General features: G+C 54.6%; 44 protein-coding genes (1 of these 44 running past the window's edge). 21 read left to right on the top strand and 23 right to left on the bottom strand.

The features are described from left to right. The first annotated feature begins 705 nt into the window (after nucleotides 1-705). The 15 genes from rpmH to EH207_RS17965 all read left to right on the top strand — a co-directional run bounded on the left by rpmH (nucleotide 706) and on the right by EH207_RS17965 (nucleotide 19,878). Nucleotides 706-846 carry a 50S ribosomal protein L34 gene (gene rpmH / locus EH207_RS18035; protein WP_004093983.1) on the top strand — a complete coding sequence of 47 codons (141 nt, stop codon included), beginning with the start codon at nucleotides 706-708 and terminating at the stop codon, nucleotides 844-846. A gap of 18 nt (nucleotides 847-864) precedes the next feature. Continuing rightward, nucleotides 865-1,224, top strand: coding sequence for a ribonuclease P protein component (rnpA, locus tag EH207_RS18030; protein WP_137715208.1), 360 nt, complete (start codon nucleotides 865-867; stop codon nucleotides 1,222-1,224). Next, on the top strand, nucleotides 1,188-1,445 hold the full coding sequence (gene yidD, locus EH207_RS18025) for a membrane protein insertion efficiency factor YidD (RefSeq protein WP_137715207.1): 258 nt from the start codon (nucleotides 1,188-1,190) through the stop codon (nucleotides 1,443-1,445). Before rnpA ends, yidD begins: the two co-directional genes overlap by 37 nt. A 2-nt stretch (nucleotides 1,446-1,447) precedes the next feature. Then, entirely contained in the window at nucleotides 1,448-3,082 is a 1,635-nt protein-coding gene (gene yidC, locus EH207_RS18020) for a membrane protein insertase YidC (protein WP_137715206.1), read from the top strand. 142 nt (nucleotides 3,083-3,224) lie between these two features. Further along, nucleotides 3,225-4,589 carry a tRNA uridine-5-carboxymethylaminomethyl(34) synthesis GTPase MnmE gene (gene mnmE / locus EH207_RS18015; protein WP_137715205.1) on the top strand — a complete coding sequence of 455 codons (1,365 nt, stop codon included), beginning with the start codon at nucleotides 3,225-3,227 and terminating at the stop codon, nucleotides 4,587-4,589. Between the two features lie 183 nt (nucleotides 4,590-4,772). After that, a complete protein-coding gene (locus tag EH207_RS18010) occupies nucleotides 4,773-5,963 on the top strand; it encodes a tyrosine-type recombinase/integrase (RefSeq protein ID WP_137715204.1) in 1,191 nt (396 codons plus the stop codon). Between the two features lie 166 nt (nucleotides 5,964-6,129). Further along, complete coding sequence (locus tag EH207_RS18005) at nucleotides 6,130-6,447, top strand: HVO_A0114 family putative DNA-binding protein (protein ID WP_137715203.1); 318 nt, start codon at nucleotides 6,130-6,132, stop codon at nucleotides 6,445-6,447. A 35-nt stretch (nucleotides 6,448-6,482) separates the two neighbouring features. Continuing rightward, nucleotides 6,483-7,466 (top strand): restriction endonuclease, encoded by a 984-nt coding sequence (locus EH207_RS18000; RefSeq protein WP_217496137.1) that lies wholly within the window; start codon nucleotides 6,483-6,485, stop codon nucleotides 7,464-7,466. A 95-nt stretch (nucleotides 7,467-7,561) separates the two neighbouring features. After that, nucleotides 7,562-8,575 carry an AAA family ATPase gene (locus tag EH207_RS17995; protein ID WP_137715201.1) on the top strand — a complete coding sequence of 338 codons (1,014 nt, stop codon included), beginning with the start codon at nucleotides 7,562-7,564 and terminating at the stop codon, nucleotides 8,573-8,575. 16 nt (nucleotides 8,576-8,591) lie between these two features. Beyond that, nucleotides 8,592-11,222, top strand: a complete 2,631-nt coding sequence (locus EH207_RS17990) for a S8 family peptidase (RefSeq protein ID WP_137715200.1) — start codon at nucleotides 8,592-8,594, stop codon at nucleotides 11,220-11,222. A 41-nt stretch (nucleotides 11,223-11,263) separates the two neighbouring features. Beyond that, the gene (locus EH207_RS17985; RefSeq protein WP_137715199.1) at nucleotides 11,264-12,979 is read left to right on the top strand and encodes a class I SAM-dependent DNA methyltransferase; all 1,716 of its coding nucleotides are present in this window, start codon (nucleotides 11,264-11,266) and stop codon (nucleotides 12,977-12,979) included. Beyond that, nucleotides 12,969-14,393 carry a restriction endonuclease subunit S gene (locus EH207_RS17980; RefSeq protein WP_137715198.1) on the top strand — a complete coding sequence of 475 codons (1,425 nt, stop codon included), beginning with the start codon at nucleotides 12,969-12,971 and terminating at the stop codon, nucleotides 14,391-14,393. The genes EH207_RS17985 and EH207_RS17980 overlap by 11 nt, the downstream gene beginning before the upstream one ends. After that, nucleotides 14,390-15,667, top strand: a complete 1,278-nt coding sequence (locus EH207_RS17975; RefSeq protein WP_217496111.1) for an FRG domain-containing protein — start codon at nucleotides 14,390-14,392, stop codon at nucleotides 15,665-15,667. Before EH207_RS17980 ends, EH207_RS17975 begins: the two co-directional genes overlap by 4 nt. Further along, nucleotides 15,664-18,813: a type I restriction endonuclease subunit R gene (locus EH207_RS17970; protein WP_137715197.1), complete on the top strand. Its 3,150-nt coding sequence runs from the start codon at nucleotides 15,664-15,666 to the stop codon at nucleotides 18,811-18,813. The genes EH207_RS17975 and EH207_RS17970 overlap by 4 nt, the downstream gene beginning before the upstream one ends. A 21-nt stretch (nucleotides 18,814-18,834) precedes the next feature. Beyond that, nucleotides 18,835-19,878, top strand: a complete 1,044-nt coding sequence (locus EH207_RS17965) for a virulence RhuM family protein (RefSeq protein ID WP_137715196.1) — start codon at nucleotides 18,835-18,837, stop codon at nucleotides 19,876-19,878. A 3-nt stretch (nucleotides 19,879-19,881) separates the two neighbouring features. On the opposite strand, the gene EH207_RS17960 is transcribed toward EH207_RS17965, so the two are convergent. From EH207_RS17960 to EH207_RS17930, 7 genes are all read right to left on the bottom strand, one after another. Further along, nucleotides 19,882-20,745: a phage integrase N-terminal domain-containing protein gene (locus EH207_RS17960; RefSeq protein WP_137715195.1), complete on the bottom strand. Its 864-nt coding sequence runs from the start codon at nucleotides 20,743-20,745 to the stop codon at nucleotides 19,882-19,884. Nucleotides 20,746-21,330: 585 nt separating this feature from the next. Then, nucleotides 21,331-21,810 carry a hypothetical protein gene (locus EH207_RS17955; RefSeq protein WP_246048912.1) on the bottom strand — a complete coding sequence of 160 codons (480 nt, stop codon included), beginning with the start codon at nucleotides 21,808-21,810 and terminating at the stop codon, nucleotides 21,331-21,333. Between the two features lie 81 nt (nucleotides 21,811-21,891). Further along, nucleotides 21,892-22,926: an IS630 family transposase gene (locus EH207_RS17950; RefSeq protein WP_137715194.1), complete on the bottom strand. Its 1,035-nt coding sequence runs from the start codon at nucleotides 22,924-22,926 to the stop codon at nucleotides 21,892-21,894. A 39-nt stretch (nucleotides 22,927-22,965) separates the two neighbouring features. Beyond that, entirely contained in the window at nucleotides 22,966-23,616 is a 651-nt protein-coding gene (locus tag EH207_RS17945) for an STY4528 family pathogenicity island replication protein (protein WP_246048911.1), read from the bottom strand. Between the two features lie 1,139 nt (nucleotides 23,617-24,755). After that, nucleotides 24,756-26,075: a type II toxin-antitoxin system HipA family toxin gene (locus EH207_RS17940; protein WP_137715193.1), complete on the bottom strand. Its 1,320-nt coding sequence runs from the start codon at nucleotides 26,073-26,075 to the stop codon at nucleotides 24,756-24,758. Next, the gene (locus tag EH207_RS17935) at nucleotides 26,075-26,344 is read right to left on the bottom strand and encodes a helix-turn-helix domain-containing protein (protein ID WP_137715192.1); all 270 of its coding nucleotides are present in this window, start codon (nucleotides 26,342-26,344) and stop codon (nucleotides 26,075-26,077) included. Before EH207_RS17935 ends, EH207_RS17940 begins: the two co-directional genes overlap by 1 nt. 436 nt (nucleotides 26,345-26,780) lie before the next feature. Next, nucleotides 26,781-27,632, bottom strand: coding sequence for an SDR family oxidoreductase (locus EH207_RS17930; RefSeq protein WP_137715191.1), 852 nt, complete (start codon nucleotides 27,630-27,632; stop codon nucleotides 26,781-26,783). A 126-nt stretch (nucleotides 27,633-27,758) separates the two neighbouring features. Between EH207_RS17930 and EH207_RS17925 the strand changes: the two genes are divergently transcribed. Continuing rightward, complete coding sequence (locus EH207_RS17925) at nucleotides 27,759-28,112, top strand: winged helix-turn-helix transcriptional regulator (protein WP_137715416.1); 354 nt, start codon at nucleotides 27,759-27,761, stop codon at nucleotides 28,110-28,112. Nucleotides 28,113-28,274: 162 nt separating this feature from the next. On the opposite strand, the gene EH207_RS17920 is transcribed toward EH207_RS17925, so the two are convergent. The 6 genes from EH207_RS17920 to rpiB form a co-directional block, all read right to left on the bottom strand. Continuing rightward, nucleotides 28,275-29,657: a carbohydrate porin gene (locus tag EH207_RS17920; RefSeq protein ID WP_137715190.1), complete on the bottom strand. Its 1,383-nt coding sequence runs from the start codon at nucleotides 29,655-29,657 to the stop codon at nucleotides 28,275-28,277. 191 nt (nucleotides 29,658-29,848) lie between these two features. Next, nucleotides 29,849-31,015, bottom strand: a complete 1,167-nt coding sequence (locus EH207_RS17915) for a PTS transporter subunit EIIC (RefSeq protein ID WP_246048986.1) — start codon at nucleotides 31,013-31,015, stop codon at nucleotides 29,849-29,851. Between the two features lie 3 nt (nucleotides 31,016-31,018). After that, a complete protein-coding gene (locus EH207_RS18275; RefSeq protein WP_217496109.1) occupies nucleotides 31,019-31,255 on the bottom strand; it encodes a PTS transporter subunit EIIB in 237 nt (78 codons plus the stop codon). Nucleotides 31,256-31,347: 92 nt separating this feature from the next. Further along, complete coding sequence (locus tag EH207_RS17910) at nucleotides 31,348-32,307, bottom strand: DUF7916 family protein (protein ID WP_137715189.1); 960 nt, start codon at nucleotides 32,305-32,307, stop codon at nucleotides 31,348-31,350. 43 nt (nucleotides 32,308-32,350) lie between these two features. Next, nucleotides 32,351-33,016, bottom strand: coding sequence for a ribulose-phosphate 3-epimerase (gene rpe, locus EH207_RS17905; RefSeq protein ID WP_137715188.1), 666 nt, complete (start codon nucleotides 33,014-33,016; stop codon nucleotides 32,351-32,353). Continuing rightward, entirely contained in the window at nucleotides 33,009-33,407 is a 399-nt protein-coding gene (gene rpiB / locus EH207_RS17900; protein ID WP_246048985.1) for a ribose 5-phosphate isomerase B, read from the bottom strand. The genes rpe and rpiB overlap by 8 nt, the downstream gene beginning before the upstream one ends. A 384-nt stretch (nucleotides 33,408-33,791) precedes the next feature. On the opposite strand from rpiB, the gene EH207_RS17895 reads away from it, so the two are divergent. The 4 genes from EH207_RS17895 to EH207_RS17880 all read left to right on the top strand — a co-directional run bounded on the left by EH207_RS17895 (nucleotide 33,792) and on the right by EH207_RS17880 (nucleotide 38,739). Next, the gene (locus EH207_RS17895; protein ID WP_137715186.1) at nucleotides 33,792-34,667 is read left to right on the top strand and encodes an SIS domain-containing protein; all 876 of its coding nucleotides are present in this window, start codon (nucleotides 33,792-33,794) and stop codon (nucleotides 34,665-34,667) included. Between the two features lie 79 nt (nucleotides 34,668-34,746). Then, nucleotides 34,747-35,169, top strand: a complete 423-nt coding sequence (locus EH207_RS17890) for an organic hydroperoxide resistance protein (protein ID WP_137715185.1) — start codon at nucleotides 34,747-34,749, stop codon at nucleotides 35,167-35,169. A 411-nt stretch (nucleotides 35,170-35,580) separates the two neighbouring features. Beyond that, entirely contained in the window at nucleotides 35,581-37,602 is a 2,022-nt protein-coding gene (gene aegA / locus EH207_RS17885; protein WP_137715184.1) for a formate-dependent uric acid utilization protein AegA, read from the top strand. A gap of 372 nt (nucleotides 37,603-37,974) precedes the next feature. Next, a complete protein-coding gene (locus EH207_RS17880; protein WP_137715183.1) occupies nucleotides 37,975-38,739 on the top strand; it encodes a 4'-phosphopantetheinyl transferase family protein in 765 nt (254 codons plus the stop codon). Between the two features lie 52 nt (nucleotides 38,740-38,791). On the opposite strand, the gene EH207_RS17875 is transcribed toward EH207_RS17880, so the two are convergent. The 4 genes from EH207_RS17875 to EH207_RS17860 form a co-directional block, all read right to left on the bottom strand. After that, complete coding sequence (locus EH207_RS17875; RefSeq protein WP_137715182.1) at nucleotides 38,792-40,129, bottom strand: NCS2 family permease; 1,338 nt, start codon at nucleotides 40,127-40,129, stop codon at nucleotides 38,792-38,794. A gap of 94 nt (nucleotides 40,130-40,223) precedes the next feature. Then, nucleotides 40,224-40,952 (bottom strand): amino acid ABC transporter permease, encoded by a 729-nt coding sequence (locus EH207_RS17870; protein ID WP_137715181.1) that lies wholly within the window; start codon nucleotides 40,950-40,952, stop codon nucleotides 40,224-40,226. 1 nt (nucleotide 40,953) lies between these two features. After that, on the bottom strand, nucleotides 40,954-41,706 hold the full coding sequence (locus tag EH207_RS17865) for an amino acid ABC transporter permease (RefSeq protein WP_137715180.1): 753 nt from the start codon (nucleotides 41,704-41,706) through the stop codon (nucleotides 40,954-40,956). Nucleotides 41,707-41,796: 90 nt separating this feature from the next. Continuing rightward, entirely contained in the window at nucleotides 41,797-42,633 is an 837-nt protein-coding gene (locus tag EH207_RS17860; protein ID WP_137715179.1) for an ABC transporter substrate-binding protein, read from the bottom strand. Nucleotides 42,634-42,966: 333 nt separating this feature from the next. On the opposite strand from EH207_RS17860, the gene EH207_RS17855 reads away from it, so the two are divergent. After that, nucleotides 42,967-43,473 (top strand): Lrp/AsnC family transcriptional regulator, encoded by a 507-nt coding sequence (locus EH207_RS17855; protein ID WP_137715178.1) that lies wholly within the window; start codon nucleotides 42,967-42,969, stop codon nucleotides 43,471-43,473. A 40-nt stretch (nucleotides 43,474-43,513) separates the two neighbouring features. On the opposite strand, the gene EH207_RS17850 is transcribed toward EH207_RS17855, so the two are convergent. The 6 genes from EH207_RS17850 to EH207_RS17825 form a co-directional block, all read right to left on the bottom strand. Further along, the gene (locus tag EH207_RS17850) at nucleotides 43,514-44,530 is read right to left on the bottom strand and encodes a 1-aminocyclopropane-1-carboxylate deaminase (protein WP_137715177.1); all 1,017 of its coding nucleotides are present in this window, start codon (nucleotides 44,528-44,530) and stop codon (nucleotides 43,514-43,516) included. Nucleotides 44,531-44,761: 231 nt separating this feature from the next. After that, nucleotides 44,762-45,691, bottom strand: a complete 930-nt coding sequence (locus EH207_RS17845; protein ID WP_137715176.1) for a LysR family transcriptional regulator — start codon at nucleotides 45,689-45,691, stop codon at nucleotides 44,762-44,764. A 174-nt stretch (nucleotides 45,692-45,865) separates the two neighbouring features. Beyond that, entirely contained in the window at nucleotides 45,866-47,299 is a 1,434-nt protein-coding gene (locus EH207_RS17840) for a M20 family metallopeptidase (protein WP_137715175.1), read from the bottom strand. A gap of 235 nt (nucleotides 47,300-47,534) precedes the next feature. Continuing rightward, the gene (locus tag EH207_RS17835) at nucleotides 47,535-48,425 is read right to left on the bottom strand and encodes an ATP-binding cassette domain-containing protein (RefSeq protein WP_246048909.1); all 891 of its coding nucleotides are present in this window, start codon (nucleotides 48,423-48,425) and stop codon (nucleotides 47,535-47,537) included. Beyond that, a complete protein-coding gene (locus tag EH207_RS17830) occupies nucleotides 48,422-49,411 on the bottom strand; it encodes an ABC transporter ATP-binding protein (protein ID WP_137715174.1) in 990 nt (329 codons plus the stop codon). Before EH207_RS17830 ends, EH207_RS17835 begins: the two co-directional genes overlap by 4 nt. 10 nt (nucleotides 49,412-49,421) lie before the next feature. Beyond that, nucleotides 49,422-50,195 carry the 3' portion of an ABC transporter permease gene (locus EH207_RS17825; RefSeq protein ID WP_137715173.1) on the bottom strand. It continues 159 nt past the right edge of the window, so the window shows 774 of its 933 coding nt (coding positions 160-933); the start codon falls outside the window, past its right edge — the gene reads right to left on this strand; the stop codon is at nucleotides 49,422-49,424.

Here is a 50,195-nt window from a genome sequence, read left to right as displayed (position 1 = left end):
GGCGGACTCCACTCGAACAAGAACGATCAAAAAGAAAAGAATAAGAAACGTTATTTATGTGACTCATGATTTTGGCACCCTCTCCCACCACATCGCATGGAAGACAGGCACACCGCGTTGCCTAAGCGGTTTACCGTGACGATCCCGAAGTAAAGATCGCTAACGGGACGGCGGATCATAACCTAATCCCGAGAAGAGATCCTCCCCTTCCGCACAGTTTTGATCCTTTTTATCCACAGGCTATTCTTATAGTAGCTCTCTGTGACATACGGTATAGATCAGATTCTAATAACCTTATGTCTGGCTGTGCGGAATGGGATTAAGAATAACCCTGAGAACACGATCGCTACGGTGACCTCGATCATGATCTCGCCGAAGCGATCATGATCGCGATCCTTGCGCTTTATTATAGAGTCCGTATAATTCCCTGCCCTCGCGTCTTGCCTGTTTTCTGTGCTCGGCCAGACAGAAATCCAAAAAATAATTGGAATGGCTGGCATGTGAAGCGTGATGTTAATTGACTCAGGACTGTACAATTATTACAATCCCGCCTCTTCAGTTATATATGATAGTCATATGCGATTGAGGCGTCGGTCTTTTTCACGCCGAGTAGCCAAACGCGTTTACTGTGAAGTTGTGTTTGTTCCCCGCGCCAGCAGGAGCAGGAATAAACCGTTAATTATCCAAGTTTAGGTAGAAATCGCCATGAAACGCACTTTCCAACCGTCCGTATTGAAGCGTAACCGTAGCCATGGTTTCCGTGCTCGTATGGCCACCAAAAATGGTCGTCAGGTTCTGGCCCGCCGTCGTGCGAAAGGCCGTACTCGTCTGACTGTTTCTAAGTAATAAAAGCTAACCCGCCGAGTGGTTAAGCTCGCTTTTCCCAGGGAGTTACGTTTGTTAACTCCCAGTCATTTCACTTTCGTCTTCCAGCAGCCGCAACGGGCTGGCACGCCGCAAATTACTATCCTCGGCCGCCTGAATACGCTGGGGCATCCCCGCATCGGTCTTACCGTCGCTAAAAAGCATGTCAAACGTGCTCATGAACGCAATCGGATTAAACGCCTGACACGCGAAAGCTTTCGCCTGCATCAACATTCATTGCCATCAATGGATTTTGTGGTGATTGCGAAAAAAGGGGTGTCCGAACTGGACAATCGAACACTGACGGAAGCGTTGGAAAAACTATGGCGTCGGCACTGTCGTTTGGCTCCCGACTGCTGATCGGGTTGATACGTGGTTATCAATTCGTTATCAGTCCGTTACTTGGACCACATTGCCGGTTCCGGCCAACGTGCTCACAATACGGAATCGAGGCGATACGCAGGTTCGGCATGATAAAAGGCAGTTGGTTGACGCTCAAACGCGTATTAAAATGCCACCCTTTGAACCCTGGTGGTGATGACCCCGTACCGCCAAAAACCGACAATAACAGAGAACATTAACGATGGATTCGCAACGCAATCTTCTTCTCATCGCTCTGCTATTCGTGACCTTTATGATCTGGCAAGCCTGGGAAACGGACAAAAATCCGCCGGCGACCACGCAGGCCATACAGCAGGCGACGAATGCAGCTCCTGGTGATGCTACCAATCAGGGCGTACCGGCCAGCGGTCAAGGTCAGCTAATCAAAGTGAAAACCGACGTGTTGTCTCTGACCATCAATACCCGTGGTGGCGACATCGAGCAAGCATACCTGCTGGCTTACCCGGACACGTTGGGTTCAGATAACCCTTTCCTGCTGCTGGAAACCACTCCCGAGTTCGTCTATCAGGCGCAAAGCGGTCTGACCGGCAAGAACGGCCCGGATAACCCGGCGAATGGGCCGCGTCCATTGTTTACCGTCACCCAAGATCACTTTGAACTGGCCGAAGGTCAAAACGAACTGCGTATTCCGATGACTTACACCGCGGCGGACGGTGTCACCTACACGAAAACGTTTGTTCTTAAACGCGGTGACTATGCGCTGAACGTTGACTACAGCGTCAACAACGCCAGCGCACAGCCGCTGGAGCTGACCCTGTTCGGCCAATTGAAGCAATCTATTGATCTCCCCGAGCATCGTGATACCGGCAGCAGCAACTTTGCCCTGCATACTTATCGTGGCGCCGCATTCTCTTCCAGTGAAGACAAATACAAAAAATACAGCTTCAGCGACATGGATGAGAACCTGAACATCACCACCAGCGGCGGCTGGGTCGCCATGCTGCAACAATATTTTGCTACCGCATGGATACCGACAACCGCAGGCAACAACACATTTTATTCGTCCCGGTTGGGCAATGGACAGGCGGCTATCGGCTTCAAATCCTCACCGGTTGTCGTACCGGCGGGCAGTCAGCAAAACCTGAACGCCACCCTGTGGGTTGGCCCGGAAATTCAGGACAGGATGGCCGCTGTCGCGCCGCATCTGGATCTGACCGTGGATTACGGCTGGCTGTGGTTTATTTCTCAGCCGCTGTTTAAGCTGCTGAAATTCCTGCACGGCTTTATTGGCAACTGGGGCTTCTCCATTATCGCCATCACCTTTATCGTGCGCGGTATCATGTATCCGCTGACCAAAGCGCAATACACCTCCATGGCGAAAATGCGTATGTTGCAGCCCAAGCTGACGGCAATGCGTGAGCGCATCGGTGATGACAAACAGCGCATGAGTCAGGAAATGATGGCGCTGTATAAGTCTGAGAAAGTTAACCCGCTGGGCGGCTGCTTTCCGCTGTTGGTTCAGATGCCCATCTTTCTGGCGCTTTACTACATGCTGATGGGCTCCGTTGAACTGCGTCATGCACCGTTCGCGCTATGGATTCATGACCTGTCCGCGCAAGACCCGTACTACATTCTGCCGATTCTGATGGGCGTGACGATGTTCTTCATTCAGAAGATGTCGCCGACCACCGTCACCGATCCGATGCAGCAGAAGATCATGACTTATATGCCAGTTATTTTTACCGTGTTCTTCCTGTGGTTCCCATCTGGTCTGGTGCTGTACTATATCGTCAGCAACCTGGTGACAATCATTCAGCAGCAGTTGATCTACCGTGGTTTGGAGAAACGGGGCTTGCATAGCCGCGAGAAGAAATAATCACGAGATTGCCACATAAATAATGAGAATAAGGCGGTCAATGACCGCCTTATTTTTTATAACGTGCGCCACCTTATAGGCCGTCGCGAGGCGATATTAAAAAACGCTTCCGGCGTATTTTAATACGTTCAGAGAGACAACCATGAGCCATACCGACACCATCGTAGCCCAAGCCACGCCACCGGGACGCGGCGGCGTGGGTATTTTGCGTGTTTCCGGGCCAGCGGCATCCGCCGTAGCCCAAGCCGTTTTGGGCAAACTTCCCAGACCGCGTTATGCCGACTATCTGCCGTTCCAGGGTGTCGACGGAACGCCGCTCGATCAGGGAATAGCGCTGTGGTTTCCCGGCCCTCACTCCTTTACTGGTGAAGACGTACTCGAACTACAGGGGCACGGCGGCCCGGTCATTCTTGATTTGCTCCTGCAACGCATTCTGACACTGCCTGACGTGCGGATTGCCCGCCCCGGCGAGTTCTCCGAGCGCGCTTTCCTTAACGATAAGCTCGATCTGGCACAGGCGGAAGCCATCGCCGATCTGATTGACGCCAGTTCCGAACAGGCAGCCCGCTCTGCGCTCAATTCATTACAGGGGGCATTTTCCGCCCGCATCAATCATCTGGTTGACGCGTTGACGCATCTCAGGATTTACGTTGAAGCGGCCATTGATTTCCCCGATGAAGAGATCGATTTTCTCTCCGATGGCAAAATTGAAACGCAGCTCAATAATGTGATGGACGATCTGGATGCAGTAACAGCCGAGGCACATCAAGGCACTCTGCTGCGCGAAGGAATGAAGGTGGTGATCGCCGGTCGCCCGAACGCTGGTAAATCCAGTCTGCTCAATGCGTTAGCCGGTAGAGAAGCCGCTATCGTGACCGACATTGCCGGCACAACCCGCGATGTTTTGCGTGAGCATATCCATATCGACGGCATGCCGCTGCATATCATTGATACCGCCGGCCTGCGCGATGCCCACGATGAAGTGGAACGCATCGGTATTGAACGCGCCTGGCAGGAAATTGAACAGGCAGACCGTGTGCTATTTATGGTGGATGGCACCACAACGGATGCTATAGAGCCATCGGCAATCTGGCCGGAGTTTATCGCACGCTTACCGAAAACACTGCCCATTACCGTGGTACGCAATAAAGCCGACATTACCGGTGAAACGCTGGGTTTTGAAGAGGTAAATGCTTACTCACTTATTCGGCTATCCGCTCGTACCGGTGAAGGAATTGATACCCTGCGCGATCATCTCAAACAAAGCATGGGATTCACCAGCAACACTGAAGGCGGCTTTCTGGCGCGCCGCCGCCATTTACAGGCACTGGAACAGGCCGCTCAGCATCTGGTTCAGGGAAAAGATCAGTTGGTAAGCGCTCACGCAGGAGAACTACTGGCCGAAGAACTGAGGCTGGCTCAGCAGGCACTCAGCGAAATTACGGGGGAATTTACCTCCGATGACCTTCTTGGCCGTATTTTCTCCAGCTTCTGCATCGGGAAGTGAGATAGTGTCCAGGGACATCCATCAAAGTCTGCTGATGTGCCTGTAAGCCGTATAAATAAAGGGATTTTTGTCTGCTGAATGATTTGGTGATACAGTCAAAGCTGCTCACTTTTATGTCCAAGTTTAGCTCCAAGTAGCTGGCTGATTGCTTTCATCCCTCTACTTGGACATACGGAGGATGAGATGGCACTGACCGACAACGCACTCAAGGCGCTCAAGCCCAGGGACAAGACCTACACGGTCACCGACGACCGGGGGCTTCATGTGGAAGTGTTTCCGACCTGGGGCATCGTCTGGCGTTACCGCTACCGCCTGAATGGCAAGTACGAGAAGCTGACGCTGGGCAAATACCCCGCGCTGACGCTGAAGAATGCTCGCCTGAAACGGGATGAGGCGGCCCAGCAAGTGGCAATGGGCGAATCGCCGGCAAAGAAGAAGCAGCAAGCCAAGGTAGCCGGCGCAGAAGACGCCACCGTGGCCGAATTCGCCGAACGCTTCTTCAAGGACATCCAGTCACGCGACCGCAAGAACGTGACCATGCCGCGCCGCTACCTGGAAAAGGACATCCTGCCGCACATCGGCAACAAGCCGATCCGGGACATCACCGCCGAGGACGTGCGCAGCGTCATCTGGCGCAAGAAGGAACAAGGCTTCGACGCCGCCGCTGGCCAAGTGCGCGGCCTGCTCAAGCGCATGTTCGACTACGCGCTGACCTGCGGCCTGATCCAGGCCAACCCGGTGATGGCCCTGCCGATGCGCCACGTCTACCGCGCCGCCGCCCGCGACCGGGCGCTAACGCCGGACGAGATCCGGCAGTTCCTGCGCGCCATGCAGACCTCCAACATCCGCCGCCAGTTCAAGATCGCTTTCCAACTGATCCTGATGACCCTGGTGCGCAAGTCGGAACTGATGCTGGCGCAGTGGAAGGACGTGCATCTGGACGAAGGCGAATGGCACATCCCGGTGGAAAACTCCAAGACCGGCAAGCCGCACATCGTCTACCTGTCCACCCAGGCGCAGACGCTGTTCAAGGAACTCAAGCCGCTGGCCAGCAGCAGCATTTGGGTGTTGCCGGGTCGTGGCACCCTGGCCAAGCCCTTCGCCAACAATGCGCTGAACCAGGCGCTAAAGGTGTCATTGCAGGGGCAGGAGATCCCCGCCTTCACCATCCATGACTTGCGGCGAACTGCTTCGACTCTGCTGCACGAGCAGGGCTGGCCTTCGGATGTAGTGGAAAAGGCGCTGAACCACACCATTGGCGGCGTGCGTGGCGTCTACAACCGGGCGGAGTATGCCGAGCAGCGGCGGGAGATGTTGCAGGCGTGGGCGGATTACATCGACGGGTTGGCACCATCGGCCAATTTGGTGGTGTGAGTCCGTCCGGGGCGCTGGCGGCCTTTTCCCTTTTGGGGTAGGGCCGTTGCCCATTGATTGCCATTCTCTGACCCCTGCCTTTTCCTTTATGGCAGGCATTTGTGATCGACGATGATTATCAGATACTGATACAATACTGAATCAACGTGTCATTGGATTCGCGATCATGAAGCGCTGCATTGTGGGTATCCGACAGCCAGACGGTTCGCCACTGAAGGGAAGCGAAACGCCCAGTATTTGGTTTCCCTCGCTGGCATCACTGGCAGCGGTGCTGTCGGACGACAACCGCCGCCTGCTGCGCCTGATCCATGACAAACAACCCAAGTCCCTGACCGAACTTGCCGAACTCAGCGGCCGCAAGGTGCCGAACCTGTCACGCACTCTGAGAATGATGGCCGATTACGGCCTGGTATCGCTGCAGCGCAATGTTCGGGATGTTCAGCCGACTGCGCTGGCGACTGAGTTTCTGGTGGTGCTGGATTGATGGCTACGAATAAGAGAGGGTATGCAATGGCACGGATGTGGATGGTGCGCGGCGAAGGCGGCAGCTTGTATGACGCCTTTCGAGAACGCGGCGTGGCTGCCGTGGGCTGGAATCAATTGGCAGCCCATGCCAAACCCGGTGTCGGGCGCAAGCAGTTGATCGCCCTGTACCAGTCTGCTGAGCCACAGGCAAAACAAGGCACAGTGGTATCGGGTGCATCCCAGGTCTGGCGTTTCGTCAACGACATCCAGAATGGCGACTGGGTCATCACCTATTCGCCAGCCAATCGCCTGTACTCGATCGGCAAGGTCACAGGACCAGCCGAACACCACCCTGAGTGGGCCGAACAAGGCATGCCATTGGCACGCAAGATCCAGTGGCAAGTGCAGGAGTTGCCACGCGACAGCTTGGGCACCAGCACAAAGAACAGCCTGGGTTCGACTCTGACCCTGTTCGAGGTGCCGTCCAGCGCGGCAGCCGAAGTGCTGGCGGCGCTGAAGGGTAAACCAGCTCCAGTCGTGGAAGATGAAGCCGAGGAAGTCATCGCCGATCCATTGGCCGACATCGAGTCCCAAGCGCTGGAACGCATCAAGGATCGGGTCAACGAACTGGACTGGGATGACATGCAGCAGCTAGTTGCCGGCATCCTGCGCGCCATGGGCTACAAGACCCAAGTCTCGCCGCCTGGCTCCGACCGTGGGAAGGACATCGTGGCGTCGCCGGACGGCTTCGGCTTCGAACACCCGCGCATCGTCGTGGAGGTCAAGCATCGCAAGGGACAGATGGGAAGCCAGGAGATTCGCAGCTTCCTCGGCGGCCGCCATAAGGATGATCGCGGGCTGTATGTCAGCACGGGCGGTTTCACCAAGGACGCCCAATATGAAGCCGACCGCGCCTCTATTCCGCTGGCGATGTGGACACTGGACCACGTGGTCCGCGCACTAGTCGAGCACTACGACGCGACCGACGCCGAAACTAAACGGATTGTTCCGTTGAAGCGGCTGTATTGGCCTGCGTGAGTTAGAAATGAACGACATGAGCCCAACAGCTATACAACAGGCACTCTATCAACGCACGACAGTGCCACCCAAATATTTCATCAAGGTGAACCCACATGGCGCAAGCTGATACCTTGGTCGCCCTGGTAAAAGCAGCCAGCAGCGGCGACCAACCGTCTTTCCGAAAGTCGACCGAAGCCTTGATTCAAGAAGAGCGTGGCAAAGGACACCGAATCCTGGCCGAGCGCTTGGAAAAGGCATTGCGCGCGTCCTCTCATCAGGCAACCTTGTTCCAATCGTCCATGCCAACGGCGCGCCACACGCAGGCCGGAGGTGTCGCGCCAAAGGATTTGGTTGCTGAGTTGACACCGGAACGCTCGATGGAAAGCTTGGTGCTCGCTGATAGTATCCGCGAGCAATTGCGGGAAGTTGTCGAGGAACAGCATCGCACTGAGTTACTACATGCTCATGGTCTGAGCCCTAGGCACCGAGTCCTGTTGGCTGGGACGCCGGGGAACGGCAAAACATCGGTTGCTGAAGCGTTAGCATTTGAGTTGATGGTGCCGCTGATCGTTGTGCGTTATGAATCATTGATTGGCAGTTATCTGGGGGAGACCTCTGTTCGTTTGAAGGCACTTCTCGACTACGCCAGAACGCGGCGCTGCGTGTTGTTCTTCGACGAATTCGAGACATTGGGAAAAGAGCGAGGAGACACACACGAAACGGGAGAGATCAAGCGTGTCGTCAGCTCTTTGTTGCTTCAACTCGATGACCTTCCGGATTATGTGGTGGTCGTTGCTGCTAGCAATCACCCAGAGCTTTTGGATAGGGCCGTTTGGCGGCGCTTTCAGGTTCGACTGGAACTTCCACTACCCACCCGCGCGCAGTTGACCGCGTTCGTCGCCTCGATCAGCGAACGCAGCAAAGTCAATTTTGGTTTAGCCGCTGAGACCGTCGCAAAAAGGCTTTTAGGCCTCAGTTTTTCAGAGGTGGAAGAGTTCTGTCTGGGAGTAGTCCGGAGGGCGGTCTTGGATCAAAAAGTGGATGACGCCAGCACCATCGTCTCTTCCAGGTTAGAGCAGTGGAAGAAACGCTTGAAACCTGCCAATAAAGAAGCATCAGACGAATAAGGCACAAGGAGGGGGTATGCCTGATGAGTACTTGCCGTTGCTGGTTTTTCCTGAGAAGCGAATTCTACAGCCAGAAAAGGGCAATGGATTTCCACCGGGGAAACAGAATTTGCCCGGCCATGGCGCCCAGGTAGCCCGTATTGGAAGACAGATCGAGCATCTGGAAGAAGACTTCGCACGCTATCAGGCCAGCCTGACTGGCGCACTGGCCGGGCTCGAACCTGAAATGGTCCTGGTCATTGAGATCGTTGGACGCCTGGACGACTTCAGACAAGCCGTTGAAGCGGCTGGCCTGGAGTGGCTGGGAGAGACGGAAATCGACGACCTGGAGGCTGAGGATGAAGGCTTCCATGAGCGAGATGCTGCCGGTCAACCTGCGGTTAAGCCGCTGAGCGGTCGCATGTTTCTGGCCATGAGCAACATGGCTGGCTTGCAAGAGATTCTCGCGCTTTGGGAGCAATGGAAAGCCCATAAAAGCCTGCCCCACGGAAAAACAAAGTGGAAAGCCGTTTTCGAGCAATTGAACGTGCTGAGGCGCTGGGGCATTGAGGAGACATTGGTCGAAACAGGAATGATCGACCGCTGGCAGGACCTGCTTGAACCCCTTGATCCCGAAGAGAAGGTCAGATTTCAGATTGAGCTTTTCTACCGCAAGAGGGCTGAGAAGCGTCGAAATAATGAAGCAGCAATTCGTTCATTGCTTGAAGGCCTCGGAGGCCTAACGCTTTCGGCGTTCCTTGATATGCCTCAGATCGCATTCCATGCGGTCAAGGCCGAATTGCCTGCTCACGCCATTCAATCGCTGCTCCATCAAGTAGCTGCAGATGGAGCTGATATCGACATCGAACTGTTCAAATTCGCCGGCATCATGTATTTCCGCCCTACCGGGCAAAGCCTGGCGGTTTCTGAGGAGGGCGAGGGAGAGCCGGCTGCGTTCCCCGAAAGTGTCAGTGACCTTCCTCCTGTCGCAGCGCTCCTTGATGGCGCTCCATTGCAATTGCATGAAGCGCTGAAAGATCGACTGCTGGTTGATGACACCTTTGGCTTGGAGGCCACTTATCAACCTGGCGAGCGCAAGCATGGCACTGCCATGGCTTCCTTGATTCTTCATGGGGATCGCAGCAATCCCGAGTCCGAACCGCTACCGCACAAACTGTATTGCATCCCGGTGATGCAGCCTGACCATCAGACACGCGAACATGATGAACATATGCCGGATGACGTTTTCTTTGAAGACCGCATCCATATTGCCGTTCGGCGCATGTTCGAAGGCTCTGGCGACGTCCCCGCGCAAGCGCCTACAGTCAAGGTCATCAATCTTTCCATTGGTGATACAGCGCGGGAATTTATCCATACGCCAAGTCCTTGGGCACGGTTACTCGATTGGTTGGCCTATCGCCACCGCGTGCTGTTCTGCGTCAGCGCGGGCAACTACTGCGACGTGATTGATATCGGACTCAATCAGCAGCAGTTCGCTGCTCTTTCTGATGGAGAGAAGATAAGCTCCACCGTTAACGCGATATCAAATAGCTTGACTTCCCGGCGTCTGCTTTCGCCGGCAGAAGCGATGAATGCCATTACGGTAGGAGCCGCTCATGCTGATGATTCTGGAGATGCATATCCGCAATTTGGCCAGCGTGTCGATGTGCTGCCTTCGCAAACTCTGTTCAGTCCTGCGACCCGTCTGGGTTTTGGTTTTAAACGCTCCATAAAGCCTGACATCCTCATGCCCGGAGGGCGGCAACTCTACAACGCCCCTGTGCTAGCTAGATCTACCCTGTACAGCGTCGACAACTCCATCGTCGGACCAGGTCAAAAAGTTGCGCTGGACAGCAGACAGCAAGGCGTTTTGAACAACGAAGCCTTCTGGCGTGGAACCAGCAACGCGACGGCGCTGGCCACACGAGGTGCGGTACGGCTGTACGACATGCTGGACAGACTACGCAACGAGGAGGGGGAGGATATTCCCGAGACGTTGATGTCGGTGCTGATGAAGGCGCTACTGGTACATGGGGCTAAGCAAGACGACGCTGGCAAGCAACACATCGAACAAGCGCTGAAAGACGCGCGCAACTCTCGCCAGTTCAAGCAAGTTATCACGCGCTACCTTGGCTATGGAGCCATGGATATCGAGCGTGTGCTGACCTGCACTGCCCAGCGAGCAACCGTTTTGGGCTGCGGAGAAATTCGGGAAAACGAGGTACATGAATACGCCTTCCCCATCCCTCCCGGTTTTTCTTCCCAAAGGATTTGGCGGCGGTTTGTCGTGACTCTCGCTTGGCTGACACCAATCAATCCGTACCACCGCAATCTTCGAGAAGCCAAGCTGACGCTAGAGCCCGGAGGGGGAAACTGGTCCAGTCAGATCCTTAAACTGGATCGTCAGGACGGTGATCACAATCAGGTGGAGCGTGGCACCGTGCAGCATGAAGTGCTCGAAGGCAAGAAGCAAATTCAGGCCTTCGAGGACGGCGAGACCTTGCGCATTCGCGTCACCTGCAAAAAGGACGCGACTGCACGCCTTGATGCTGTCATTCCCTACGGGCTCGCTGTGACGTTGGAAGCGAAGGAAGACATTCCGATCTACCAGCAAGTCCGCGCCCGTATCAAGCAGCCGGTGCGTATTGCACCGGGCGTAGGCCGGTGATCGCATAACGGCATGAAACATTTAGAACAAGGCATCTCTGGATGAAACCCATCGAACAACAGTTCTTCAACGACCTGGAAAAGAAGCTCTGGACCGCTGCCGACAAGCTGCGCTCCAACCTCGACGCCGCCGTGTACAAGCACGTCGTGCTCGGGCTGATTTTCCTCAAATATGTTTCCGATGCTTTCGAAGAACGGCAACGCGAACTGCGCGAACAGTTCACCAATCCGGATCATGACTACTACATGGATCCGGACGAATACGGCGGCGGGGGCACCCAGGAGTACGAAGACAACATCGCCGCCGAGCTCGAAGTCCGCGACTACTACACCGAGAAGAACGTGTTCTGGGTGCCTGTAGAAGCGCGCTGGCAAACCCTGCGTGACTGTGCGCAGCTGCCGCCCAAGGCAGCGCTGCCGTGGAACAAGCCGGGCAAGGACGAGCCGGAGGAAATGCGCTCGGTCGGCTGGCTGATCGACAACGCCATGGAAGCCGTCGAGCGCGAGAACGCCCGCCTGAAGAATGTGCTCAACAAGGACTTCGCCCGCGTGCAGCTCGACTCCAGCAAGCTGGCCGGGCTGATCAGCCACTTCTCGGATACCGACTTCAGTGCCAAGGAATACAAGGGCCAGCCGCTGGACCTGAAATCCAAGGACATTCTCGGCCACGTCTACGAATACTTCCTCGGCCAGTTCGCCCTGGCCGAAGGCAAGAAGGGCGGCCAGTACTACACGCCCAAGAGCATCGTCACCCTGATCGTGGAAATGCTTCAGCCGTTCAAGGGCCGCGTCTACGACCCGGCCATGGGCTCCGGCGGCTTCTTCGTGCAGAGCGAAGAGTTCATCGAGCAGCACGGTGGCAAGGCCGCCAACGGTAAGAGTGGGCAGATCAGCGTCTACGGGCAGGAGAGCAACCCCACCACCTGGCGGCTGGCCGCGATGAACATGGCCATCCGCGGCATCGACTTCAACTTCGGCAGTGGCCCGGCCGACACCCTCCTGAACGACCTGCACCCGGACCTGCGTGCCGATTTCGTCATGGCCAACCCGCCCTTCAACATGAAGGAATGGTGGAACGAAAAGCTGGCCGCCGACCCCCGCTGGATCGCCGGCACGCCGCCGCAAGGCAACGCCAACTTCGCCTGGTTGCAGCACATGCTCTGGCACCTGGCGCCCACCGGCAGCATGGCGTTGCTGCTGGCCAACGGCTCCATGAGTTCCAACACCAACAACGAAGGCGAAATCCGCAAGCGGCTGGTCGAGGACGACTACGTGGAGTGCATGGTCGCGCTGCCCGGCCAGTTGTTCACCAACACCCAGATACCGGCCTGCATCTGGTTCCTGACCCGTGACAAGCAGAACGGCTTTGCGCTCGACAAAAAAAAGCGCGGCCGGCGCGGCGAATTCCTGTTCATCGACGCCCGCCAGATGGGCTACATGAAAGACCGCGTACTGCGCGACTTCACCGCCGACGACATCCAGAGAATCGCCGACACCTTCCATGCTTGGCAGCAGGGCGAGGGGTACGAGGATGTATCTGGCTTTTGCTACTCCGCCAAGCTGGAGGACGTGCGCAAGCATGAGCATGTGCTTACGCCGGGGCGCTATGTGGGTGCGGCGGAACAGGAAGTCGACGGAGAACCCTTTGCCGAGAAGATGCAGCGATTGACCGCGCAACTGGCAGTTCAGTTTGCGGAGAGTGCCAAGCTGGAGGAAGAAATCAAGAAGAGTCTGGCGGGGTTGGGTTATGGCCTCTAAATGGGTAGAAGTGCCACTAGAACAACTCAAAGCTCAGACCAAGAGTGCCTTCGCCATGGGGCCTTTTGGCTCAAAGATTAAGGCAGAGAACTTCACGACTGTTGGAGTTCCTGTAATCAAGGGCGGCAATCTCAATGCGACCTACCTAGATGAGTCGGACTTCGATTTTTTGACCCAAGAGAAAGCTGACGAACTGGAATCCGCTAAGGCTCGTAGACTGGATATTGTAATCACACATCGAGGTACTCTCGGTCAAGTGGGTTTAATACCGGAAGACTCAAAATATGAGGAGTATGTCGTCTCTCAGAGTCAGCTCAAAATGTCCTTTGATATCAAACGAGTTGATCCATATTTCGTCTATTACTTTCTGAAATCACCGCTCGGACAATCGCGGCTTCTATCCAATGCATCTCAGGTGGGCGTTCCTGCCATAGCACAGGCTTTAACGTCTGTTCGAGCTATTGAAATCCCGATCCCAGAAAATCGTTCGGAACAAGTTCGTATTTCGAGCGTCTTACGCAGTTTGGACGACAAAATAGACCTCAACTGCGGCACCAACCAAACCCTCGAAGCCATGGCGCAAGCCATCTTCAAATCATGGTTTGTCGATTTCGACCCAGTCAAGGCCAGGATCACCGCCATCGAACAAGGCGAAGACCCGCTGCGCGCCGCCATGCGCACCATCAGCGGCAAGACCGATGCCGAACTTGACCAGATGCCCCGCGAGCACCACGACCAACTCGCCGCCACCGCAGCGCTGTTTCCCGAGGCAATGGAAGAGTCGGAGTTGGGGGAGATTCCAAAGGGGTGGGAGGTTGTTCCTGCAAGCGCATTGATTGAGTTCAATCCGAAAGAGCCTTTGCGTAAAGGTACTGTTGCACCTTATCTGGATATGGCGTCATTGCCGACTTCCGGAAGTTGGGCAGAGCCACCAGTTCCCAGAGAGTTTGGTAGCGGTATGCGGTTTCGCAATGGTGATGCATTGCTGGCGCGTATCACCCCATGCTTGGAAAACGGTAAATCGGCTTTCGTGCAAAACTTGCCTGATGAAACAGTGGGATGGGGTTCAACCGAGTTCATTGTCATGCGGTCAAAAAATCCTGTCCCGCGGGAGTATGCCTATTTGTTGGTGCGGCATGCCGCCTTTCGTGAGCATGCAATACGAAGCATGACTGGAACATCCGGTCGCCAGCGCGCGCAGGCCGATGCTGTTGCAGGATTCAAGGTTGTTAGCCCTTCTGAAATCTCAGTTTGGTTCGCCTTTTCCCATCTATTGGACTCTTGCTTTAAAGTCATTAAATGCCAATCCGAAGCTGTGGAAAAATTAGCAGAACTTCGCGATATTCTTCTTCCCCAGCTTATTTCTGGTGAGTTGGCCGCTCCCTCTGATCTCAATGATGGAGAAAGTCAGTGAGCCAGCAAGAAAGCACCTTCTCCGAGAAACAGAGCATAGGCTACTTTGAGAAAATTCCAGTTTGGGGGGGTGGAGAAAAGTGCTTTGAAATAATGGCCGATGAACGCAGTGGCCGAATCCCAATAACCCGACTGGAGTCTTGGCGGAGTTACACAGAACTACTGGAAAGCCCCTTCTTCAATCATCCAGGAATACAGCTGATTTTTCGTGGCCAACGACGCTCCGACTGGAGTTTGATGCCGACCCTGGGTCGTCTATCCGATAACGGAGTCGTCACCGAGAATTTGGCAGCGACTCAGCTTGAGCGATTCAAGCGGGCGATCCGAGGCCGACTTAGTGACAATAGTCTCGTGGACGAAGATGACGAGCTTTGGTCCATTGGTCAGCATCACGGATTGATGACTCCTTTACTCGACTGGACTTATTCCCCCTATGTTGCCCTGTTTTTTGCCTTTGCCAAGGCTGACAGCAAGGATGAAGAAGAAAATCCGTATCGTGTCGTCTACGTTCTCAACAAGAGTTTTATTCTTGAGCATCAGGATGAGACTGGCATTCGGCTTTGGGAGCCACGCAAGGACAGCTATGGGAGGTTGGTTAATCAGGCTGGACTATTCACCTTCTCTCCATATGACGCCACGATAGAAAACAAGCTGGCAAATGTCTTAGCTGACGATGAGGCTTTTGAAGATGAGGGGTTACGCTCCGCATCGGAAGAAGATCAGCCTGATCTATTAGCTCGATACATCTGCAAGATTTATATCCGTAATGAAGGACGTGATGCTTGTTTGCGCCATCTTAGACGGATGAATGTGCATCATGCCAGTCTCTTTCCTGATCTGATCGGCGCATCTGATTATTGCAATATCACAACTGCCGAAGCGGAAGAGGAAGCTAGTCTTGCGCGAGCTGCAGAGCGTGAGCGCTTGACCTCTACTCAAATTGTTCAAGTGCCTCCTGTTCCAGCTATTGATGTTGTGGAGGCTCCCCTCATTGATTCGGAGCAAAATTCTTTCAACATTGATGCCATTTTGCGTGCGCATCCTGATACGCAGCAAGTGGAACCAGGACGTATCGCCTTGATTGCTAGCGAGCTGTCCCGCGATATTTCCAAACACCAGGTTGTGGATTGGGACAAACGCGAAGACGCTCAGGCTCGAATGCGTAACGTTATCCGAGTCACGTTGCGAAAGAACGGCTATCCATCGCAACTACGTGATTTCGTGGTCGAACAAATCATGGATGCGGTGAAGCAGCAGGTAGCGGAGGGGAAATGATTACTGAACAACAACTCGAAGACCTCTGCATTGAATGGTTCGGGAGTCTCGGTTGGACGTACACACAGGGCCCTGATATTGCGCCCGATGGAGACCAACCTGCTCGCTCCGACTATCGTCAGACCGTATTGCGCGAACGCTTGTTGGTCGCGCTCATCCGCATCAACCCGCACATCCCCGTCGCGGCGCTGGAGCAGGCGGCACACGAGCTTCTGACGGTCAGCGAGCCGCTGCTGATTGCACGCAACCGTCATGTGCATCGACTGCTGCTGGCTGGCATTCCGGTCGAGTTCTCCATAGGCGACGAAAATCGCACCGACCTGGTCAGCCTGATCGACTTCGCCAACCCACGCAACAACGATTTCCTGTTGGTCAGCCAGTTCACCGTCACTGGCACCAAGCAGCCGCGTCGTCCGGATTTGGTGGCTTTCGTCAACGGCCTGCCGCTGGCGGTGATCGAGCTGAAGAACCCAGCCAACGAGCAGACCGACATCTGGGATGCCTTCAACCAGATCCAGACCTACAAGGAAGAGATCGGCGACCTGTTCAACACCAATGTGGCGGTGGTGGTCAGCGACGGTTTCACGGCGCGGTTGGGGTCGCTCACGGCCAATCAGGAGCGCATGCAGCCCTGGCGGGCAATCGCTAGTGAAGACGACCGACCGCTGCTGGAGTTCGAGCTGGAGACGCTGGTGCGCGGGTTCTTCGCACCTGCGCTGTTTCTCGATTACGTGCGCCACTTCGTGCTGTTCGAACAGGATGCCGACCACATCGTCAAGAAGATCGCGGGCTACCACCAGTTCCATGCGGTGCGCGAGGCGGTGAAGGCCACGGTGATCGCCGCCAGCAGTCCGAACAAAGGCGTGCTGGAAGTGCAGGAGCCGCGTGCCACCTATGGCAAGGAAGTGCGGCGCGGCAGCCGCAAGGCCGGCGTGGTGTGGCATACGCAAGGCTCGGGTAAGAGCATCACCATGGCCTGCTACGCGGGCAAGCTGTTGCAGCAGCCGGAGATGAAAAACCCCACGCTGGTGGTGGTGACCGACCGCAACGATCTGGACGGGCAGTTGTTCGGCACCTTCTGCGCCGCCGAAGACCTGCTGCGGCAGACGCCGATGCAGGCTGGCAGCCGCGAGGAACTGCGCGAGATGCTGGCTTCGCGCGAGGCTGGCGGCATCATCTTCACCACGGTGCAGAAGTTTGCCATGTTGGACGATGAGGAACAGCACCCGCTGCTGTCGGATCGCAGCAATATCGTGGTGATTTCCGACGAGGCGCACCGCAGCCAGTACGGCATGAAAGGGCGACTAGATACCAAGACCGGCAAGTACGTATTTGGCTACGCCAAGCACATGCGCGACGCGCTGGCCAACGCCACCTTCATCGGCTTCACTGGCACCCCCATCGCCCTGGAAGACAAAGACACGAGGGCGGTGTTCGGCGATTACGTCAGCATCTACGACATTCAGGACGCGGTGGACGATGGCGCCACGGTACCGATCTTCTACGAAAGCCGCCTGGCCAAGCTGGATGTGAACCAGGCCGAGATCGACGCACTCAATGCCCAGGTAGATGAGGTCATCGAGGACGAGGAAGACATCACCGCCCGCGAGAAGACCAAGAGCGATTGGGCCGCGCTGACCAAGCTGGTCGGCGCGCAGCCGCGTCTGGAACAGGTGGCTGCCGACTTGGTGCAGCACTTCGAGACGCGCACGGCCACGCTGGAAGGCAAGGCGATGATCGTGTGCATGAGCCGTGACATTTGCGCCGAGCTGTACAACGCCATCGTCGCCCTGCGCCCGGACTGGCACGATGCCGACCCGGAGAAGGGCGCAATCAAGGTAGTGATGACCGGCTCGGCAGCGGACAAGCCCTTGCTGCAGCCGCACCTGTACAGCCAGCAGGTGAAGAAACGCCTGGAAAAGCGCTTCAAAGACCCGGCAGACCCGTTGAAGCTGGTGATCGTGCGCGACATGTGGCTGACAGGCTTCGACGCGCCCTGCTGCCACACCATGTATGTAGACAAGCCCATGAAGGGCCACAACCTGATGCAGGCCATTGCCCGCGTCAACCGGGTGTTCCGCAACAAGCCCGGTGGATTGGTGGTGGATTACATCGGTATTGCCAACGAACTGAAAGCGGCGCTCAAGACCTACACTGAGTCCAAGGGCAAAGGCGATCCGGCGCACAACGCAGCCGAGGCCCTGGCCGTGCTACTGGAAAAACTCGACATTGTGCGCGGGCTGATGCACGGCTTCGACTACAGCGGGTTCGAGACCGATGCAATGAAGCTGCTGGTGCCGGTGGCCAACCACATTCTGGGGCTGAAGGACGGCAAGCAGCGCTTCCTTGATGCCATGCTGGCCGTGAGCAAGGCATTTTCCCTGTGCAGCACGTTGGACGAAGCTGCCGCCCTGCGCACGGAGATTGCCTTCTTCGCCGCCGTCAAGGCCGCCATCGTCAAGTTCACCACGGTGGATCGCAAGCGTTCCGACGCAGACAAGAACAGCGCGCTCAAACAGATACTGGACAACGCCATCGTGGCCGACGGTGTGGCGGATATCTTCGCTCTGGCGGGCCTGGACAAGCCCAACATCGGCCTGCTGTCGGACGAGTTCCTAGAAGACGTGCGGCAGATGAAGACCCGCAACCTGGCGGTGGAACTGCTCGAAAAGCTGTTGCGTGACGAGATCAAGGCGCGGGCGCGCAACAACGTTGTGCAGGAGAAGAAGTACGGCGACCGCCTGCTGGAAACCTTGCGCAAGTACCACAACCGGGCGGTGGAAACGGCGCAGGTCATCGAGGAACTGATCCAGATGGCCAAGGACTTCCAGGCGGCGCTGGCACGTGAAGCCGCGCTGGGACTGAATCCGGACGAGATCGCCTTCTACGATGCGCTGGCCAACAACGAAAGCGCCGTGCGGGAGTTGGGCGACGATACCCTGAAGAAGATCGCCGTCGAGATCACCGAGAAACTGCGCAACAGCACCACAGTGGATTGGCAGGTACGCGAGAGCGTGCGGGCGAAGCTGCGGATTCTGGTGCGGCGTACGCTGAAGAAGTGGAAGTACCCGCCGGTGGGTGAGGATGCCGCGATCGAACTGGTGCTGAAGCAAGCGGAATCACTGTCGAACGCTTGGTCGAAGTGATGGCTGCATAGGGGGCTTGGTATGAATGGCAAAAAACTGATTCGCAACAGCACAGCCGAGTTTCTGATCTTCACTGGCCAGGCCGGCGAGCAGAGCATCGAAGCCCGCTACGAGGACGAGACCCTATGGCTGTCGCAGAAGCTGATGGCCGAACTGTTCGGGGTGGATGTGCGCACCGTCAGCGAGCACCTGAAGAACATCTTTGCCAGCCAGGAACTCGCGCCTGAGGCAACTATCCGGAATTTCCGGATAGTTCAGCAAGAGGGCCAGCGGGAGGTATCCCGGGCGGTGGACTTCTATAGCCTCGACGCCATTATTTCCGTCGGCTACCGGGTCAACTCCATACGCGCAACGCAGTTCCGCCAGTGGGCGACCGGCGTCCTGCGTGAGTTCGCCATCAAGGGCTATGTGCTGGATCGTCAGCGCATGGAAAACGGCAGCTTCCTGGACGAGGACTACTTCGAGCGGCTGCTGGCGGAAATCCGCGAGATCCGTCTCAGCGAGCGACGCTTCTACCAGAAGATCACCGACATCTATGCCACCAGCGTGGATTACAACAAGGACGCACCGACTACCAAGGCCTTCTTCGCCAAAGTACAGAACAAACTGCATTACGCCATCCACGGTCATACGGCCGCTGAGTTGATCCGCAAGCGGGCCGATAGCAGCAAGCCGCATATGGGGCTGACTTCCTGGGCGAGCGCGCCCGAAGGCAAGATTCTGAAAACCGACGTAGCCGTGGCCAAGAACTACCTGACCAAGGACGAGTTGGATTCGTTGGGCCGTATCGTCAACGCCTATCTGGAACTGGCCGAGGATCGTGCTCGCCGCAAAATCCCCATGAGCATGGAAGACTGGTCAAAGCGGCTGGACGCCTTCCTCGAATTTGATGAACGGGAAGTGCTACAGAACAGCGGCAAGATTTCTGCGAATGTTGCCCAGACGCATGCGGAAAGTGAATTTGAGAAGTACAGAATTGTGCAGGATCGCCTGTTTGAAAGTGACTTCGACAAGGTAGTAAAAAATCTGGCAGCCGGTGACCCGAACGCCAAAGATGACAGATAAGCCTCAGGTTCCCAGATAAATCGCCGTTACTTTCATACGTTCATGCCCGAGTTCACGGCTGATCTGATGTCGGGCGTGTTGGTCACTCATTCGCTGGCTGCTACTGAGCTGAGTTTTCCCAGGACCACCCGCCGCCGGTGCCCGCCATCCCGTCAGCACCTCATACCGCATCTGCGCATACCGATGTCGCAGCCCATGCATGTTGCTCAGCCCTGCCGCCTTGCACTGCCCGTCGTAGACATGCCGCTGCTGGATGTAGGTCTTGTGCGATGGAATCAGAGATCCCAGGCCCGCCAGACGACGGGCCTCATCCAGCACCGCACGCTGTTCCTGAGTCGTGATCGGAACTGCTCGATCGCGACCGCCCTTCGCCCACGATCCCTTGATGGCGATATGGTCGCCACGATCAGCATAGCGGGGCTGAAACTTGATGGACTCTTCCCGCCGCAAACCAAAAGCAGCTTGCAAGCGCAGGCTCATGCGGACATGAGGGTCGGTGATCCTGCCCAACCTGTCGCCAATTTCCTTGGCCTTGCTTTCATTGGTCACATAGCGCCGTTCGGGAATGCCCAGTTTGGTGTTATCCGTCGGCAGGATGCCTGCCTTGCCAACCTTCTCTGCCCACCAGCGCAGGTGCGCCATGCGGTTCTTCAGCGTACCGGCCGACAGGCCTTCGGCTTGCCAGCGCTGCAACAGGGCTTCGACATGCTTGCCCTTGAGCGAGTTGGCCCGCATCTGGCGAAAGCCCGCCTCGCACAGTTGGCGTGCGGCCAGACTCAGCGACCGTTGCCGGTCGGCCTGAGTGGCATGGCTGCCGTCGCGGTTGCGCTGGCAAAGCTGGCGCAGGGTATAGGTCAGGTCGTCCATCGCGGTGTTGTTCCATCGGTTATCGGGGCTGAGCAGCAAACGGTCAGTGTTTTTGCCAACTCGCCAAGGCGAGATCCCGAGGGGCAAGGGCCAGGTGCTCAGTTCACCTGTGGCCTCGAATGAGGCGTCCGCCTTGCTTCCTGTGGGAAGGCCGGGCGGAGGAATGGCAAGGGACGACAACGCGATATGCTGGGATGAGTACCTCCTGTGATGCAGTGTGGAAAAGGTGTCGGCAGGCCGCGCGAGGACGGGCGACCAGCAACGAGTGCCTGGAACGGCGGATGTGTGTTGCGACGATGGCGGGACGAATCACGCCGAGGATGAGGAAGGCTCTGCCCATGGGTAGGGCGGCACACTAAGCGAGCCTGGGTGTGCCTGGGATGGTTCCGTCTGGTGAGCCGGGTCTGCGCTTGCAGGAACCTGCGCCAGGGTTCCGGTGTTCATACCCACCGGCAGGTCGTTGCTGGGCCAGTGTGCCGGGGCATCATCATGTGCGCAGCCATCAATGCGATGCTGCGCCAACCCGCATTCCTGCTGCATTTCGCCGGGCCGTCACTGCGGCGGGCAGTGACGGCCCCATCGGCCTCACGCCGAGCCCAGTGGCCCCAGCCTTGCAGCAGCAGGCGTGTTTCCTGGGGCTGTTGGTAGCATTCCGCTGTCAGCCATGCACCCGATGATCTGCCCGATGGGCAGCGATGGGGTCTTCAACATGCGCCGGATCTGATCCAGATGCCGTTGCGCGACCTCACGCGATGCAGGCTTTGCAGTTTGGCTGCTGGACGATGGAGAAGGGACTGGCGACGAGCTATGCTGGCTGTTGCTGATGGCCTGCACGGGTGTCTGCTGCGGGGTAGATTTGCGTGCCGCCCAGAGCTTGAAAACGCCTTCCACGGCCTTCTTGATCAACCCGTAGAGGTAGGCGATGACGTTGTGCACGCCACCTGATTCGCAGCGCGCGTCCCATTCGGCCAGTACCGCCAGGCGTTGTTCCGGAGGGAGGCCCTTGAGGCGCGCGGTGAGAACCCGTTGCTGATCCTGTGGCAGTTGCCGGAAGCGGGCTGGCATATCTGGCCCCGATACCTGCACTTCGGGTGATGAGCGGTACGTACGTACTTCTTTTATTGATCCGGCATGAACGAACTTGAATCAGGCCGCATAGCGAACTGGCTCGTGTTCGAAGTAGCTCTTGATGCGTTCGGGCTTGCGCTGAACGCTACGCAGGTGCCTTGCTGTGGCCTTGACCAGTTGCAGTTTCGTGCGCGCCGGGGCGAGCTTCGTGACGGCCTGCTTGAGGTCGGCGTTGGCCATCTCGTTCGGGTTGAGTTCTGGACTGTAGCTCGGAAGGTAGAACACCTCGATCTCGTGCTTATGCTCGGCCAACCAGGCCTTCACAGGCTTGCTGTGGTGCACCCGCAAGTTGTCCAGGATCAAGTAGACCTTGCGCTCCGCGTCCTTGATGAGCCGGCGCAGGAAGTCGATCAGGATGTCGGAGTTGAGCGCGCCGTGGAAGGCCTTCCAGCGCATCTGCCCCTTGTTGGTGACCGTGGAGATCACCGACAGGCCGTGGCGCTTACTGTTCACCCGCACGATCGGCGTCTTGCCCTTGGGCGCGTAGCTGCGACCGCGCACATCGTCGCTGCGAAGCCCGGTCTCATCGCCCCAATGAATCTCGGCACCCTCGACCTTGGCGCACGCGGCGATCACCGGGTATTCCTCTTCGAGCCATTTCTTCACCGCCGCGGGCGACTGCTCGTAGGCCTTCTTCATGGGTTTCTGGGGTGTGAAGCCCCAACGCGCCAGGTACAGCCCCATCGTGCGCACCGGCAGTCGAACGCCAAAGCGCTGCTCGATGAGTTCGCCCACAGCCGCGCGGCTCCACAACGCATACGGCATCTTCAGTTGATCGGGCGTCTTGTCGGTGATCAGCTTGCGCACCGCCGCCTCTTGGGCCGCGCCCAGGCGGCGCCCTTCGCCCAGTTTGCGACCGCCGGGCGCATCCTGCAGCGCCTTGGCGCCGGCCACCTCGTGACGCTTGCAGATGTCGAAGACGCCGGTGCGGCTCAGGCCCGTCTGCGCGGCAATCTCATCGTACGTACGACCCGCCTTGCGCAGTCGAATTACTTGCACGCGCCTTTCGTGGCGCGCTTCGCGCGACAGCGATCTCATATCGGTTGCTTGCATCACCACCACATGATGGCGCATTCCAAAAATTCAAGATGATTATTGCCGGATCAATAATACTTCTTTTTCTACAGTACGTACTGCTGTCGCAGATGCCGGAACGGGTTTCGGAATACCGCCGCTGGCTTCGGGCACGTGGGTATCGCGCAGAGTTGAGCCACTAGGACTACCCTGATCATGGTCGTCGCCACGATGCTGTAAGAGCCTGATCCGCTCTTGCATCGTTGCAGGCAGCTTTTCCAACCTGTCCGGGTGGCGCATGGCTTCGTCGAGGATGGACTGCGCCAGTTGGCGAATCGTCGCGCTGGCATGGCCGAGCGCCCGTTCCAGCAGGGGCAGGTAGTCTTCGTCCTCCAAGCACGCGTTGTCGAACGTGAGTGGCTGATTCCGCACCGCGTAGCGGCGGGCCATCAAGAAGCCGGTCATCGGGTTGCGGCGGTACTCGACCAGCGCAATCCACGCGGACAGCCGCAGACACAGCACGGCCCTGGACACAGTTTCAAGGGCAGCCCGCTTGCTGCCCGGTGCGCTGGGCAAATATTTGCGTAGCGCGTCGTAGCTGAGGACCACGCTGCCGTCGTTGCTGGCCAGCGCACGGAAAGTCAGCCAGGCGTTGCGCTCCAGCGGCGTCAGCCGCTCATCGAGCAACAGAGCTTTCGGGGTGATGATGTCCGAGGTTTGGTGTGACATGGTGAGGCTCCTATCGGTATCGGCCAACTGGCCAAAGGAGCCGTCATCTCACCCCGGCATCACCGCTGCCGCAGCCATCAATCCGAACTGCGTTCCTCCCGTTTTCTCGGGTTTGGAGCAGGGCGCAACATCCTTGGTGTTCCGGATCAGGAGGTGGGAAAATGAACTCGTTGCAGCGCATTGGATGTTAATGGCCGGGTTCACTGCTTCTGATCAAGTCGTTCGCTGACACATCGCGCCAGTAACGGGAGAGTGGGAAGCGTCCAGGGAGGGCCATCCCCAGCTACCAAGGGACACACTTGGTTTTTGGGTCCAAGAATAGGTCCAAGCACGTTGAAGTGCATCCGGAAACACATTTAAAATCAATGGAATACAGTGAAATCACTACTTCTGCATCGGCAAGTAACGCTAAGTCTGTAAGCGTCCACTCACATCCACTCATCCCGCATAGCGCCTTGTTATGCGGGATTTTTTGTTCCATCGATGTCTATTCGCTTCCACCGAGAGCCAGGGGTTTTTGAGATCGCCGGAAGTCGCGACAACCTCGGCGAGTGCAAGCATGAGGGCATGGTCATCAAGAGATCGCAGTGTGTTCAGCAGGTTATGGAGCGGTTGCCCTGGCGACAATGATAGTGCCGCACCCCATACTTACCTAGCAGCACAATGGAAACCATGGGGTCCGGCAACGCCAGAAATTGAGCAAACAAATGGCGAGTTCGTGATCCGATCATCCTGTTTATCTCTTTTTTCTTTTACCTGTCGATTCAGACGCGTAACGCTCAGGCGACAATTCGGATTCCATTATGAGGGGTGAGTGCCTTGCTTTGTGCTTCGTATGGGCAGTGCCCGAGTGACTACGACGTTAAGCACATTCGGTTTGCTCGCAGCCCACCCACAGGTGCCCGAGCCAACCTGATAAGTGATGAAACCTTATACCCGAAGACAGGGACACACGTTCGTTGCATGAGTTAGTAGCCAGAGCTAAGCACGCAACCAAACTATGCTATGTTTTGTCCGAAAGTCTAGGCGCTATAGCAACCGAAGTGATTTTGATCCCTACTTACGCTCAACAACCAATAACGAATTGTTTAATATACATTTTTAGTTTCTTTATTCGCATTGGGAAGCGAGGCGGAAAGCTAATTCCACCCGATAGTTAACCGCCTCGCTTTCGCCTGCATTCCATTCAAAATAGCATCGCGGATAGGCGCAGGAAAACCAGCGGGCAGTTGGTTTCTTATTTTCACAACAACAGCGTCCATCGACTGCGCAAACTCAGCCAAAATGTTTTCCATCGATTCTCTGGCAAACCCAACCGCCTTCGCCGTTTGGAAAAAGTGCCGTGGAAAGATCTGCTCAATAGCGTATTTCTTGCCTCTTGAGCCGGTCAGTCCCATCGCAAGTTTGGCATCTCTGCGGTCAATTCCCCGACCGCCAATCGCCGGGTACATAGAGAGAATGTCATAGTAAGGCGTGAGACGATATCGTCCTTGCGATTCAATAAATAAGGAAAAGTTTTTCGCATGCCCATCCGTTGCGGCCAATAGCCAAAATAGTACCTGAGCCTTCATAAAGCTATAACGATCCCTTTCTGGATCAACCGCGCCCAATAGAACCGACATAATGGCGCAAATGCCAGGTCCACCATGGTTTTCGTATTTTCGTGCGGAAGGAATATTTAATGCCTGGCAAAAATCCTCTTGCGGCAACCGCATAATCCAACGGCCATCCGAGGCATATTTGCGATCAAAACGTTCTACCGCCAGCGCTTTTATCTTGCCCGCTTTGATCATAAAACAGTGCGGCACCGGTAGCCCAAACGCCTTGGCAATGAGCATGCACAGATACTCATTTTCAACGCTGTCAGACATATCAATCGAGTAAGAGTGACTCTCGATTTTACCAATCGGCAGCTTGATGATGTGGGTGGTTGGCGTGGCATTAAGGGGCAGACGCCAGTGGTCATCCAGATAGAGCAGCGCCGTCTTTTCCTGTGCGCCAGCGATGGAGATACGAAAATCGTCTTCTGCGTCGATCATCCCGAGCGGGGCATCCGACTGATATCCACTCAATATGCGTTCAAATTGTTGCTCGGATAAGGTTTTGTATTCGATCCGTTTTATATCGTGAACAGGCGTACCCTGCTGCACCAATTGTAACGCCCCGACGCTGTCTTGCCCCACTTTAGCCAGCAGATCAAACGGCTGGGTGGAATCTGCGTGATGTCTGGCGACAATGCGTCTTCTGATATCCAGATTATCCGGCAGTAAATTGTCGAAGAAGTTATAAACTTCATCACCTTGATAGGGCTGATGGCGTAGCGGCATAGAGAGCGAGATGGGGCGACTACCTGATAGTCCAAGCCAGTTCTCATCATAGGAAAAACGATGCGCGCCACTGCTTGTTTTGGTAAAAACGCCCACCCGATAGCCGTTCATGTAAACATCAAGCGCAGCCATTACCATTCTTCCTTCCAGGATGATGATGCAACAGAAGCTTCATTATTGGCTGCATCCGCATTCCTGGGAGTAACAGTCAGTTCTAAATTTAATGCCGACAGGATTTTAAAGAAGGTTTCCAGCTTGGTGGAATCAGGATGTTGCTCGAAGCTGGATACCGTATCCTGGCGAATACCCACTTTACCGGCCACTTTCCCTTGTGAAAGCTTCTGCGTGATGCGGACATCTTTCAGATAGGCGCTAAGCTGTTTGGTGTTGGTGACTTTCATCGTTTTACCCTACCGGTTATAGACGGTAGAATAACTATTACACGCTTTAGCAGGTAAAACAAGGCTTACACGATATAGGCGTTAAGATTACTTTTATCGGTTATAGCGTGTAAGAGTAGTGCCGGCAACATGCGGCAAACGCCACGATGAATCCTTTCCCCACATTTGCATCAAAAACTCTAATTGCATTGTTTTATATTAAATATTTCACTTTCTGCATCGATAAGTCACGCCTAGTCTGTAAGCGTCCACTTACTTCCACTCATCCCGGCGACAACATCCCGATCCCAGCCCCGAGTGGTAAACCGTGTCCGGCGTTTATTTTGCAATAAACCGTCAACAACTGATGCGCCAGAGATAAAAAAAGCCCGCTCAGATGGCTTCTGAGCGGGCGTCGATAATCATTTCGCAGTCATAATCCGTCTGGTGTTACCGCTTACTTCAGCGCCGCTTTCACTACCACTGCCAGCGGCGTGGTCGCACGTCCAATCAAGCTACTCAGCTGATGTCCGCCATCAAACAATGCGCCTTTGGATGCGCCCGTATCAGAATCGGCAATGATACCGGCAAAGCCTTCTGGCAAACCTGCGCCAACCAATGCAGCCTTGTGTTCATCTTCCGACAGATTCTGATAGCGGATAGGCTGACCTGACTGTTTGCTGATTTCGACCGCCAGCTCCGTCAGTGTATAAGCCTCATCGCCCGCCAGTTCATAAATCTTGCCAGCCTGATTTTCTTGCGTCAGGACGGCCACCGCTGCGGCGGCATAATCAGCACGCGCAGCGGAAGCAATCTTTCCTTCACCCGCGCTACCGATAAAGACACCTTGCGCTAATGCGGCAGGTATGCTGCCCGCATAGTTTTCCGTGTACCAACCGTTGCGCAGTACAACATGAGGCAGGCCGGATTGTTTTAAGCACGCTTCCGATTCACGATGCTCAACCGCCAGCGCAAGCGGTGACGTATCGGCATGCAAAAGGCTGGTATAAGCCAACAGGCTTACTTTCGCCTTGACTGCGGCCTCAATCACATTGCGATGCTGAGCGGCGCGCCGCCCCACTTCGCTGGAAGAAATCAGTAAAACTTTATCCACACCTTGCAGCGCGGAAGAGAGCGTATCGGGCTGGCTATAGTCAGCGGCTTTCACGTGAACGCCGCGAGCAGCCAGATCAGCAACGTTATTCACGTCCCGCGCCAACGCCAGAACGTCGTTCGCCGGAATCTTTTCCAACAGTTGTTCAATCACTAAACGACCAAGTTGGCCGGATGCACCGGTAATTGCGATCATCGTTAAGTTCCTTTCTTTGATTAACACAGGCTGGCATAATACCCACAAAGCTAACTTTAAGTAAGTACGAACATAAAGGTAAGTGTAGTGTCCGAACAAACCAACGATGCAGATTCTTCCGTCCCCATGTCGCCAAAGGGCGATCTTTTCGCTGAAAAGTGTCCGTCACGCCAGGTGCTTAACCACGTAACCAGTCGCTGGGGCGTGCTGATACTGGTGGCGCTGATGGAGGGCACGCACCGTTTCAGTCAGTTGCGTCGCAGAATTGGGGGCGTCAGCGAGCGTATGCTGGCTCAAACCTTACAGTATCTGGAAAACGATGGGTTTATCCTGCGTACGGCCTATCCTGTCGTCCCGCCGCATGTGGAATACAGCCTAACCCCATTGGGCAGAGAAGTGAGTGGAAGAGTAAAAGTGCTGGCGGACTGGATAGAGGATAATATCGGGACAATATTGGCCGCGCGGCCCAACAAGGATTGACGCACTCTGCGAACACATCGGCGCTGCCCGTTCACAAGAGCAAAGTCATTATGCAATGCCCCTGTCGGCGCGTAGAAATCTGCACGTGCCGACACGGCTATTTTTGCACTCGCGATCGACGCCCCATCCTGCCACTGTCGTTGTCGCTTAAACCCTACAGGATTAGAAAGTCACCATAGTTTTCAAACCGCCGACCCACGCATCCTGCGTTTCAGCCAGACCCGCAGGGCGATGCCAGAACTGGAGTTCCGGCTGGATAGCCAGCCAGGACGTTGCCTGTATCCGATAATACATGGCCAGGTTGACGCTGTGTCCGGGTACGGGTTTCCATGCGGGGTCGCTTATGCCGGCGGCACCGCTCATCTGATTGAGATAATTCTGTTTACGCTTGTAATGACTGCTTGTTTCAATATAGGTCACGCCGAGCGCCGCCATGTCGTCTGGCCGGGCGTCGAACAAACCGCGATAGCGCAGGGCCGCTGAATTCACATATTTAAAGGCCATCGTCCGCTCGTCGGCCCAGCCGAAACTGTTGGATACGCTCAGCCCGCGATTGGCATCATCGGCATGCCGAGTAACCTGCTGGTTGAAGGCTGTATACACATACCAGCTACGCTCGCGCTGGCGGTAACCTTCAGGATCGTCCACCCCTGCGCCGCCGGATTTGCCCTCATACAGATCGGCCCGTTCACCATTCGTGAACAGCACGCCAAGGTTATAGGCGCCGGGCAGCCCCTTAACGTCATGAGTGCGCCACAGTATTTCCATCGGTAGCAAGACCCCTTTACTTCCCTTGGTTGACCAACTCCAGGCGTGACTCCTGCTGTTTACGCTGGGGTTATACTCCATCAGCCCGGTCTTAAGCGTGACTTCGGGAGTCAGCTTGTACTGAAAAGCGGTTCCCCAGTAGTGGACATTCCAGTTATACCACAGACCTGACTTAGCCGATTTACCGCCGCACAGACTGATAAGCTGGAAGTCGCAGGGAAGTATCTGATCGAAATCCTGGTTTTTATTAATCATCCCGATACGCCAGTTTAATCTTCTATCCAAAAAGCTGCGGCTGAATGTCAGCCAGCCAAGACGGGTAATTGACTGACCGTTGTTTGCCGCTTCCTGAGCCTGATCGTTTCGGGTGACGGACGGGTTTATCAACCGTTCCGACGTGAGATCGTTGTCATGGTTACGGTTAACGATATTGCCGTCAATTTTTGCATCTGGAATCCCCGTATAGCGTTCGAGATCCTGAGTGAAAGTTAACGCGGTATCATCAATAAAAGCGTATTTATTATCTTTATTATAACCACCGGCGATGTTATAGGCGCTTTCAGTCATATAAGCCAGACGGAAGGTAAAACCATGATCCGCCAAAGTGGTTCTTATTCCCAACATATCACCCAACAATCCCTGCGTGACAGGTTTGTCATAGCCGAGAACAATATTATTCCATGCCGGCTGTTGATTGGGGACTGCAGCTGACACTGTTAATGCGAGGCCGAAATAGATTAATACCAAAGATAAGGTTGTTTTAATATTATTTTTCATTATCAAATACCTTGATATAATGCCAGGATGAATAAATATTATTCGGGCGTTTATTTACTATTAATTTACTTTTATGGCCAACGCACTCCCTGCCCGTCATTTTATCTTTGACTGGCCCACAATTCAAAACCTAGTGACTGACGAATAACGCGTTATAAAATAATCGTTAAATTAATATTAATTGTTTTTCCTCACTCCTTATTTTCTTTTATAGACTTCTCTTTTTCATTGGCCAGCATCTCTTTTTCCATATTGTCATTAAAGCCAAAAAAATACGTTGAAACAGCGGTGAAAATAAAAGCCAGTATAATCGCGCAGATAAAACCGGCAAACCCCGGACCAAAAAACAGCGGTAGCGTGGCCAGGCCGGGAATACCTGGCGCAATGGCGGAGGAACCCGAAAAACCGCTGATGGCGCCGCCCAGACCACCGCCAATCGTCGCCCAGATAAAGGGTTTTTTATAGCGTAGGCTGATGCCGTAGATAATCGGCTCCACGATGCCAAACAGTCCGGTTATCGTCGCCGGACCCGCGATTTGTTTGATTTTAGGGTTACGGGTTTTCAGCAGAACGCCTAATGCGGCGCCAGCCTGAGCAAAGTTTGAAGGGGCGAACAAAGGTTTCAGGGTATCGCTACCATGTATGGCGATATTGTTATACATGATGGGAATGAAAGCCCAGTGCAAGCCGAAAATAACCAGCATCTGCCAGCCTATCCCCGCGACAATGCCTGCCAGAACGGGGCTGAGGTGATAAATAAAGGCGTAGCCATTAGCCAATCCCAAGCTCAGGTAGGTGCCAAGAGGACCGATAACGATCAACGTCAGAGGAACAACCAGCATCAGGCAGATCAGCGGCGTGGTGAAGTTACGGATACTGTCATGCAAATGCCGGTTCAGGAAACGCTCCAGCAAAGAGAGCAGCCATACGGAAAGAATGACCGGCAGCACCGAGGAGGTATAACGCATCAGAATCACCGGAATATCGAAGAAATCCAGCGGGGTTTGATTATTGAACAAGGTAATCAGCGTTGGATAGATCAGCGCCCCGGCAACGGAAAGTGCAACAAAGGTATTGGCGCCAAATTTTTTTGCCGACGTAAGGGCGATCGCGATCGGTAGAAAATAGAAAATGCTGTCTGCTGCGGCATACCAAATGATATAGACGCCGCTTTGGGGCGACATCCAGCCCAGTGAGGTCAACATCAACAACAAACCTTTTAATATCCCGGCAGCGGCCAGCGCTCCCAGAAACGGCGTGAAAATTCCAGAGATAATATCCACAGCGCGAGAAAAAAGACTCTCATTACCGCTCTGGCTATTATTCTCATATACAGTGCTATTGTCTCCTGCTGTCATCATTTACTGGATAGCATTAAATATTTCACCGACCCGATTACCGATAACGACCTGATATTGACCTCCGCTTTCAATAACGGTGATAACGCCATCAATTTTTTTACTTGCGTCTTTATTTGCTTTTGCGTGATCTTTTAACTTAAATCTTAGCCGGGTGGCACAATGAACGAGACTAATAATATTCTCTTCACCACCAACCGCACCCAGGATTTCTTTAGAAGCCTGTTCGGGATTCATCATTTTATCCTTTCAATTTTCAGGAAAAGGCGTAGTCAAAAAAAATAATATAATTAGCAAATATCATTGCGGGCGATATAACTCGCCCGTTATATTTATCTCGCTCGACTCACCATTCTCTTGATGGTATGGCGTTTGCCTTTAATCGATATCGCCAACTGATAAACATTTTCAGGCATGGGTGTGCCCGCATATCCGCCGTCACCAATAGCATGAATATCCGCACCGGTTTGTTTCATCATCAGGGCAATCAGCCGGATCGTTTCCACATCCGCCCCTTCGACGGAACTGTTCAGAAAAGAGAGCGCCAACGTACCCGGCTTATAACTGTGGGTAAATGCAACACACTGACGCACGTGTTCAACGGTGATACCGTGACGGGAACCGGGCGCGGGCAACGTGATCACGTCCGCCCCCGCATCGATAAGCTCCTTGATAATGTCCTGGGCCGGACGCTCACTCAGCGGGTCGCCAAGTACTTTTTCAATAGAACCGTCTTCCCACTTCCCGGCGCAAATCAGCAGGTCGTCCCCCAGGGTTTCCTTTGCCAATCTTGTGGCGGCAATAATTTGCTCGAACGTGGTTCCCGAAGAGGGATTTCCCCCCAGCACCACAAAATCGGCCCCGATGTCTTTGATCCGCAGCAGGTTCTCTTTCGACGCCACCCGACCCGGTTTCGCTTCTACATAGCGCTCTCCGGCAACTCTGGCGCGATCATCCGGGCACTCCAGATAGATGCCGAGAGGAACGCCAGCCCACTGCTTAATCTGGCTAACACTGTAGGGTTCCACCGCCATCCTGCCGCTTTTCATCTCATAAAGACCAATATTTTTAGCATGGTCGGCCAGATCAAACGCGTTCAGCATCACCATGTCCGCCCCGAAAGCCGCCTGAATCTCCGTATTGGTCGCACCATCAACCAGGCCGGTATTCAGCGTCACATGGTGCTGTCCCATAATCACCCGGCCTTCTGAGGCCAGAATCGCCTCTTTGAGTTCTTTGGCCGACATGGTAAGAATTTCACTTTTGGAACTGGAGATTAAGCGCATCACCATTTTTCAGTCTCCTGTATTTAATTTGCTTTCCGCGCTATGAAATCTACTGGGTACAGCCTGTTAACTGGCGTAAACGCGCGATGGCCTGTTGATACGTTGCTTGCTGATTAAATAATCCGGCAGTACCCATTATGAAGTAAGTCACGTCTTGTCCCAGTTTTTCGACAATTTCCGGGCTAATGGCGCCGTCAATGGCGATCTGCGTTTTCACGCCATTCTCCTTGATCATGTCCTTCAGCCGCTGAATTTTATCGATGGCGCCGGGAATAAAGGGTTGCCCGGCAAAACCAGGATCGACAGACATGATTAACACCACATCAATATCTTCCAGCACTTCTTCCAATACGCTCAACGAGGTGGCGGGATTGACCGCGACCCCAACCTGAGCCCCGGCAGCGCGTATTTTGCTCAACGTCCGGTGTAAATGTCGCGGGGCTTCGGCGTGAACATAAATAATCGAACATCCCAACCCTGCGAATTTCTCGATATAGAGATCGGGATTGCCAACCATCAAATGAACGTCATAAGGAATATTCGCCAGCTTGCCAATGGCTTTGATATCTTCTATTCCCAGGGCGAAATTCGGAACAAACAGGCCATCCATAACGTCGATATGAAACATATCCGCCCCCGCGCGTTCCAGTGCCGCGATTTCCTCCGGCAGACGCGAGAAGTCAACACACATCATTGATGGACAAAACTTAGCCAATTTGCTCACCTTTCTCTATTTTCGCGATTAAATCGATACGGTTCTGATGACGTCCGCCTTCAAATACGGTATTCAGCCACTCTTCGACGATCATCTTCGCCAGCTCACTACCCACCACGCGAGATCCAAAGGCCAAAATGTTGGTGTCATTGTGTTCACGCGAAAGTTTTGCGGAGTAAGGTTCACTGCATACGACAGCGCGTATACCGTCAACTTTGTTGGCCGCGATAGAGATGCCAATACCTGAGCCACAGATCAGAATTCCCCGATCCGCCTCCCCGGAAACCACCGCATCGGCAACCCGCTTGCCATACTGCGGATAGTCGGTTCTCTCTGATGAATTCGCTCCTTTATCAATGACTTCTATAGACTTCGACACCAAAAACCGCATGATTTCCGATTTCAAAACCCATCCCACATGGTCACATCCCAGCGCAATTTTCACAGTACCACCTCTTGATTCAACAAATGATTTATCCGTTCATCGGCAAAAATGACTCATGGAGAAACTTCACAAATAAATTACTTTATGTGAATTTATATTATTGTGAAGTTGATCAAGCTTTGATAAAAAACAATAAAGTACATTATTATCATCAAGTTAGCGTTAATTAAGCCTCTATTGGCAATCTCAGCCTGCGTTGGTGATGTATCGTTATGGCGGATAGGCTAAAAAGTACGCCATACTGGGGGGCCGAACCTGCTCTGGTTTCCAGGCGTGATGGTCACCGTACGCGATTAGAGCGATCTTATGGATTAAAAAGAGAAATTTTTAATGACCAATTTTGACAGTAACACGCTCGCCATCGGCGCACGCATTCGTATGGCGCTATCCAGGCTTAGCCTGACTGAAAAGAGCATCGCGGAATGGCTGATCATCAAAGGGAACATCAATGAAGAGACGAGCCTGAAAGAAGTCGCCGCCGCAATGAATGTGTCAGAACCATTAATCGTCAAAGTGGCAAAAAAGCTCGGCTATCAGGGTTTTCGGGAGCTGCGTGCCGCCCTGATATCCTATTTTGGAACGCTGCCCTTTGATAAAGAACTGGAAATCTCACAGCAGGATAATCTTGAGGTAGTGTTGGATAAAGTGTTCAATACCTCGATTCAGTCGCTGAAAGAAGCGAAATCCGTTGCCGACACGACGGCCATTGCGCAAGCCGCAGCGCTCATTACTCAGGCAAAACATGTTGTGATTCTCGGTGTTGGCGGGTCAGCCTCGGTCTGCCAGGACTTTGAACACAAGTTATTACGTATCGGTATCCACAGCCACTCCTACAGTGACTATCATCTGATGTTGATGGTGTGCTGTCAGCTTGAAGAAGACGATGTCGTGATGATGATTTCGCACTCAGGGGATACCATCGAATTGCTGAAGGCCGCACAAGTCGCCAAACAATGCAACGCCAAGATTATCTGCATTACCAATGATGACGCCTCCCCGCTATCCCAGTGTTCCGACCTTTCCATTTTTAGTCCGGCACATGGAGGACCACTGCTTGGTCAAAATGCCGTGGCGCGTATCGTACAGTTAAACTTGCTTGATACCTTGTTCATTGCCATTGTCCTACGCGATTACCAGGGCACCCGAGATAAACTCGACAGCACACGTGAGGTCGTGAAACCGCTGCATGGTAAAAATACGGGCTAAACATGCGTGTGTTGTTTCACCCGTGACTGTCTCTATGGTCTACGCTTAAACCTGTTCTCGTAAACCATAGGAGAAAAATATGTCTATCGAAAAAGTTCTCTATGTCGCCCATGCTAAGGCAACAGGCGGGCGCGACGGCCACGCCGTTTCATCAGACGGCCATCTCGATGTGAAACTTGGCGTGCCAAAAGAGCTGGGCGGCAATGGCGAGGGCACCAACCCTGAGCAACTGTTTGCCGCCGGCTACTCCGCCTGCTTTCTCGGCGCGTTGAAAAACGTGGCCTCCAGTGAGAAAGTCTCTCTGCCTTCTGGTACGTCTATCGAAGGCAGCGTCGGCATTGGTAAAATTCCAACCGGATTCGGTATTGAAGTGGAACTGAAAATCGCCCTTCCCGGCGTAGACAAAGCCAAAGCGGAAGAACTGGTGAAAAAGGCGCATACCGTCTGTCCTTATTCAAACGCCACGCGCGGCAACATTGACGTCACCCTGACGCTTGTTTGACCAGATTAAGTAAGCTGAGCGGCATCGAAGTCAGCGCCGCTCAGTTTAGATTCAAGCAAACCGGATAAAAATTGAGGCGCGCTGAAAAGTAGCATTAATGTAAGAACGGCATGAGAACCCACCCTATCGATTTACCCATTTTCTATTATAAATTAACCCTCCCTTTACATGCGCCACATCAAAGTAACACCCCTTCTGCATCGTTAGGATAAAAAATAACAACTGGGGTGGGAGTGGCGGGTCTCTCCTGGCGGGAGACTTGCCCCCCTTCCAAACCACTTTCTAAGTGAGCAGAAAATTGAACGCTAACAGTGAGGGCACGCTGCTCTTAAGGTAAGTGGGTACTTACATTTATCGCATTCGCTCTGCCACACCAGTGTTCTTATTAAGTCTATTATGTCGGGAGAGGTTATGAATCGGTTTGTTATTGCCAGCGCTCAGGACTGTATGGGTTGTCGAGCCTGCGAAATCGCCTGTGTCATTTCACACAACAACGAACAGTACCCAACCAGCGCGGATCTGTTCCAGCCCAGAATAAAAGCTTTCAATACGCAAGAACTGCACTCTGCGGTGACCTGCCGCCACTGTGAAGACGCGCCCTGCGCCAGCGTTTGCCCGACTCAGGCACTGGTAAGAAAAGACGATAGTATTCAAATAATTAAAGAGAAGTGCATTGGTTGTAAAACCTGCGTGCTGGCCTGTCCGTTTGGCGCCATATCGATAGTCGCCAACGCCACGACCCACGTCGTCACGGCACATAAATGCGATCTCTGCGCAGGCAGACCACAGGGGCAAGCCTGCGTAGAAGCCTGCCCGACCCAGGCCCTGCATTTGGTCAACGAACAAACGCTGGAGGCGCTCCGTCGTGAAAAACAGCAAAACATGGCGCTGTGTTCATCAACGCATCGGCAACGTGCCCGGCCCGCGAGCAAAGACGCGTCCCAGAATCCATTGAATCAGAGAAAAAACTGGCCTCGTCTCGACGCGGAAAAAAAACCACTGGCACAGAGAAAGACCACGTTCGACGAAATCTATCACGGCTTCACGCCTCAGCAGACGCAGGATCAGGCCGGGCGCTGTCTCACCTGCGGCAAACATTCCATCTGTGAGTGGACCTGTCCTCTTCACAACAACATTCCTGAATTGGTGAATCTGGCCAGGCAAGGGCGGATTCTGGAAGCCGTCGAACTGTCTCACCAGACCAGCAGCCTGCCGGAAATCTGTGGCCGGGTCTGCCCGCAAGATCGGCTATGCGAAGGCGCCTGTACGCTGGGCAAGAAGTACGGTGCGGTCACCGTCGGCAACATTGAGCGCTACATTACCGATACTGCGATGAAAATGGGCTGGATGCCAGACATGACGCAGGTTAAGCCCAGCGGCAAACGCGCCGCCATCATTGGCGCCGGACCCGCAGGACTGGCCTGCGCCGATGTGCTAACCCGTCACGGCGTGACGGCCGTGGTTTTCGATCGCCACCCGGAAATTGGCGGTTTACTGACCTTCGGCATTCCCCCTTTCAAACTTGATAAGCAAGTACTAACTCACCGGCGCGAGGTTTTCAGCGCGATGGGCATCGACTTTCGCTTAAATACCGAAGTGGGCAAGGACATCTCATTCACCCAGATTCTGAAAGAGTTTGATACGGTCTTTCTCGGCGTGGGAACTTACCGCTCCATGAAGGCCGGTCTTGAAAATGAAGAGGCGCCCGGCGTTTTCGACGCGCTGCCGTTCCTGATTGCCAATACCAGGCACGTGATGGGATTACCTGAACGTGAAGACGAACCCTATATCTCTATGAACGGAAAACGGGTTGTCGTGCTGGGCGGCGGAGACACCGCGATGGATTGTCTGCGCACCTCGGTTCGGCAGGGGGCGATGTCGGTCACCTGTGCGTACCGTCGTGATGAAGCCAACATGCCGGGCTCGAAAAAAGAGGTGAAAAACTCCCGGGAAGAAGGCGTTGAATTTATGTTCAACGTACAACCGCAAAAAATTTGCCTCAATGAGCGGGGAGAAGTGTGCGGGATCAGTCTGGTTCGCACCGAACTGGGCGCGCCCGACGCCAGCGGTCGCCGCCGCCCCCGCCCCATTCCGGGGTCTGAATTCGTGCAACCCGCCGATGCGGTGATCACCGCTTTCGGTTTCCAGGCACACAGTATGCCCTGGCTGGAGGAAGCGAAGATCGGTCTGGATAACTGGGGATACATTATGGCATCAGCCAACGGTCCTATTCCTTGCCAGACTAATCACCCGCGGATTTTTGCCGGCGGAGATGCCGTACGCGGCGCCGATCTGGTGGTCACCGCAATTGCCGACGGCCGTAAAGCGGCAATGGGCATGATGGAAGCAATGGGGTTAAAAACCGCTCCATCTGCTGTGCCGGCGGCGTCACTCGACACCGATTTCAACTCGGCGCAAAAAGAAACGCTATAATAAATCAATTCGTTACCGCCGATGCGCAGCAGTGCATCGGCTTACGACCCGTAAAATCACCTGCGCGACGGCGCCCGCTATCGTCATCCCCGTGCGCTAACCGGCCCGGCATATTTCGGGCTGGCACACAGGAAAGAATATCGTTGTATTTAATAAATAATAGTCGCCGATTTATCCGCCCATTTTTCTTTAGTTAATATATTATTCTGATAATATGCCTCTGATATCCCTTGTAAACGGTATAACCTCCCCTGACCGCGGCGACAGAGAAACAAGTAAGCATCGCGCGGCTGTCCTTTGCCAATATCGGGGAGCGTTCTCAGAGCATGACCCAAACAAATCCTAACTTTTATCATTATCACGGAGTGAACAATGACCTGCCATTTTGTCAGGTGGACCATCACGGAAGCGCTTCCCGATCTGCAAAGGTTGCCGAATGAACTCATTTCATCGACACAAGGATTTTCAGCCAAGCGCCGCGATCGTTTTCTGAAAAGCAGAGCGTTGCTGGCTGAGATGATGTTCTACTTTTTCGGCTATCCCCTATTACCGCCCATGCTTTCTTCGCCTGAGGGACGGCCTTACTTTGCCGATCCGCAATTGCCCAATTTCAGCCTGGGCTATGCCGGCAACACCATTGCCATTCTGCTAAGCGAAGAGGGTCTTGTCGGCATGGATATCGAAATTGTGCATCTCCGCCCCAATAACCAGCCCCCGTCCCCTATGCAGGGTCAGACACAGGCAGAGAAGGCCTGGATTGACGCGCAGTGCGATCCGCTCGAAGCCGCCACGCAACTCTGTACCATTCGTCAATCATTGATGAAAATCCCCATACAGAACGGCAGCCGCCCTGAAAACCTGAAACTTCATCCCGCATCCGGGCGGCTGCGCTCCAAGGGCGTGCCCGCCGTTGAAGTGATCAGTGATATTGATGATTATCTGGCATGGGCGTGCGCGCACGTTCCAACGCTGCACCGGCTGGTGCTGTGGAAATACACAGCGGAATCGGGCATGAAGAAAACAGGGGAGATCGTGCAGCACCAGCGCCAGTCCGTTCGCTATATGAAGCTCACCAGTCACACCGCAGAAAAGACGACCTCCGCGCTGCCTTCAAAAGCCCCCGATTCAACCGATTAAAAAGCAGATGCCATTGTGAAGCTCCGGGGGCCCCCTCTGGAGCCGAGAACAATTAATGCGCGTCGATAAAAATGATTTTTAACAGAAACAGCAGCGCCACGACCACGACACACGGGCTGATTTCACGCCAACGGCCGGTTGCCAGCTTCATCACACAGTAGGAAATAAAGCCTAATGCGATACCTTCGGTGATCGAAAAACTGAACGGCATCATCACCGCCGTAATAAAAGCGGGTACGGCTTCCGTCAAATCATCCCATTTCACCCGCGCCAGGCTGGAAGTCATCAATACGCCGACGTAAATCAGCGCGCCCGCCGCCGCGTAAGCCGGCACCATTCCCGCCAGCGGAGACAGGAAGATAACCAGCAAAAACAGAAGTCCCACGACAACCGCGGTCAATCCGGTACGCCCGCCAACGGATACCCCGGCAGAGCTTTCGATATAGGCCGTTACCGATGACGTACCGATGAAGGCGCCGGCAACAGAGCTGACGCTGTCCACATACAGCGCCTGTTTCATGCGGGGAAACTTACCGCGGGCATCCACCAGACCCGCTTTATCCGTCACGCCGATCAGCGTACCGGAGGAGTCAAACAGGTTGACCAGCATGAAAGAGAAGATGATCCCGGACAGCCCCAGATTCAGCGCACCGGCTAAATCAACTTGCCCCACAACCGATGTCACGCTCGGCGGCATTGAGAAAACACCAGAGAACTGAACGTCACCAAGCAGCAGACCAATCGATGTGGTCACCACGATGGAGATCAGCACCGCCGCGTGAATATTGCGGGAAGCCAGCGCCACAATAATGAAAAAGCCCAGTGCACCCAACAGCACGCTGTGCGACGTCAGATTACCGATGGTCACCAGCGTTTCAGGGTTAGGCACAATAATGCCGGCGTTTTTCAGCCCCATCATGGCAATAAATAGGCCGATACCGCTGGCGATACCGAGACGCAAACTGAGCGGGATATTGGCGATCATCCAGTAACGAATCTGGAAAATCGTCAGCAACAGGAAACCGACCGCTCCCCAGAAGATCGCGCCCATGGCAACCTGCCATGACAGCCCCATCGCGCCAACCACGACAAACGCGAAGAAGGCATTCAAGCCCATCGCGGGCGCCAACGCCACCGGCAGGTTCGCCAGCAGACCCATCAGAATACTGCCGAATGCCGCGATCAGACAGGTGGTGACAAAGACCGCTTTGGTATCCATGCCTGCCGCGCCTAAAATCTGCGGGTTAACAAACACGATATATACCATCGTTAAAAACGTGGTGAACCCCGCTATCGTTTCAGTCCGGGCATTAGTACCGTGCAGTTTTAGTTTAAACAAGCGCTCCAGCAGGCCTTGCTCGACGGCAAGACCAGGTTGTGATTTGTTCATTGTCAGCGTTCCAAAGAGAGGGATGATGGTTTTCGGGTATCCTATAACAGGTGGGCATTAAATCAAGGACAGAACAAGATTGTGCCGTAATCCATCAGGCCAGCCCGTTTCGCCACCGTAACCATGCGCGTTTCCGCTGTTTTTTCTGCCTGCTCAAGCGCCGGTTAACCCCGTTCGCCACCAGTTCCAAAGACAGACAAAACACAAAATAGACCAGCGCGACAAACAGGAACACCTCCATGGGATAGACCATGCTGCGATTGTTCACCTGTGTCGCCAGAAACGTCAGCTCCCCCACGCCGACAATGTAAGCCAGCGACGTGTCTTTAATCAGGGAAATCCATTGGTTGATAAACGACGGCGCCATCATCCGCAGCGCCTGTGGCAAAACGATTGTCCACAGGACTTCCCAACGCGTAAGCCCCAGCGATAACCCCGCCTGCCACTGTCCGCGACCGATCGCGGCGATACCCGCTTTCACGCCGTGGGCCAGATAAGCCGACGCAATCAGCGCCAACGCGCAAACCACCGTGGTGATCTCTGGAATATCCACGCCAAAGAGTATCGGCAGTAAAAAATAGGTCCAGAAAATCAGCATGATGACCGGTATGGCGCGGAAGAAGCCGAGAACGGCCGCCAGAACCGCCGCCCCTACGCCGCGGGACATGGCCAGCGCAACGCCCATCGCTGTCCCCAGCAGTGCGGAGGCGATGCCCGCCAGCAGGCTCATCAATAGCGTCAGCGCCGCCCCGCCGAGCGGGCCGTCAGGAAAAGCGCCCCACATCAGATAGCTGAGGTTGTCGCTAATAATTGTGAAATCCATCTCAGTGTCTCTCCGCCGCATGACGTTGCTGACGCCACATGCCCCAGCCTTCCATTAACGCGATAATCGCGATATACAGCACGGTGGCAACGCCGAACGCCTGAAAAGTGCGCAGGGTTTCGGTTTCCACCTGACGCGAGGCGTATGAGAGTTCGGCGACGCCAATCGCCATCGCCAGAGAGGAATTCTTGACCACATTCATGTATTGCCCCAGCAATGGCGGCAACGCGATTTTCAAAGCCTGCGGCAGCACCACATGACGCATGGATTGCCAAACCGTCAGCCCCAGCGCCTGTGCCGCGTATTTTTGCCCGCGGGCCACGCCGCTAATTCCCGCACGGATCTCTTCCGCAATAAAAGCGCTGGAATAGAGCGTCAGCCCAAACAGCCCGGCCAGAAATTCAAATGACGGCCACGCCAAGCTTATCCCTGACAGGGTGACGTCGTGCGGCGTATTCAGCCACTGCATCATTGCCGGGGGAAACAACTGACCCGCGCCGAAGTACCAGAAAAAAAGCTGTATTAACAAAGGGGTATTACGGAAAAGGGAGCAGTACGCCATCACCGTATAGCGCAGCGCCTTCACCTGACTGTCTCTGGCCGCCGCCAGTAAAAAGCCCAGCAAGGTCGCCAGAATAATCGTACAGAGGGAGATCCACAGCGTGATCAGAAAACCTTGCCACAGCCAGCCAAGATAGTGGGGCGCCAGCAGCCCTTCCTCAAGGTATAGCAGTACCGTGTTTGTCAATTTCATAAGCCACTAACTTTTATCTCTCACATGCTATAAAACGGCAACGCCCCCTGCAAAGCAGAGGGCTGTATAGGATTTTCGCCAGTCTGAAAATCAGGCTTTTGGCTGCTGATCCAACGGACCGAAGGTGAAATCGCCACGCGGCTGCGCAGATTTTGTCGCCGGCCCAAACCAGCGATTGTAAATCGTTTTCGCTTCACCCCGTTTTTCCAGTTCCAACAGGGTCTGGTTTACTTTCTCCGTCAGACGCGCCTCGCCTTTAGGAAGACCAATGCCTTGATATTCTTTGGTAATGCTAAACGGCGAGATCTCAAAATCGGCTTTTTGCGCATCCGGCACGTTAGCCAGCAACCCGACCAGTTTCGCATCATCCTGGGTGATAGCCTGAACGTTTCCGTTGCGTAACGCGGCGAAGGCCAGCGGGGTGTCATCATAGGAAATCACTTTCGCGGTAGGATAATGCTCACGCAGCGTGATTTCCTGAACCGTGCCTTTATCCGCGCCAATACGCAGCGTTTTAATGTCCTCCGGCGTCTTCAGCACCCCTTTGCGGGCAATGAATTTCTGGCCGGTGGCAAAATAAGGAATGCTGAAATTAACCTGCTTGGCACGCTCATCGGTAATGGTGAAGTTCGCAGCGATCAAATCCACTTTGTTGGCGCTGAGCAACGGAATTCGGTTGGCGGGGTTGGTGGCTCGCAACGCCACTTTCACGCCCAGCGCTTTTCCAATCTCCTCGGCAATATCAACATCATAACCCACCAGCTTTTTGCTCTGCGGATCGATGTAACCAAACGGCGGATTACTGTCAAAAACCGCAACCCTGACCACGCCCGCTTTTAGAATATCGTCCAGCTTATCCGCCTGCGCAACGCCGGAAAAAGCCACTAATCCCGCTGCTAAAGCGAATGCCACAATACGTTTTTTCATTCCCTGCTCCTGAACGTTTAAGTGATGGATTGCAGGCTATCAGCAGGGAGAAAAACCGGGAAATAACATAAATAGCTATAATATAACCTTAGGTTACATTGATTTTACGGCAGATTATCCTGACATATAACTGCGATTTGTCAGTATTGATTGGCATCAGGAATCTTGCCCGTCAGGTTCAAGCCACCACGCTGTATCGCGGTGTGATTTATTGCGACAAAAAGGATATTTTTCTTATTTTTATTAATCTCACACTCAAAATCACGTAGATTTGTTATCCGAATCGACGAGATAACAAAATCAAGCATCGCCCTAAGCCAATGAGAACCCTATATGAAAGAGAAAACCCCGAATGCCTCACCCTCGGACAACAAAAAGTCTTACGAACTGGATCGTTTTGATACCGCAATTCTGCGTATTTTGCAGACCGACTCGTCCATCTCAAACGTCGCGCTGGCGGAGAAGGTCAACCTTAGTCCGCCTGCCTGCCTGAGACGCGTTGAACGGCTTCGGCAAATCGATCTGATAAAGGGATTTGTGGCGTTACTCAACCCGGAAGCGCTTAACGCCGGTCTGGTGGTATTAATCGGGGTGGTGCTGGATCGCTCAACGCCAGGCTCATTTGAGGATTTCGAGGCGGCGGTCCAGAAGATCAGCGGTTGTATGGAGTGCCACGTGGTGACAGGGGAGTTTGATTACATTTTAATGATCAGGACGAAAGACAATCAGAGCTTCAACCGCCTGCACGCGGAACAATTACTCTTTCTGCCCGGCGTACGCCAGATTCGCTCTTTCATTGGGTTAAGGGAAGTGCTTTCCACCACCCGGTTGACGTTCTGAAAAAGTTCAGGCCCGGTTATCGGGCCTGTCATTCTGCAACTCAGCCGTTACGGAAAATATAGCTATAAGCGCTCAATGCCGGCGCGCCGCCCAGATGGGCATAAAGGACTTTCGATCCTTTCGGAAACTCGCCGTTGCGGATCATATCAATCATTCCCTGCATAGATTTGCCCTCATATACCGGATCGGTCATCACCCCTTCCATACGGGCGCACAGGCGTATGGCTTCCAGCGTCCCTTCACTCGGCAGACCGTATTCGGGGCCGCCATAGCGGGTGTCGAGCACCACATCCTCTTCGGTGATTTCCCGGCCCAGCTCGACCAGATTGGCCGTATTCTGCGCAATACGCAGAATCTGCGCTTTGGTCTTTTCCGGTTTTGCCGAAGCATCGATACCGATGACATTCCGTGAGCGGCCATCTGCCGCGAAGCCAACGACCATACCCGCCTGGGTACTGCCGGTCACGGAGCACACCACAATATAGTCAAACTTGAAGCCCAGTTCTTTTTCCTGCTGGCGTACTTCTTCGGCGAAGCCGACAAAGCCTAAACCGCCGTAAGGGTGCTCTGAGCAACCAGCAGGGATTGGGAAAGGTTTGCCGCCGTTTCGTGACGCTTCTTCCATGGCGTTTTTCCAACTTTCACGAATGCCAATATCAAAGCCGGCGGCATCCAAACGAACATCCGCCCCCATAATACGGGACAGCTCAATATTACCGACGCGATCATAAACGGCATCGGCATAATTCACCCAGTTCTCTTGCACCAGAATGCATTTCATTCCCAGATGCGCGGCGACGGCGGCAACCTGTCGCGTCTGGTTAGATTGAATACCGCCAATTGAAACCAGCGTGTCACACCCCTGCTCTAACGCTTCGGGGATAAGGTACTCCAGCTTACGCGTTTTATTCCCGCCGAACGCCAGACCACTATTACAATCTTCACGTTTGGCATAGATTTCTACCTCCCCGCCTAAATGTTCGCTGAGTCTTTTCATCGGCGTAATCGGAGAGGGGCCGAAAGTTAAGGGGTAACGTGGGAATTTTTCCAGATTCATAATAATGCTCCGCTAAATAAGGGGTTGAATTAGCCGCAGGCGGTGAAGATTTCTCAGGGAAATATTGTCACTCCATGCTGATAACATACCCGAAACCGAATGAATTTAAATTGCTAAATTCGTCATACTTTTTCTATTAAATTCCACTAAAAACCACCTATAAATAAAATAATTTTCAAAATAAACACCAAAGAGAAATAAAATTAACCAACCCACTGCGACAACCGCCTGTCATGCCAAAAGGCGATAGGCCTGCCGAAACAGCGCATCCTGCTGGGCCAGTTCACCGTGTAAAAAATCAAAAAAGCTTTTCAGTGGGGCAGTAACCGGTTTATTGACCTCCGTCTGGATCTGCAAAGTCCGCTGTCCCAACTGTTCCAGACCAACGGTTTTCACCTGTAAACCGTCAAGCCGCGCGCTGTATAACACGGAGAAATGGCTGCATATGGCGATCGCATTCGGGGTATTGAGCATAAAGGCATACAAGGTTGAAAAGTGATTGCAGGTAAAAACCGGATCGATAAAAACGCCGCTTATACGGCATGAGAGATCGAACAGTTGACGGACCGTCGCTGCCTGATCGGGCAGGACGACCGGGAAAGCGTTGAGATCGGCCATGTGAAAATCGCCGGATGCCAGCGGGTGATCGTCTTTCATCACCACCATAAAGGGGGCGGAAAACGACGATATCACCTTGATGCCGTGCTCAGGCGACAGGCTGAACTTCAGCGCCACATCGCATTCACCGTGACGAACCAGCTCGGGTACTTGTCTGGCGCTGCCCACCGTCAGCACAAAATTGACCGCGGGATGTTGCTGCCGGTATTTCGCCAGCAGCGTTGGCAGCAGATTGAACGCAATCCCGTCGGTACACACGATGCGAATCGTGGTTTGACGGGAGGATTTCAGCCCCTCGATCTCGGCAATCGCCAGTTCCATATCAACGATACTGCGGCGAACGTGGTTTTCCAGAATATGCCCGGCATCGTTCAGCACCATACCCCGCGCATGGCGTTCAAACAAAGGTACGCCCAGACGCGTTTCCAAGCGCTGGATCTGCCGGCTGATCGCCGATACCGCCACAAACAGCTGCTGGCTGGCCGCACTCAGCGACCCCGTACTCGCCACGGCCATAAAATAACGAATCTCGTTGTTATGCATGCGCTTTCCGCCTTGTGTTTAACGATGACTCAACAGCAATTAGGCTCATCATAGTCAAATGCGGATCGTGAGGATAATACTCATCTGTTCTGACTGAACGGTACAATTCGGGATGAGACGATACGGCCATGCGTCTCACCCCTTTTCCGCGCAAACTTAACAGCAGGCGTCGGTTTATAGCGCCTCGACCGACTGCGGTTTCTTCTGTAAACGCGCTTTGGCGATATCCCCCCCTTGCTCTCCCAGATCCCAGAACAAGCCCGTCATGATTTTGAGCGACTCAAGCGTCATATCCACCAGTATATGTTCGTTCGGGGCGTGCTGGGAGCACGCGGGATAAGAATGCGGCACCCACAGCGTCGGCAATCCCAACGTTTCCGAAAAACAGGCATTGGGCAGCCCGCCGCCAAAGTTCGGCAATACCGCCGCCGTGACGCCGGACGAGTGTCTGATCGACGTCACCCCCCACGCCACCCACGGGTCGTTGAGATCCAGCCGGGTAGCCTTGTAGTGGCTGGCGTCGTTCACGATCTCAACGTCTTCAAAGCCATTGGCATCAAGATGGCGTCGAATATGCCGGGTAAAATTCGCCACGTCGCAGCCCATCACATAGCGCATATGGCAATGCGCTCTCGCCTGCGGCGGAATAGCGTGGGCCGGTTTATCCGGGTTGCCGGTAACGAACGCCAGTACATCCAGCGTATTCCAGCCATACACCTTTTCGGCGGCGGTCAGACCGGGTTCTCCCCATTGTGAATCGATGACCGGGTCAGTCGGCCCGCCGCCCAGTTCAATATCCGACAGCACCCGGCGCATATTCTCCGAGAGCGCGGGCGGACGAAGGCCCGGCACCAGAATCTGTCCATGCTCATCCACCATGCTGGCGATGGCGTGCGCCAGCCGAATCCCCGGATTGCTCAACAGCCCGCCCCAGTTACCGGAGTGATGAGCCCCTTCACGTAAATTCAGCAGCAGCTCAAAGTTGAACACCCCGCGGGAGCCGAGAAACAGCGTTGGCCGGGACGCGGACACCCGCGGGCCGTCCGAGGCAATAAACAGATCGGCGGCCAGCCAGTCACGATACCGCTCGCACACCGCATCCAGCCCGGGTGAACCATCCTCCTCCCCCATTTCCAAAATGATTTTCACGTTGTAGCCCAGTTGACCGCCCCTGGCTTTCAGCACCTGCTCCAGCGCCGCCAGATTAATGGTGTGCTGACCTTTATTATCCGCAGTGCCACGCCCGTACCAGCGGTTATCGTCCCGAACCATGTCCCAGGGCGATAACCCTTCGCGCCATTGCTCATCGTATCCCCGCACAACATCACCGTGGCCGTAGGTTAACAGCGTCAGTTCCGCCTGAGGCTCCATGCGCCGGGCCAGTAAAAAAGGGCTTCTTTCGTTAACCGGGTTCTCAACCAGCAGGCATTCAAATGACAAAGCCTGGAGCACCGGGATCATCTCATCGGTCAGGTAAGCCATCAGAAGCGGACCGCTGTCGGTATTCTGACTTTCCGTGCGGAATGCCACCCGGCGTGCCAGCGTTTCTTCAAATTTTCCTGAACCAAAATAATCAACGGTAGCCTGGATCGTCTCTTCACGCGTCATATTCAGTCTGTCCTCTTTTCTGGATATTCATGAGTCGCGGTATGCCCCCTGACAACGGGTGGCAAGTGTGTTTCCGCAATGCGTTGCGGCGAATTTCCGCGCTTGTTAGCCGGATTCAGCCAGCCGTGTATTCAGCTAAATAACGGGGGGAGACGTTCGCAGGGAAGCCTCTCCCCGCGGCAATCCCGGGGATACAATCTTTCGTTGAACGGTATGCGTATCGCGCGTTTATCGCTTAATGGCGTTCGATATCGGGAATACCCAACCCCGGCTCAGGCGTCAGTACGGAAGCCAGCAGCGATCGGGTATAGGGATGCTGCGGCGAGTAAAAAATCTGCTCACGCGTTCCCTGTTCGACAATCGCGCCTTTCTGCATCACCGCCACATGATCGACCAGATGTTCCACCACCGACAGGTTGTGACTGATGAGCAGGTAGGTGAGGCCAAACTCCTGTTTCAGTTCAAGCAGCAAATTGAGGATCTGCGCCTGAACGGAGACATCGAGTGCGGATGTCGGCTCATCGCAAATCAGAATGTCGGGCCGCATAATCAACGCCCTGGCAATCGCCACCCGCTGACGCTGGCCGCCTGAGAGCTGGCCGGGATACTGGCTGTGCGTGCGGGCCGGCATGCCCACCACATCCAACATCTCTTTGACGCGCGTTTTTCTTTCCCCCGGCGTGCCGATTTTATGAAGATTGAGGGCCACTTCCACAATGTCGGAAACGGTTCGCCGCGGATTAAGCGACGAATAAGGGTCCTGAAAAATAGGCTGAATGCGGGAGGCCATTTCCTTGCGCTGGCCGATGTCAATCTCGCGCCCTTCGATCAACACGTTGCCAGATGTAGGTTCAAGCAGCCCCAGCAGCATTTTTGCCAGCGTGCTTTTCCCGCACCCTGACTCACCCACCAGCCCTAGCGTTTCACCGCGACGCACGCGCAAAGAGACGTTATCCACCGCGCGAATTTCACCGGCGCGGGAGAAAAAACCGCGATTCAACCGGAACACCCGGGTCAGCGCGCACAACTCCAGGGCAATATCATCATTGCCCGGAATATGCGTTGGCAGCGCCGCGGGTATCGGCTCAGGATTGACGCCAGCGTGTCGATTCGTTTGACTGTTCATGCCACCTCCGCCTTCTTCAACGCCCGAACGCAGCGCACTTCATGATGGGACGTCACCTGAACATACGGGGTTTCCTGACTGCACGCCTCGCTGCAATGGGAACAACGGTTACTGAATGCACAGCCTGTTTGTCCCCCCACCAGGCTCGGCACCACGCCGGGGATCGCCTTCAACGGCTGCCCCGGCACGGTTTTTCCCTGCACAGGAATACAGTCGAGCAATGCGCGGGTATAGGGGTGCTGCGGCTGAGTAAACAGTTCCATTACCGGGGCGGTTTCCACAATTTGCCCGGCATACATCACCGCCACCCGATCGGCGATACGCGCCACCACGCCCAGATCGTGGGTGATAAAAATCACCGCGGTGCCGAACTCCTGCTGAAGTTCGCGCAGCATGCGCAGAATCTGCGCCTGAATCGTCACGTCCAGGGCGGTGGTGGGTTCATCGGCAATAATCAGCTCCGGTTCACACATCAACGCCATGGCAATCATGATGCGCTGTCGCAAACCGCCGGAAAGCTGGTGGGGGTACTGATTCAGCCGGGCTGCCGCCATAGGAATGCCGACCCGCTCCATCAGATACACCGCCCTGTCTCGGGCCTCCGTCTGCGTTACCTTGCGATGCGCCATCAGGGTTTCGCAAAGCTGATTGCCCAGAGTGAAAGAAGGATTGAGCGACGTCATCGGCTCCTGAAAAATCATCGACATCTGATCGCCGCGTAACGCGGTGACATCGCGTTTTTTCAGCGTGAGCAAATCCATTCCCTTGAAGCGCAGACTGTCGGCCGTGCGTACCGCTTTGCGCGGCAGCAGATCCATCAGCGCCAGTGAAGTCATGGATTTACCGCAACCGGACTCCCCCACCAGACACAGCATCTCACCGCGTCTTACCGCAAAATCAATACCTCGCACCGCGTGCAGCGTACCTCGGGAGGTGGGCAGGTCAACCCGCAGGTTTTTTACATCCAGCAAAATGTCATTTTTCATGGCCCTTTCCTCAGTTACGTCCGTCCAGTGCGGTGACATCCCGCAGGCCGTCGCCCACCAGATTGATCCCCAACACCACGACCGCCAGCACAATGCCCGGAATCAGAATCACCCAGGGTTGAAAGAACATGTAAGCCTTGCCTTCCGCTATCATCAGCCCCCAGGAAGGCATAGGCGGCTGAACCCCCAGCCCCAGGAAGGAAAGCGTGGCTTCCAGCAAAATGGCATGGGCGATTTCCAGCGTAGCCACCACCGTCAGCGGCCCAATCAGATTGGGCAGGATTTCCCGCAGCATAATAAATAACGACGATGCCCCCAGCGTTCTGGCCGCGGCGATAAACTCGGCCTCACGCAGTTGGCGGGTAACCGATCGCGAAACAATCAGGAAACGGTCCCAAAGCAATAAACCCAGCAACAGAATGACCACCTTTACCGATCCCCCCACCAGCGCGGCGGTCGCCAGCGCCACCAGAATGACCGGCATAGACAGGCGAACCGTCAGGATATAGCTGACAACAGAATCAACCCGGCCGCCAAAATAGCCCGCCAGCACCCCCAGCGTGACGCCGATAAATCCCGAAACCACGACGGCGACCAGCCCGATAATCATTGAAACCCGCGCGCCGTACAGCAATCGGCTCAGGTAGTCGCGCCCCAGCTTGTCGGTGCCCAATACGTGCTCCCAGCTCCCTTTTTCATGCCACACCGGAGGGATAAGACGTTGGCTGACATCCTGTGCATAGGGATCGTGCGGGCTGATAATCGGGGCGAAGATCGCCGCCAC

Origin of the sequence: Brenneria rubrifaciens, from assembly GCF_005484945.1 — a bacterium.
Taxonomy (GTDB): Bacteria; Pseudomonadota; Gammaproteobacteria; order Enterobacterales; family Enterobacteriaceae; genus Brenneria; species Brenneria rubrifaciens.
Note: the sequence above shows the minus strand (reverse complement) of the source record. Positions and strands in the feature narration are given on the sequence as shown.

What these genes read in the sequence shown, in the direction of transcription:
- EH207_RS17945 (WP_246048911.1), bottom strand. Translation starts at nt 23,616, where the DNA reads ATGTCACACCAAACCTCGGACATCATCACCCCGAAAGCTCTGTTGCTC.
- EH207_RS18275 (WP_217496109.1), bottom strand. Translation starts at nt 31,255, where the DNA reads ATGATGAATCCCGAACAGGCTTCTAAAGAAATCCTGGGTGCGGTTGGT.
- EH207_RS17925 (WP_137715416.1), top strand. Translation starts at nt 27,759, where the DNA reads ATGTCGCCAAAGGGCGATCTTTTCGCTGAAAAGTGTCCGTCACGCCAG.
- EH207_RS18010 (WP_137715204.1), top strand. Translation starts at nt 4,773, where the DNA reads ATGGCACTGACCGACAACGCACTCAAGGCGCTCAAGCCCAGGGACAAG.
- EH207_RS17845 (WP_137715176.1), bottom strand. Translation starts at nt 45,691, where the DNA reads ATGCATAACAACGAGATTCGTTATTTTATGGCCGTGGCGAGTACGGGG.
- EH207_RS17965 (WP_137715196.1), top strand. Translation starts at nt 18,835, where the DNA reads ATGAATGGCAAAAAACTGATTCGCAACAGCACAGCCGAGTTTCTGATC.
- EH207_RS17870 (WP_137715181.1), bottom strand. Translation starts at nt 40,952, where the DNA reads ATGGATTTCACAATTATTAGCGACAACCTCAGCTATCTGATGTGGGGC.
- EH207_RS17890 (WP_137715185.1), top strand. Translation starts at nt 34,747, where the DNA reads ATGTCTATCGAAAAAGTTCTCTATGTCGCCCATGCTAAGGCAACAGGC.
- EH207_RS17930 (WP_137715191.1), bottom strand. Translation starts at nt 27,632, where the DNA reads ATGATCGCAATTACCGGTGCATCCGGCCAACTTGGTCGTTTAGTGATT.
- EH207_RS17940 (WP_137715193.1), bottom strand. Translation starts at nt 26,075, where the DNA reads ATGGCTGCGCTTGATGTTTACATGAACGGCTATCGGGTGGGCGTTTTT.
- EH207_RS17920 (WP_137715190.1), bottom strand. Translation starts at nt 29,657, where the DNA reads ATGAAAAATAATATTAAAACAACCTTATCTTTGGTATTAATCTATTTC.
- EH207_RS17980 (WP_137715198.1), top strand. Translation starts at nt 12,969, where the DNA reads ATGGCCTCTAAATGGGTAGAAGTGCCACTAGAACAACTCAAAGCTCAG.
- yidC (WP_137715206.1), top strand. Translation starts at nt 1,448, where the DNA reads ATGGATTCGCAACGCAATCTTCTTCTCATCGCTCTGCTATTCGTGACC.
- EH207_RS17840 (WP_137715175.1), bottom strand. Translation starts at nt 47,299, where the DNA reads ATGACGCGTGAAGAGACGATCCAGGCTACCGTTGATTATTTTGGTTCA.
- EH207_RS17860 (WP_137715179.1), bottom strand. Translation starts at nt 42,633, where the DNA reads ATGAAAAAACGTATTGTGGCATTCGCTTTAGCAGCGGGATTAGTGGCT.
- EH207_RS17970 (WP_137715197.1), top strand. Translation starts at nt 15,664, where the DNA reads ATGATTACTGAACAACAACTCGAAGACCTCTGCATTGAATGGTTCGGG.
- EH207_RS17985 (WP_137715199.1), top strand. Translation starts at nt 11,264, where the DNA reads ATGAAACCCATCGAACAACAGTTCTTCAACGACCTGGAAAAGAAGCTC.
- EH207_RS17850 (WP_137715177.1), bottom strand. Translation starts at nt 44,530, where the DNA reads ATGAATCTGGAAAAATTCCCACGTTACCCCTTAACTTTCGGCCCCTCT.
- EH207_RS17835 (WP_246048909.1), bottom strand. Translation starts at nt 48,425, where the DNA reads ATGAACAGTCAAACGAATCGACACGCTGGCGTCAATCCTGAGCCGATA.
- EH207_RS17880 (WP_137715183.1), top strand. Translation starts at nt 37,975, where the DNA reads ATGACCTGCCATTTTGTCAGGTGGACCATCACGGAAGCGCTTCCCGAT.
- EH207_RS17830 (WP_137715174.1), bottom strand. Translation starts at nt 49,411, where the DNA reads ATGAAAAATGACATTTTGCTGGATGTAAAAAACCTGCGGGTTGACCTG.
- EH207_RS18000 (WP_217496137.1), top strand. Translation starts at nt 6,483, where the DNA reads ATGTGGATGGTGCGCGGCGAAGGCGGCAGCTTGTATGACGCCTTTCGA.
- EH207_RS17910 (WP_137715189.1), bottom strand. Translation starts at nt 32,307, where the DNA reads ATGGTGATGCGCTTAATCTCCAGTTCCAAAAGTGAAATTCTTACCATG.
- EH207_RS17935 (WP_137715192.1), bottom strand. Translation starts at nt 26,344, where the DNA reads ATGAAAGTCACCAACACCAAACAGCTTAGCGCCTATCTGAAAGATGTC.
- EH207_RS17960 (WP_137715195.1), bottom strand. Translation starts at nt 20,745, where the DNA reads ATGGACGACCTGACCTATACCCTGCGCCAGCTTTGCCAGCGCAACCGC.
- EH207_RS17990 (WP_137715200.1), top strand. Translation starts at nt 8,592, where the DNA reads ATGCCTGATGAGTACTTGCCGTTGCTGGTTTTTCCTGAGAAGCGAATT.
- rpiB (WP_246048985.1), bottom strand. Translation starts at nt 33,407, where the DNA reads ATGCGGTTTTTGGTGTCGAAGTCTATAGAAGTCATTGATAAAGGAGCG.
- EH207_RS17875 (WP_137715182.1), bottom strand. Translation starts at nt 40,129, where the DNA reads ATGAACAAATCACAACCTGGTCTTGCCGTCGAGCAAGGCCTGCTGGAG.
- aegA (WP_137715184.1), top strand. Translation starts at nt 35,581, where the DNA reads ATGAATCGGTTTGTTATTGCCAGCGCTCAGGACTGTATGGGTTGTCGA.
- EH207_RS17895 (WP_137715186.1), top strand. Translation starts at nt 33,792, where the DNA reads ATGACCAATTTTGACAGTAACACGCTCGCCATCGGCGCACGCATTCGT.
- EH207_RS17865 (WP_137715180.1), bottom strand. Translation starts at nt 41,706, where the DNA reads ATGAAATTGACAAACACGGTACTGCTATACCTTGAGGAAGGGCTGCTG.
- EH207_RS17955 (WP_246048912.1), bottom strand. Translation starts at nt 21,810, where the DNA reads ATGCCAGCCCGCTTCCGGCAACTGCCACAGGATCAGCAACGGGTTCTC.
- yidD (WP_137715207.1), top strand. Translation starts at nt 1,188, where the DNA reads ATGGCGTCGGCACTGTCGTTTGGCTCCCGACTGCTGATCGGGTTGATA.
- mnmE (WP_137715205.1), top strand. Translation starts at nt 3,225, where the DNA reads ATGAGCCATACCGACACCATCGTAGCCCAAGCCACGCCACCGGGACGC.
- EH207_RS17915 (WP_246048986.1), bottom strand. Translation starts at nt 31,015, where the DNA reads ATGACAGCAGGAGACAATAGCACTGTATATGAGAATAATAGCCAGAGC.
- EH207_RS18005 (WP_137715203.1), top strand. Translation starts at nt 6,130, where the DNA reads ATGAAGCGCTGCATTGTGGGTATCCGACAGCCAGACGGTTCGCCACTG.
- rpmH (WP_004093983.1), top strand. Translation starts at nt 706, where the DNA reads ATGAAACGCACTTTCCAACCGTCCGTATTGAAGCGTAACCGTAGCCAT.
- EH207_RS17950 (WP_137715194.1), bottom strand. Translation starts at nt 22,926, where the DNA reads ATGCAAGCAACCGATATGAGATCGCTGTCGCGCGAAGCGCGCCACGAA.
- EH207_RS17855 (WP_137715178.1), top strand. Translation starts at nt 42,967, where the DNA reads ATGAAAGAGAAAACCCCGAATGCCTCACCCTCGGACAACAAAAAGTCT.
- EH207_RS17995 (WP_137715201.1), top strand. Translation starts at nt 7,562, where the DNA reads ATGGCGCAAGCTGATACCTTGGTCGCCCTGGTAAAAGCAGCCAGCAGC.